This is a genomic window from Leucobacter chromiireducens (assembly GCF_003917135.1).
In the GTDB taxonomy this organism is placed as follows: Bacteria; Actinomycetota; Actinomycetes; order Actinomycetales; family Microbacteriaceae; genus Leucobacter; species Leucobacter chromiireducens_A.
This window is the reverse complement of record NZ_RPDI01000005.1, coordinates 1-56923: the sequence shown is the minus strand read 5'-3', so window position 1 is coordinate 56923 and position 56923 is coordinate 1. Positions and strand designations below refer to the sequence as shown.

Here is a 56923-nt window from a genome sequence, read left to right as displayed (position 1 = left end):
CGCACGATCCGGAGCTCCTCGCGTGAGGTGCTCACCGAGATCAGCGAGCTCCTCACCTACCTCCGCGCCGACGACGAGCTCGGCGCGCTCCCGCCGCAGCCGCGCGCCGCCGACCTGATCCCGCTCATCGAGCGCGTGCGCGAGCTGGGGCTCGCCGTGACCCTCACGGGCGAGGCCGCGCTGGCCCAGATCACCGGCGCAGCCGGGCGCGTGTTGTACCGCGTGGTGCAGGAGGGGCTCACGAACGCGCACAAGCACGGCTCCGCTGGCACGGCGTCGGTGACGGTGACGCTCGACGGCGCCGACGCGCTCGTGCGCATCGACAACCCCGTCTCGCGCGACGCACGCAATCTCCCCGAGGTGCACCCCAGCGGGCTCGGGCTCACCGGGATCCGGGAGCGCGTCGCGTCGATCGGCGGCACCGTCGAGTTCGCGGCCAGGGGAGACACCTTCGAGGTCGCGGCGCGACTGCCGCGCGCACGAGAGGACGCCGCATGATCCGCGTGCTCGTCGTTGACGACCAGTCACTCATCCGGCAGGCCGTGGTCGACATCCTGGGAAGCGCAGACGGCATCGAGATCGTCGGTGAGGCCGCAGACGGTGAGGCCGCGGTGGCGCTCGCCGCAGCGCTTCGGCCCGACGTCGTGCTCATGGACATTCGGATGCCGCGGCTCGACGGCATCGCCGCGACGGCGGCGCTCTGCGCGGCGTCCGACGCCGGCGAGGCGGGCACGCGCGTGCTCATTCTCACCACGTTCGAGGAGGACGAGAACGTCGTCGCGGCGCTCCGGGCTGGGGCGAGCGGCTTCCTCGGGAAGGGCGCGGAGCCCGAGGAGATCGTGCGCGCGGTGCACGCGGTGCACGCGGGAGACGCGCTGCTGTCGCCCGCGGCGACCCGCGCGCTCATCGCGCGCTACGTCGCGGCCCCGGCAGCGCCAGCGGTGGACGAGGCGGCGCACCCCGAGCTCGCGACGCTCACGGAGCGGGAGCGCGAGGTGCTGCTGCACGTGGCACGCGGCCGCTCCAACCAGGAGATCGCCGCGGACCTCGTGATCTCCCCGCACACCGCGAAGACGCACGTCAACCGCATCATGATGAAGGTGTTCGCGCACGATCGCGCGCAGCTCGTGATCCTCGCCTACGAGAGCGGGCTGCTCGTTCCCGGCGCGGCGGGCTGAGGGGTTTCCGCCGCTGCGGGGCGCCGCCGTCGGCTGAGCTGCACGCTCGACACGAGCCCGGTGGCGATCAGCCAGGCGATCCCGATCGAGGTCGCGATGTACTCGCAGAGCGCGCCGAAGTCGGTCGCCGTGTCGGCGAGTGAGAGGAGCCCCCCGGTGCCCGCGATGACCGCGACGAGCGATGCGGCGGTGCAGGACAGCACGGCCCACGCGCGACCGCGGAATGCGAAGAGCAGCATCGCGACGCACGCGAGCACGAAGCCCGTGATCGCGAGCACGAGGTGCGCAAAGTCCTGCGCGGTGAAGAGCGCGGAGCTCGGAGCCGGGCAGCCGGGCGTGCACGGGGTGGCCGCCGCGCCGACGAAGCAGAGGCCGGCCGCGGTCAGCGCGAGTGCGCCAGCGGCCGCGATCCTGCCGGCGCGGGAGCCCCATGAGCCGAGCCCCACCAGGATCCCGCTCAGGCCGACCAGCGTGAGCGCCACGCGGAACACCTCCTCGGTGGGCTCGCCGGGGGCGCCGAGGCCGCTCACGTAGGGCGGATCCTCGTGCGAGGCGCGCGCGGACCAGATGAGGATCACGGCGATGAGCGCCGCGAGCGCGCCGCCCGCGCAGAGCGCCGCGGCGAGCGCGGCCCGGGCGCCGCGTGCCGAGGCGCTGCCGCGCGGGGGCCCAGTGGGCCGTGCGCGTGCCGGTGCGTTCTGCAACAACGTGATGTGCTCTCTGTGCGCCTGATCAGTCTCGGGAGGTGGGTTCGCCCAGCGTAGCGTGGCGCGCGCGGCAGCGTGGCCGACGCGCGCCACGGGATCCGCTCACTCCTCGCGAATCGCGCCAGCGGTGAGCCGCAAGCGCCGGTGCGCGCGCCGCGCCACCGCGGAGTCGTGGGTCACCGCGACGATCGTGAGGCCCTCAGCGTTCAGCTCGGCGAGCAACGCGAGGATCTCGTCGCGCATCGCCTCGTCGAGGTTGCCGGTCGGCTCGTCAGCGAGGAGCACGCTCGGCGCAGCCACGATCGCGCGGGCGATCGCGACGCGCTGCTGCTGGCCGCCCGACAGCTCGCCCGGCCGGTGGTCCCCGCGATCGCCGAGGCCGACCCGATCGAGCGCGCGCGCCACGCGCTCGTCGCGCTCCTGCCGGCCGATACCGCGTCCTTCCAGCGCCGTGTCGACGTTCTGGCTCGCGGTCAGCGTGGGAATGAGGTTGAACGACTGGAAGACGAAGCCGATCGTGTCCGCCCTGAGTCGGGTGAGCTGCCGCGACGTCGCCGCGCCGAGGTCGACGCCGCCGAGCGTGAGCGTGCCGCCCGAGGGGCGGTCGAGCGCGCCGAGCAGCTGGAGCAGAGTCGACTTGCCGCCGCCGGTCGGCCCCTGGATCGTGACGAACTCGCCGCGCTGAATGTCGAGGTCGACGCCGCGGAGCGCGTGGACGAGGCTGTCGCCCGTGCGGTAGCTCCGCTCGACGCCGCGCAGGCGGTAGACCTGGCCGGTGTCGGTGTCGGTGTCGGTGTCGGTGTCGGGGGTGTGAGCGGAGTTCGTCGCGGGATCCGCGTGGCGTTCGATGTCGTGCGTCGTGGTCATGGTGTGGTCTCCTGATTCGGGTGCGGTGTGGGGGAGTGTGGCGGCGCTACGCAACGGCGCGGAGCGCTTCGACGGGGCTCAGCCGGGCGGTGCGCCAGCCGCCGAGCGCGCCGGCGAGCAGCCCACCGAGCACGGTCAGCCCGATCGCGCTCGCCACGATCCAGGGCGTCACGGGCGCGGTGAGCACGATCTCCGTCGCCGCGGACAGGCCGCGTCCGAGGCCACCGGGCATCCCGCCGCCCGCGAGACCATCGGCCAGGCCCTCCGGTGCGCCGTCCGGCATGCCGGTGGTGCCGCCGGCACCGGGATCGCCGGCCGGCGCGTCGCCGGCGCCCGATCCGGTGCTGATCGTCGGCGCGATGAGGGTGATGATTCCGGCGGCGCCGAGCCCGAGCGCGAGCCCCGCGGCGCCGCCAATCAGCGCCTGCACCATCGACTCGCCGGCGATCTGCGACATGATGCGCGAGTTCGACCAGCCGATCGCCTTCAGCGTGCCAAACTCGCGGGTGCGCCGCGTGACGCCCGAGCTGGTCAGCAGCATCGCGATGAGCAGGGCGACGAGGAGCACGATCACGGACAGCCAGGTGCCGAGGCTCGACAGCAGGGATGCCGCGCTCGAGAGCGAACCGGACACCTGCGCCGCGAGGTCCGACTGCGAGCTGACGGTCGCGTCGGGCACCGCCTCGGCGAGCGCCGCCTCGACATCGGCGATGGCCGCCGAGGAGGTGGCGCTCACCTGCACGGTCGAGACGACGTCGCCGAGCCCGCTCAGCGATCGCGCCGTCTCGAGCGGGAGGAAGAGGTTCGCCGCCGTGTCGGCCGAGTCGGACGCCGAGGCGACGATGCCGATCACCTCGACCTCCTCGCCCGCGATCTCGACGGTGTCGCCGACGGCGAGCTCGCTCGTGGACGCGTAGGTGGCGTCGAGGAGCGCCACCCTGGCGGTCGCGTCGGACGCCGTGAAGCCGCGCCCGGCGGTCACCTCCGTCGCGGAGAGCGGTCCCAGCTCCGTGTCCGACGGGTCGACGCCGAGCACGCTGAAGCTGTCGATCCCGAACGCGCTCCCGCCAGCGCCGTCCGGGCCGCCCGGCCGCGCGGCACCGCCCTGGTCCCCGGTCGCGCCGTCCGGTGCGGTCTGCCCGCCGGCCTGCGCCTGCGAGAAGTCCGGCAGCTCGCCCTCGAAGGTGACGCTCGTGAGATTCAGCACGCCGACGGCCGACGCCACCCCATCGAGCTCGGTGATCGTCTGGAGCACCGAGGCGTCGAGCGTGCTCCGCCCCATCTCCGCGGTCAGCTGCGACTGATTGAGGGTGGTGGTGCCGTCGCTCGTGACACCGTCGGAGCCGCCGAACTCGAAGCGCGGGCCGCCGGGACCGCCCGCGCCTGGCCCCTCGGCTGCGCCGGAGACGGTGAGGTCGGTGCCGACGCCGTAGACGCTCTCCAGCGCCTGCGACTGTGCCCGCTGCACGCCGCTCGACAAGGCGGACACCACGATGACCATCGCGATCGCGATGGCGAAGCCCGCCGCGATGATGATCGTTTGCCGCGTTCTCCCGCGGAGTTCTTGCATGAGCATGGTGCGGTACATGTGGATCCTTCCAGACGCGCTCGCGCACCAGCGGTGCGCGTGATCGGTGGGGCGTGAGTGCCCCACGATCAGTGTTTCGCGCGCCGCCTGGCCCCGCGTCACCCCCGCGCAGACACCTGCATACCGCGATCGCAGTAGCCGGGCGGATGCCGCGGAGCGGCCGCGCAGCGATCCCGATCAGCTGGTGTGGCGAGCGCTCGGCGCGGCTATGCGGTCCGGCAGAAGCGTTTCAGCTCGGCGCTGTCGTGAATCCCGGGAAACACGCGCTCGGGAACGAGGCCGCGAGGTGCACGGGAAGATCGAGCGCCTGCTCGGGGAGTTCGAGTGTGTCGATGGACCCTCTGGCATCCCCGTTCTCCCCGATGCTCACGCGTATGCGCTGGCTTTCCACGCCGTTGGTCCGGGGAGACCTCTGCTGCTCGGGCCTCCCCGCACCCCCACGTTCCACACTGACAACCCTTGCCGCGCGTGAACACCACTCGCGAACGGGAGTTATCGGACCGTGATCCCGCTGCTACTGGTGACCTGCGGCCGCCGGCAGATTGGCGGCGTAGACGAGCTCGGAGAACTCGGCCAGCTTCTCCGTCACCTCGTCGAGGCGCTGCGCCGCGGTCGTCGCGGCATCGAGCGGGATCGCGTTGCGGCGGCTGAGGTCGCGGTGCCAGCGGCGCAGCCGCTCGAGGCTCTGCTCCTCCTCCTCGAGCTCACCGAAGGTGAACTTCTCCTTGGCGATCTCGCGGTCGATTTCGGCGTCGAACTTCGCGCAGTCCGCGATGAACTCGTCCCACTCGTCAGTGCGTGCGGCCACGAACGCGTCACGGAGTGAGGAGACACCGCCGTCCTCGTACGAGCCGGCCGTGAGCACGACCACGCTGCCCCCTCCCTTCTCGGCCAGCGCGCGCACGGCGGCGAGCGCCTCGGTGAACGCGGGGACCTCGGGGATCACCCAGGCCCCAGATGCGATGGGCACCGCGCCCATTCGGCGCAGCTCGCGCCACACCGCAACGCGGTGTCGGGAGGGTTCGGAGGGGACGCGGGGGATCACGAGCAGCCAGGCGAATGTATCATCAGTCATGTTGCAAATGTAACACAAGTTACTTTCTGGGTGTGCGAATGTTTGCGTGCTGTCCTGGCGTGCCGGCTGCGTGCTACCGCTCCCCGGGCCGCGGGCCCCGGCGCCGCGCGCGCACATCGGACTGGCCGAAGAGGATGAGGCAGGGAACGTACACGGCGACGGCGGCCGCGGCCACGATCACGCAGCCAGCCAGTGCGGCGAGTGGGCTGCTCAGGATGAAGCCCGCCGGGTCTCCGCCCCCGAGGGCCAGGGCGGTGCCCCACGCCACCGCGCCGGCGATCGCCGCGCTCGCGAGGGTTCGCGCCGTGTCCGACACGATGCGCTGCCCGGCGAGCTCGGGGAGGCGTTTCTTGAGGAGCGCATAGGTCACGAGGGCCTCCACCCACAGCAGCAGCGACAGCCAGAGTGCAATGACCCAGGTCACGTAGGCCGGGTCGACGAGGAAGCTCAGCCCGATCCCGATCGCAGCGATCGCGGCCTCAATGATCTGAACGATCGCCGGCGTTCGAGTGTCGCTGAGTGCGTAGAAGCCGCGGTTCAGGACGAAGAGGCCGCTGAAACCCACACAGCCGATCACCCCGGCGACGAGCACCGGGGAGGCCGTTGCGATGGTCTCTGGGCTCGCCTCGAACATCACGACACGAAATGCCGGAGTCGCAAGCGGGATCATCACCGCGGTGAAGAAACAGATGACGATCCCTGACCGTCGAAGGAGGTGCGCGATCTCGCTGGCGAGCTCGGCGCGTTTGCCCTTGAGCGCCTGCGTGCTCATGCTCGGGAATCTGCTCGTTACGGCGGACATGACGAGCACCGAGTGGGGGAGTACGACGATCAGGCTCGTGAGGTTCCATGCCGCGATTCCCGCGTCGCGCGCGCCGGCTCGGTTCATCGCCCAGACGGTGAGCAGGAGCACGAGCTGCGCGACGACGACGGCAAGCAGGGTCCAGCCGGCGAGCTTCGCGGTCGCCCGGAGGCCAACACCCTGAAAACGGAAATCGAGTCGGAATCGGATCGACGCTCGCCGCAGGAACGCCAGGAGCACGAGCGCCTGAGCCAGGATCCCCGCCGTTGCGGAGCCAGCGATCAGGAGCTGTTCCATCGGGCCCCACTGGTCGGCGGTTCGGAGCCCGTCCGGGTCCGCGCCGATGAACACGATGAAGAGGACGATGCCGCCGAGCGCGATCAGGTTGCTCAGCGCTGGTGCCCACGCATACGGCATGAACACTGACTGGGCGTTGAGGACCTCCCCGAGCGCGGAGTACATCGTGAAGAAGATGATCTGCGGGATGAGCCAGTACGCGAGGACGGTCGCGAGGTGCACCTGCGCGGGGCTGTCCCAATTGCTGCCGAGGAGTGCGATCAGCGCTGGCGTGAGGAGCAGGGTGAGGGCGCACACCGCGGTCACCATGACGAGGGTGAGCGTCAAGAGCCGGTTCACGTACCGCTGCCCGTGCTCCGGGGAGGTCATCGCCTTCGCGACCTGCGGGACCAGCACGGAGGAGATCGCGCCGGCCGCGATGAGGTTGTAGATCGAGTTGGGGATCTGGTTCGCGGTGGCGAAGCTATTGGCCCAGACGCCGAGCGACCCGATGGCTGCGGCGAGGAGCATGTTGCGCGCCACCCCGAGGAGCCGCGAGACCATCGTTCCTGCTGCGATTCCCGCGCTCGGGTTCTTGCTTAGCAGTCTCAGCATGGTCCCACGCTAGTCCGTGGCGTTACCGGGTGTGTTTCAGTCGCTCGCGGGGACTTACTGCGAAGGGGAAGGAGGATCCTCCTCCCCGCTCACTTCATTTGGATCTACGGCGCTGAGGCGTGAGTTATGGAAAGGCTCACCGATTTCCACGCTCTGAGCAGGCGCGTGGCCCGGTGCAGGCGTATGGGTTCGACCCTGAGAGATCTGGTTGAGCTCATGAAACGCGTCGGGTGAGGACCGCGTTCCGCTGGGACGAGTAACCACGCGCACGGCGAAACCAGCTGCGAGGCCTGACCAAAGAATGATCGTGAACCACGGTGTTCAAGAGGCCTCGATCGCGAGTGAAGCGACCCAGCTGGTAAAGGCAACCCCGAGGAGAGTCCACATCGTTGCCCGAACGATTCGTCGACGCCTCAGTGCTGACCTAATGTGTGGCACGGTAGCACCGCACTCTGATGCGGCAACCAGGTGCCGGGGACGTCCGCAGGGGCGATGGAGCCCCCGGGAAGTCTGATCCGTTGGCCGCCTGTTCGAGCCGCCCGAGCACCTCCCGGCACAGAAAAAGGCTCCCACCGCCGAAGCGATGGAAGCCAGTGTTGCAGTGCCCCCGGAGGGATTCGAACCCCCGACCTACGGTACCGGAAACCGGCGCTCTATCCCCTGAGCTACGGAGGCGAGCAAGTGCAACCAGACCAGCCTAGCGCACAACGCGCGGCCGGTGCGCACCGCGTGGAGCCGGGGCGCGCCGCATCCGCACTACAATGAGTCCTCGTGACGCCACAAGAGCTTTCCTCCGCCATTGCCCGCATCGTGACCGACCTTGTTGGGGCCCGCGGCCTCGACCTCGTGGTCACCGAATCCGATACGCAGGTGGAGCGACCCAAGAACCGGGAGCACGGGGACTGGGCGTCGAACGTGGCCATGAAGTTCGCGAAGCGCCTCGGCACGAACCCGCGCGAGTTCGCCCAGGAGATCGCTGCGGCTGCCGAGGGGATCGACGGCATCGCGAAGGCGGAGGTCGCCGGCCCCGGATTCATCAACCTCACTCTTGACGCCGCGAGTGCCGGCGAGACCGCGCGCCGCGTCGTTGAGCAGGGCGAGAACTACGGGCGCAGCGACACGCTCGCCGGCCAGCGCATCAACCTCGAGTTCGTGTCCGCGAACCCGACGGGCCCGCTCCACATGGGGCACACGCGTTGGGCCGCGCTCGGCGATTCGACCGCCCGCGTGCTGCGTGCCGCCGGCGCCGAGGTGACCAACGAGTACTACATCAACGACGCTGGCGCGCAGATGAACAAGTTCGGCCGCTCGGTGCTGGCCGCCGCGCTCGGCGAGGACGCGCCGGAGGACGCCTACCCCGGCGAGTACATTCAGACCCTCGGGGCGCGCGTGCGCGAGCAGATCCCGGGCCTCGCAGAGCTCGCGGCGAGCGACCGCAACGCGGCGCTTGAGCGGGCACAGGAACTCGCGTACCAGCTGCAGCTCGCCGAGATCCAGGACTCGCTCGAGCGCTTCAACGTGCACTTCGACGTGTTCTACTCGGAGCGCACGCTGCACACGGATGGGCCGAATGGCGAGCCCAGCCCGATCGCGGCCGCCATCGACCGCCTCCGGGCGCAGGGGCACGTCTTCGAGGAGGACGACGCGATCTGGGTGCGAACCACGACGTTCGGTGACGACAAGGATCGCGTGTTCACGCGCGGCAACGGCATCTACACGTACTTCGCCGCCGACGCCGCGTACTACCTCGACAAGATGGATCGCGGCTTCACCGAGAAGATCTACCTGCTGGGCGCGGATCACCACGGTTACATCGGCCGTCTCACCGCGATCGCTGGCGCTGCGGGCGACGACATCGAGACGAGCATCACGGTGCTCATCGGTCAGCTCGTTAACCTCAATGGTGCGCGCCTCTCCAAGCGCGCGGGCAACATCATCGAGCTCGACGACCTGCTCGAGTGGCTCGGAACCGATGCGCTTCGCTACTGGCTGGCGCGCTACCCGGCGGACTCGCCGCTCGCGCTCGACGGCGAGAAGCTGCGCAGCCGCTCCAACGACAACCCGGTCTTCTACGTGCAGTACGCGCACGCGCGCACCTGCGCGGTGGATCGGAACGCCGAGGCGGCAGGGCTCGGGCGCACCGCGTTCGCGCCCGAGCTGCTCACGCACGAGACCGAGACCGAGCTGCTCGGCAAGCTGCAGCAGTACCCGGGGATCGTCGCCGGCGCTGCCGAGCTGCGCGAGCCGCACCGCATTGCGCGCTACCTCGAGGAGCTGGCCGCCGCGTTCCACCGCTGGTACGACAACTGCCGCGTGCTGCCGATGGGCGAGGAGCCGATCACCGATCTGCACCGCACCCGACTCTGGCTGAACGATGCCGCCGGCCAGGTGCTGCGCAACGGCCTCGACCTGATCGGAGTGAGCGCACCCGAGCGCCTCTAGCGCTGAGTCGCTAGGCTCGGACGTGAACATCGATCCGAGGGGGTACGGGCATGGCGAGGGGCGAATCCAGCTGGTGGAAGAAACTTCTGGGCGTGCTCATCGCGCTCGCGGTGCTCGCGGGGGCCGCTGAGCTCGGGCTCCGGCTCTTCCTGCCAGGGACCATCGAGGGGGTCGTGCGATCCCAGCTGAAGCTCTCCGGGGATCACCCCGTCGACGTGAACCTCGGGGGATCGGCGCTGCTGCACGCGCTGCGGGGCGGCGTCGGTGACGTCACGGTCACCGTCCCCGCCGCGCCGCTCACCGACGGGGTGACTGCCGACGCGAAGATGCACGCGGGGCTCGTCCCGTTCAACCCGCTCACCGGCGAAATCAGCGAGGGATCGCTGCGCTTCACCGTGCCGCAGGACCAGATCTCGCCGATCGTCTCCGTGCTCACGAAGGGCGCGGCGACCACGGGTGAGGTGCTCGACGGCGACCTGGTCGTCGGGCGATCGATCCCGTTCCTCGGGCAGGACGTGCCGATCACCATCGCGCTCGGGGTCGGGGTGGCGAACGGCGACGTGATCCTCACCCCGAAGGAGGTGAGCGCGGCGGGTCTTGACCTCACCGCGGAGCAGATCGCGGGCGCCACGGGATCACTGCTGGATCCGCTGCTGCGACCCGAACCGATCTGTGTGCGGGATCAGTTGCCAGCTGGTGTCACGCTCACCGGCGTGGAGTTCTCGAGCACCGGCTCGATCACGGTGTCCGCTGACTTGGCGCCGACCGCGGTGTCGGACCCGAAGCTCCACGCGAAGGGCAGCTGCGGCTAGCGCGCCCCTCCCGGGCCCCCTCCTGCGCCTCCGTGGCACCACTTCCCGCGGAGAAATTTGATCCTTCGGAGGGTGTGCGGGCGTTCCGCTCCGAGATCTCAGATTTGTCCGTGAGAAAGTGGGGTGAGGAATGCCGGGGAGGGGCGGGGATCGGGGCAGGGCGCCCGGGGCGGCGTTACGCGCCAGCGGCGCGCAGCGCCAGCCACGCCGCCGTACGATCGTCGGCCCGGTCGAGGAACAGTCCCGTGAGCTCCTCGATGCGGCGGATGCGTGAGACGAGCGTCTGGCGGTGGATGCCCAGCCGCTCGGCGCTCGCCCGGTGCGCGCCGAGCTCCGCGAGGAACACGTGCAGCGTCTCCGCGAGCTCGCCGTGCGCGCCGTCCGGCCCGCGGAGCGGGTCGAGCACGCTCGCGATCTCCGTCCCGACCGTGTGATCGAGCGCGGAGAACACAAGTCCGACGGTGGACAGCTCCGCGTACTCGACCACGGGCTGCCCATCCTCGAACGCCGCGTCGAGCGCCTGCCGCGCCTGCACGGCGCTGCGCGCGAGCGCGTCGACGGGCGCTGGCGTGCCGACGCCGAGGTGAAGCCTGCTCCCCGCAACCGGCGAGAACCCCTGCACGCGGGCCACGAGCTCGGGCGCGAGCTCGGGGCGGAGGAAGCCGCGAACGCGCCCGTGCCCGACCGTGAAGACGTGCTCGGCGCCGAGCTCATCGAACCAGCGCCGAAGCAGGCGCTCGGCGTCGATCGTGCGGGTCTTCGCGCCGAGCTCGAACGCCGTGAGTGTCTGCTCGTGCACGCCCCAGCGGTGCAGGAGCCGTGGTGCCGGCGCGCCGCCGGCGAGCAGGAGGTCGAGCAGCGCCTCGCGCCCCAGGTGTTCGGTGAGTGTCGGGTCGTGCGTGCGCAGCAGCAGGTCGAACAGCGCGGCGGCGAGTGAGGACAGGTCGCGCGCGTGACTCGTGCGACTCGAGCGGGTGGCGATCACGAGGCGGCCAGCCAGATCCCGATCTGATCCGACCTGGTGCAACTGCAGACCGTGGTGCCGCACGCGCACGGGACGCCCGGTGGCGACAGCGATCGCGTCGGACACGTGCAGCCGACCGGCGCCCGCGCTCGCGATGAGCTGGCCCTGCGGGTCGAGCAGCACGGCCCAGCCGTCGATCCGGTGCGCGAGCTCCGCGATGACCGCGGTGATCCCGCCGCGCCGCGCCACCTGTGTGAGCACGTTCATGCCCGCGGTGACCAGGCGGTCAGCGGCGGCCCGATCCTCGGCGATGATCGTGGTGAGCGTCGCGTGGAGGGCGACGTCGGCGAGGTCCGTGCCGAGGATGGCGGTCATGCCGTGCTCGGCGAGCGACGCCCGCAGTGCGGGATCGCTGCGCGGTGAGACGAACACGGCTCCGAGCAGCGCTTCGCGCGCGGCGCCCCCGGCGGACAAGCGTTCGAGGAGTTCCTGATCAGAGCCAGTAATAAGCGTCGCGTAGTTCGGGTTCCCGACGACGACGTACGCGTGCAGTGCGGTGACGCCGTCGACGGGGGTGCGCTCGTCGAGGCGGTGCGGAATGCAGTGCCCGCCGACCGCGCGCACGACCGCAGTGAGGTCAAGGGCCATGCGTCACAGTGTACCAAGTGGTGATCCGGGTGTTCAGGAATCGTCACTTGGTGCAGTGACAGTGCGTGCCGCGGCTCCGTACGATCGCCTGAGTCGTCCTCGCACCGCGCCACACTCCGGCGGGACCGCGAGTCGAATGAATCGAATTACGAAGGAGTTTTCCTGATGAAGGCTGTGGTGTTCCGCGATCCGGAGACCCGCGTCGAGGTTGTCGACGTCGAGCTCGCCGCCCCGAAGGCGGGGGAGGTGCGCGTCAAGATTGCCGCCGCCGGTGTGTGCCACTCTGACCTGCACGTCAAGCGTGGCGAGTGGGATGCTCCCGCCCCGATGGTGATGGGCCACGAGGGGTCCGGTGTGGTCGTCGAGCTGGGCGAGGGCGTCACCTCGCTCGCCGTTGGCGATCACGTGGTGCTCAGCTGGGTGCCGCCGTGCGGCGAGTGCCGCTACTGCCTGCAGGGGCACGAGGCGCGCTGCCAGAAGGTCGCGACCGTCGTCGCACCGCAGGGCGTGCTCTTCGACGGCACCTCGCGCCTCACGAACGGTGACGAGCCGCTGCACCACTACCTCGGGGTGTCCTCGTTCGCTGAGGAAGCCATTGTTCCCGCCTCCGGCGCCATCAAGGTGCGCGACGACGCGCCGCTCGACGTCATCGCCGTGGTCGGCTGCGCCGTCGCGACCGGTGTCGGCGCGGTGCTCAACACCGCCGCGGTCGAGCCGGGCGCGACCGTCGCCGTGATCGGCTGCGGCGGGGTCGGCCTGAACGTGGTGCAGGGCGCCAAGCTCGCGGGCGCCGAGCGCATCATCGCAATCGACGTTGTCCCCGAGAAGACCACGATGGCGCTGCAGTTCGGCGCGACCGACCGGATCGACGCCTCCGAGCGCGACGCCGTCGAGCAGCTCTTCGAACTCATGCCGGACGGCGTCGACTACGTGTTCGACGCGATCGGCCGCACCTCCACGACCGAGCAGGCGATCAAGATGCTCGGTCTCGGCGGCGCCGCGGTGATCGTCGGGCTCCCGCCCACCGGCGCGAAGGCGTCGTTCGAGCCGCTCGTGCTCGCGGAGGCTGACCAGCGCATCCTCGGCTCGAACTACGGCTCCGTGCGCCCCTCGATCGACATCCCCGCGCTCGTTGACCGCTACATGGACGGCCAGCTGAAGCTCGATCCGCTGATCTCCGGACGCCGCACGCTCGACGAGGCCGCCGAGGCGCTCGACGACCTGCAGGCCGGCGGCGTGCTCCGCACGCTCCTCATTCCGTAATCGACTCCACCTCCACTCCCTCGACGACGAGAGAAAGACACACGAACTGACATGACTCAGACCACAGAACGACAGGTCGACGCCGGCCTCCGCGAAGGGGTGATGTCTGGCCCAGAGCTCGCTGCCCAGGCGATCGCCAACATCGCGCCGAGCGCCGTCATCGCCTTCACCGCCGCCTCGATCTTCCTCGGCGCTGGCAACGGCACGATGTTCGCATTCGTGCTCGCCACGATCGTGATCCTCTGCGTTGGCTACATCATCTCGATGTTCGCCAAGCGGCACGCCTCGGCTGGCTCCCTCTACACCTACGTCTCCAAGGGCCTCGGCCCCACCGGCGCCTTCGCTGCGGGCATCGCGCTCCTCATCGGTTCCTGGGGTATCGCGGCCGGCTCTCTCGGCGGCGCCGTGTCCTACGCGGCCGACCTGCTGCAGATCTTCGGCATCTCGCAGGCGAGCAGCCTCGGCTGGCTGATCGCGCTCGCCGTGATCATCGGTGGGCTCGCCACCTTCTTCACGATCCGCGGCATCCGGATCTCGGCGCGCGTCTCGCTCGTGCTCGAGCTCGCCTCCGTCGCCATCATCCTCGTGCTGCTCGTCACCGCGCTCGTCTGGCTCGGCCCCGACGCGTGGGATCCCGCGCAGTTCTCCTTCGAGGGCGTGCCATTCCAGGGCGTTGCCGCCGGCATGGTGCTCGGCATCCTCGGCTTCGTCGGCTTCTCCTCCGCGGACGCGCTCGGCCGTGAGGCGAAGAACCCGCACACCGCGATCCCGCGTGCCATCATGTGGAGCGCCGTCGTGGTCGGCGTGCTCTACGTGTTCGCCGCGTACACGCAGATCGCCGTGCTCGGCGACGACCTGGCCAAGGTGGCGAGCCCGCTGCAGGCCATCAACGACAAGATCGGGATGCCCGGCTGGTTCGCTCCGGTGCTCGTGTTCGGTGTCGCGGCGTCGTTCTTCGCCGTCGTGGTCGCACCGCTCAACGTCGTTGGCCGCATCGTCTACGTGATGGGCAAGGAGGGGATCATGCCCGAGCGCTTCGGCCGCACGCACGAGACCCACCTCACCCCGCACCGCGTGCTGCTCATCGCCGGCCCGGCCGCGATCCTGCTCGACATCATCCTGCTGCTCGCCGGAACGCACCCCATGGACATCGTGGTGTGGGTCGACACGTACGGCACGTACGGCTACATGGTCGCCTACGCGCTCGTCGCGATCGCCGGCATCGTGTACACGACCAAGGCCGGGATCCCGAACCGCCTCGTGTGGCTCTGCGCGATCGTCGCCGTCGTTGCCATGGGGTACGTCTTCTTCGCGAACGTGTGGCCGGTGCCCGCGTTCCCGATCAACGTGATCCCGTACCTGTTCGCGCTGACGATGCTCGCCGCGTTCCTCCGCTTCTGGTGGGTGCAGCGGAACCGTCCCGAGGTGCTGCAGCGCGTGGGCAACACGCACACGGAGATGCTGGAGGGCGTGGGCTAGGGGCTTGGGCTCGGGCCTCTGGCCCGGGCAGGTCGCACCACACCCAACCAAACCCAACCCAACCAAACCAAACCAGCCGGAGAAATTGGGTTTCTCGGAGGGAATCGAGAGGTTTCCCCCCGAGAAGTCCAATTTCTCCGGCTGGTTTGGTTTGGTTTTTTGTGCCCCGTGGCCCGCACACGCCGGGCAGCGCCCCGCCCGCACACCGGCTAGGGTGGCCCGAACGGACAAAGGAGTTCACCAGCTATGACCCAGCAGCACACTGTCATCGTCGGCGGCGGCCTGATCGGCCTGTGTTCCGCGTTCGCGCTCGTGCGCGACGGCCACCGCGTCACCATCGTCGAGCGCGATCACCTCGGGGCCGGCGCCGCGACAGGCAACGCCGGCGAGCTCACGCCGCAGCAGGTCGCCCCGCTCGCGTCCCCGAACACGGTGCGCGACATTTTCACGGGACTCTTCACGCGGTCCTCGTACCTGTCGATCGCGATCCCGAGCCTGCCGAAGCTCGCCGGCTTCGGCCTCGGGTTCCTGCGCGCCTCAACGAAGCGCCCGGCCGCTCGCGGCGCGGCGGCGCTCGCCCAGTTCGCCGACGAGCTGCTGCCCGCCATGCACCGTTTCGCCGCCGACGGGATTGACATCTCCGGCGGCGGCAGCGGCTTCCTGATGACCGCCTCAGACGAGGGCGAGCTGCGCGCAGCGCACGCGAGCTATACCGCGCGCGCGGAGCACGGCTGGGGCGAGGGGCCACGGCCGATCCTGCGGGGCGAGGAGCTCCACGCGCACGAGCCCGTGCTTGATCCAGCGATCACCGGCGGTTTCGTGCTGCCCGGCGAGTTTTCGCTTGACCCGGTCACCTTCGTCGCGAGCCTCGTGTCAGCGCTCGAAGCCGCGGGCGTCACCGTGCGCACCGGCCTCACCGCGCTTCGATTGGGATCGGGGGCGAGCGTCGTCTGCCGCGACGCAGCGGGCGCCGAGACGACGGTGGCCGGCGACCGCGTGCTCATCGCGGCGGGCGCGTGGACGACCCCGATCCTGCGCCGATCCGGGATCCGCTCGGCGCGCGTCGTGTCGGGGAAGGGGTACAGCTACACGGTGCCCGTCACGCGGATGCCGCGCACCCTCATCCACTCGATGGATCGGCACTGCGTGGTGATCCCGATGCACGATCGGCTCCGCATCGTCGGCATGATGGAGTTCGACGGCCGACCCGAGCGGATGAACCGCGACCGCTTCGATGTGCTCACGCGCGCGGCCCGCGGGCTCATCACCGGGGCTGACTGGGACGCTCGCACCGACGAGTGGGTGGGCGCACGCCCGATGACGGCCGACGGCATGCCGCTGCTCGGGCCGGTGCCCGGCCGCCCGGAGGTGCTCGTCGCCGCGGGGCACAACATGCACGGCCTCTCGCTCGGCCCCATCACCGGCGAGGTGGTTGCGCAGCTCGTCGCGGGGGAGACCCCCACCGTTGGGGAACGCCCACTCGACCTCGCCCCCTTCGCGGTGCGACGCTAGCGCCGGGCGGGCTGCTGGCGGGCATGCGCGCGCAGCCCCAAGCCCGCACGCGACGTCACCCCCTGTCACACGCCGATTTCTGCATGCGCGGCACGATAAGCTGGACAGGTTCGTTCTGAGCTCTGCCTCCGTTCGCACGGCTTCAGGGGCCAATCCGGGTCCGCTCGCCATCGGTCGCACGCCGCGATCAGCGAGCGTCGACGACACGATTCACACCCCAGGAGCACACCATGACCCAGGCGACCCGCACGGACACGTCCAACGCGATCGACCCACGCGTCTTTCCACCGACCGCGCGCCGCGGCCGAGACTGCGGTGAACTCAAGCTGAACGGCCTCCGCGCCACGGCACTCACCGAGCAGTTCGGCTCCCCGCTCTACGTGGTCGACGAGGACGCGGCACGCGCACGCGCGGTCGAGGTGCGCGGCGCACTGCAGTCCGAGGCCGAGCGCATCGGCACGACGGCGACCGTCTACTACGCGACGAAGGCGTTCCTCTGTGTCGAGGTGGCGCGCTGGATGGCGGAAGAGGGGCTCGCGATCGACGTGGCGAGCGGCGGCGAGCTCGCCGTCGCGCTCGCCGCAGGCGTCGATCCCGCGCGCATCGGCTTCCACGGCAACAACAAGTCGGTGCGGGAGATCGAGCGCGCGGTGACCGCGGGGGTCGGCACGATCATCCTCGACAGCGAGTTCGAGACCGAGCGCGTGGCCCAGGCCGCGGCGCGCGCCGGGCGGCGCCAGCGCGTTCGCCTGCGCGTCAACAGCGGCGTCCACGCGTCGACGCACGATTTCCTCGCGACCTCGCACGAGGACCAGAAGTTCGGCCAGCCGCTCAGCGAGGCCCCGCGCCTCGTGCGCGACATCCTGCGCCACGACAACCTGCTCTTCGTCGGGCTGCACTGCCACATCGGATCGCAGATCTTCGCGACGGACGGTTTCCGCGAGTCCGCGCGCCGCCTCCTCGGCGCGTACCCGGAGCTCGCCGCGATCGCCGGGCGGCCGATCCCCGAGCTGAACCTCGGCGGCGGCTTCGGGATCGCGTACACGAGCGCTGCGGCTGACGAGGCGCCAGCGGTGGCTGACGTTGCGCGCGAGCTCGCCGACATCGTCGCGGAGACCGCGCGCGAGCTGGACGTTCCGCTGCCGCACCTCGCGTTCGAGCCGGGCCGCTCCGTGATCGGGCAGGCCGGGGTGACGCTCTACACGGTGGGCACCACCAAGGCTGTGCAGCTCGCGGGCAGCGACGCAGCGGCTGACCCCGCTGACCTGGGCTACGCTGAGCGCCTCTACGTGAGCGTCGACGGCGGCATGAGCGATAACGCGCGCCCCGCGCTCTACGGCGCTGACTATCAGGTGCGGATCGCGAATCGCGTGAGCGAGGCGGATCCCGCGCTCGTGCGCGTGGTCGGCAAGCACTGCGAGTCCGGCGACATCGTGGTGCAGCGCGATGAGCTCCCCGGCGACGTGCGGCCGGGCGACACGCTCGCCGTCGCCGCGACCGGCGCATACTGCTGGTCGCTCTCCAGCAACTACAACTACGTGCCGCGCCCGCCGGTGATCGCGCTGCGCGACGGTGAGGCCCGCCTCATCGTGCGCGGCGAGACCGAAGACCAGCTGCTCGCGATGAGCGTGACCAGCGACACACACGACACCCCCGATACGAACGGAGCAACTAAGTGAACGGATACCGTGACCTGCGCGTTGCGCTCCTGGGCTGCGGCTCGGTTGGCGCACAGACGGCCCGCCTGATCCTCGAGCACGGGGAGGAGCTGGCTGCGCGCATTGGGGCGCGACTGACGCTCAGCGGGATCGCGGTGCGCGATGTCCACGCGAAGCGCGACGTCGAGCTGCCGCAGGAGCTGTTCACCACCGACGCCGAACGTCTCGTGCAGGGCGCCGACATCGTGATCGAGCTGATGGGCGGCATCGAGCCGGCGAAGACGCTCATCATGCAGGCGCTGCAGGGCGGCGCGGACGTCGTGACCGCCAACAAGGCGCTCATCGCCGCGCACGGCCGCGAGCTCTCCGACGCAGCCGAGCAGGTGGGCGCGCAGCTCTCGTACGAGGCGGCCGTCGCGGCAGCGATCCCGATCCTGCGTCCGCTCCGCGAGAGCCTCGCGGGCGATCACGTGACCCGCGTGCTCGGCATCGTGAACGGCTCGACGAACTACATCCTCGATCGCATGGACCGCTTCGGCGACAGCTCGGAGGACGCGATGCGCGTCGCGAGCGAGCTCGGCTACCTCGAGGCGGATCCCACGCTCGACGTCGAGGGCTACGACGCCGCGCAGAAGGCGACGATCCTCGCGAGCATGGCCTTCCACACCGAGGTGCCGGTCGACGCCGTGCACCGCGAGGGCATCGCGAACATCACGCTCGAGCAGATCGAGGCCGCGAAGCACGCCGGCTACGTGATCAAGCTGCTCGCGATCGCGGAGCGCATCACGTCGTCCGCCGGCGTCGCCGGGGTCTCGGCGCGCGTCTACCCCGCGCTGATCCGCCGCGACCACCCGCTCGCCGCGGTGCACGGCGGCAAGAACGCCGTGTTCGTCGAGGCCGAGGCGGCCGGCGAGCTCATGTTCTACGGCGCTGGCGCAGGCGGCGCGGAGACCGCGTCCGCGGTGCTCGGAGACCTCGTCTCCGCAGCGCGCCGCCACGTGGTCGGCGGCCCTGGTATCCCGGGCTCGCTCCACGCGGAGCTGCCGCTCCTGCCCGTCGGCGAGGTGAACACCGCGTACCAGGTGATGCTCGAGGTGCACGACCAGCCCGGCGTCCTCGCGGGCATCGCGGGGATCCTCGCGGAGCACGGGGTGTCCGCGGCGAGCGTCGAGCAGACCGGCGTCGAGGGGCATGACGACCGTGCGGCGCTCGTGATCGGCACGCACGTCGCGCGCGAGGCAGACCTCGCCGCCATGGTCGACGCGCTCCGCGCCTCCGAGCTGGTGCTCGAGGTCACGAGCGTGCTGCGGCTCGAGGGCAACGCGTGAGCGGGGCAGCGCAGCGCGCCGTGCGCGTGCGCGTCCCCGCGACGAGCGCGAACCTCGGCCCCGGCTTCGACACGCTCGGGATCGCACTCGCGTACGGCGATGACCTCACCGCGGTGACGCGAGACGAGCCCGGCGCGACCGTGCACGTGAGCGGCGTCGGCGAGGGCGAGGTGCCCACCGACGCGTCGAACCTCGTGGTGCGCTCCGCCGCGCACGTCTACGAGCGGCTCGGGCGCGAGCTGCCGGGGCTCGAACTCTCCGCAACGAACCGGATCCCGCACGGCCGTGGCATGGGGTCCTCCGGCTCCGCCATCGTCGCCGGGGTGATGATCGCCGCCGGGCTGCTCGAGAGCGATCCCGACGCGCCGCTCGTGCTGAGTGAGGAGCAGCTGCTCGCGTACGCGACCGAGCTCGAGGGGCACCCGGACAACGTGGCGCCCGCGCTGTTCGGCGGGCTCACGATCGCCTGGTCCACGGAGAACGGGCCGAAGTTCAAGCGCCTGATGGTGCACCGCGGGGTCGCCCCGCTCGTGCTCGTGCCGAGCTTCACGATGTCCACCGAGCTGGCGCGTAGCCTGCAGCCGAAGCAGGTGCCGCACGAGGACGCGGTGTTCAACGTGTCCCGCTCGGCGCTGCTCATCGCGGCGCTGACGCAGAGCCCCGAACTGCTCATGGAAGCGACGCAGGATCGGCTCCACCAGGACTACCGTGGCGAGGCGATGCCCGCGACGCGCGATCTCATCCGTGAGCTGCGCGAGGCGGGGTTCCCGGCGGTCGTGTCCGGGGCCGGCCCGTCGATTCTCGTGCTCACCGGGGGACCTGCCGAGCGTCTCGCGGCGGCCGACCTCGTCACCGAGCGCCACCCCGATTGGCGCGTGCTGCTCCTCGCGGTGGACACGAAGGGTGCTACAGTGGAGTCGATCCCCGCGTAGCCGCGCTCTCGTCCTGAGTGGTGCGGATGCCCGCGGCCGAACCGGTGTCCGCCCCCACTCTCGGAGTGGGTGCTGCTCAGCGATTTTGGCCCGGTGGTGGATTGTTTTCCTCACCGTGACGCTCATGTCCGGTGATCCCGACGCACCTCGAGGTGCACCACCGCGGGGGAGCGGGCCTCTATGCTCGCGCACACCCCACGGCGTTTCCGAAAGGAAGAAACGTGGAATCCAACGTAGACGACCAGAACACCACTCCCGCAGCCGAGGAGGCCGCGGCGCCGCGGCGCCGGGCTTCGCGGCGCGTGAGCGCGGCCGCCGGCGCGACGAGCGACGCAGCCGTCACCGTGACGAGCGAGCCGGCAGCTGCCGAGGTGCCGGCCGCCGCGCCAGTCGAGGCGCCGGCCGCCGCGAGCGAGGCGCCGGCGGCAGCCGAGGCCGAGGCTGCGCCGAAGAAGCGCGCGACGCGCAGCCGCAAGAAGGTGGAGGAGGCTCCGGCCGATGCTGCTGAGGCTCCCGCAGCTGAGGCTTCCGCCGCCGAGGCCGCCGCGTCCGAGGCGGCTCCCGCCGAGGCTGAGGCTGCGCCGAAGAAGCGCGCGACGCGGAGCCGCAAGAAGGTGGAGGAGGCTCCGGCCGACGCCGCTGAGGCTCCCGCGGCTGAGGCCGCTGCGGCTCCCGCCGCCGAGGCCGCCGCGTCCGAGGCGGCTCCCGCCGAGGCTGAGGCTGCGCCGAAGAAGCGCGCGACGCGGAGCCGCAAGAAGGTGGAGGAGGCTCCGGCCGACGCCGCTGAGGCTCCCGCGGCTGAGGCCGCTGCGGCTCCCGCCGCCGAGGCCGCCGCGTCCGAGGCGGCTCCCGCCGAGGCTGAGGCTGCGCCGAAGAAGCGCGCGACGCGGAGCCGCAAGAAGGTGGAGGAGGCTCCGGCCGACGCCGCTGAGGCTCCCGCGGCTGAGGCCGCTGCGGCTCCCGCCGCCGAGGCCGCCGCGTCCGAGGCGGCTCCCGCCGAGGCTGAGGCTGCGCCGAAGAAGCGCGCGACGCGGAGCCGCAAGAAGGTGGAGGAGGCTCCGGCCGACGCCGCTGAGGCTCCCGCGGCTGAGGCCGCTGCGGCTCCCGCCGCCGAGGCCGCCGCGTCCGAGGCGGCTCCCGCCGAGGCTGAGGCTGCGCCGAAGAAGCGCGCGACGCGGAGCCGCAAGAAGGTGGAGGAGGCTCCGGCCGACGCCGCTGAGGCTCCCGCTGCGGAGGCTTCCGCGGCACCCGCTACCGAGGCCGCTGAGGCATCTGCTGCCGGCACCGCTGACGCCGCTGCCGCCGAGGGTGCGCAGGGCGACGCCGCCGAGAGCGAGAAGCCGAGCCGCAACCGCCGCGGCCGCGGCCGCGGCCAGAAGACCGACGGCGCGGAGCAGAACGACGCGGGCGAGGCGCAGGCCGACGGCGAGGACGCGGCGAAGGGCCGCGGCCAGAACCAGAACCAGAACCAGCAGGGCCAGAACCAGCAGAACCAGGGCCAGGGCCAGCAGGGCCAGGGCGGCGACCGCGGCGGCCAGGGCAAGAACGGCCCCGAGCAGGGCACCCGCTCGAGCCGCACCCGCCAGCGCGACCGCAAGCGCCGCGGCGCGGGCGACGAGCTCGAGCTGGAGATCACCGAGGACGACGTGCTGCTGCCCATCGCGGGCATCCTCGACGTGCTCGACAACTACGCCTTCGTGCGCACGAGCGGCTACCTCCCCGGAACGAGCGACGTGTACGTCTCGCTCGGCCAGGTGAAGAAGTACGGCCTCCGACGCGGCGACGCGGTGGTCGGCGCGATCCGCCAGCCGCGCGAGGGCGAGAGCGGCAGCCGCCAGAAGTACAACGCGATCGTGAAGATCGACTCCGTGAACGGGCGCTCGCTCGAGGAGAACGAGAAGCGCGTCGACGTAACCGAGCTCACCCCGGTGTACCCGGAGGCGCGCCTGCGCCTAGAGCGCGCGGGCGACGCCCTGCTCGGCCGCGCGATCGACCTCGCCGCACCGCTCGGCCACGGCCAGCGCGCGCTCGTCGTGCTGCCACCGCACGCTGACGGCACCGCGATCGTCGCGGAGCTCGCCGAGTCGGTCAGCGCGACCGCGCCGGACGCACACCTCATGGTGGTGCTCGCTGACGCACACCCCGAGGATGTCACCCACCTGGAGCGCACCGTGCGCGGCGAGGTCGTTGCTGCGACCTTCGACCGCCCGGCCGAGGATCAGGCGACCATCGCCGAGCTGGCCATCGAGCGCGCGAAGCGCATGCTCGAGCTCGGCCACGACGTGGTCGTACTGCTCGACTCGCTGAACACCTTCGCGCGTGCATACGCGCAGGCGCAGCACGCCCAGGCGCGCCCCGCGCACGACGAGATCGACGAGTTCGCGCTCGGCCAGATCAAGAAGCTGCTCGCCGCGGCGCGCAACGTGGAGAACGGCGGTTCGCTGACCCTCCTCGCCACCGTGCACCGCGGGACGAAGATCGAGGCCGACGACACACTGCTGCGCGAGGCGCGCCGCGTGGCAAACAGCGAGATCCGGATCGCGAAGACCCGCGCCGGCCTCGCCGCCGCCGTCGACATCACCGACTCGCGGACGAGCCGCACGGCGGCGATCCTGAGCGCCGACGAGGCGCGCGTGCTCGAGGTGCTCCGCGCCGCGCTGCACGACGATGACGACGCCGAGAAGAAGCTCGTCGCGCGCCTGCGCGAGACTGCGTCGAACGCCGCGCTGCTCGCAGAGATCCAGCGCACCGGGAAGCTCTCCTAGCACCCGCGCGCTCCGCGACCGATCACGGGTTCCCGTCATCCTGCGCGCGCGGAGCTGGCCGTGAGGCCCACCCAGGTGGGCCTCACGGCTCCGGCCGTTCACCGGCCGGGCGCAGGATGCGTGACTGAACTACCCCGGAGGAATCATGTTCGAACAGGTGGCGGGGCTGCTCGCTGAACACGAGCAGCTGCAGGAGGAGCTCGCCGACCCGGCGCTGCACGCCGATGCCGCGCGCGCCAAGAAGGTCAACCGGCGCTACGCCGAGCTGAGCAAGATCAAAGCAGCGCACGAGCACTGGGTGCAGCTCGGCGAAGACCTCGCCGCCGCGCGCGAGCTCGCCAAGGAGGACGAGGCGTTCGCCGAGGAGATCCCCGAGCTCGAGGACGGCCTCGCGGAGGCGCAGGAGAAGGTGCGCCGCCTGCTGATCCCGCGCGATCCGGACGATGCGCGCGACGTGATCCTCGAAATCAAGGGCGGTGAGGGCGGTGCCGAGTCGGCGCTGTTCGGCGCCGACCTGCTCCGCATGTACATGTACTACGCGGAGTCGAAGGGCTGGAAGACCGAGATCCTCGAGAAGGACGAGAGCGACCTCGGCGGCTACAAGAACGTGCAGGTGGCCATCAAGGCGAACCCCAGCGATCCCTCGCAGGGTGCCTGGGCGCACCTGAAGTACGAGGGCGGCGTGCACCGCGTGCAGCGCGTGCCCGTGACCGAGTCGCAGGGGCGCATCCACACCTCGACGACGGGCGTGCTCGTGTACCCCGAGGTGGACGAGCCGGAAGAGGTGGAGATCCACCAGAACGACCTGAAGATCGACGTGTATCGCTCCTCGGGCCCCGGCGGCCAGTCGGTCAACACGACCGACTCCGCGGTGCGCATCACGCACCTCCCCACCGGGATCGTCGTCGCCATGCAGAACGAGAAGAGCCAGCTGCAGAACCGCGAGGCCGGCATGCGCGTGCTCCGCGCCCGCATCCTCGCCCGCCAGCAGGAGGAGGCCGCCGCGGAGGCGAGCGCGCACCGCTCCAGCCAGATCCGCACGATGGATCGATCCGAGCGCATCCGCACGTACAACTTCCCCGAGAACCGGATCGCGGATCACCGCACCGGCTTCAAGGCGTACAACCTCGATCAGGTGATGAACGGCGCGCTCGACGCGGTCATCGAGTCCTGCATCCGCATGGACGAGGAGTCGCGCCTGGCCGCGCTCGGCCAGTAGAGCGTCACGAACGCGGCGCGGTTCGGCCACGCGCTCGCAGTGCACTTCGTCCGAAGTGGACTGCGGGTGCGTGGCCGAATTGGTCTGCGCCTGGTACTGATTCCCGCACTACGCTAATGCCATGACTGCTGCACCAACGCTGCCCCTTGTCGGCCCACTCGTGACCCTCCGCGCGCCGCGCGCCGACGACCAGGCGCCGCTCGTCGCGATCCTGGCCGAGCCGGAGGTGTCGGTCTGGTGGGTCGGGTACACGCCCGAGCGCGTGCAGGCCGAGTTCATCGACGACGCCGAGCATGTGCGCATCATCGAGGTGGGCGGCGAGTGCGCTGGCGCGATGTTTGTGCTGCGCGGCGCCGATGCGGAGTACCCCACCACCGTGATGCACCTCTTCATCGGCACGCGCTTCCGTGGCCGCCGCGTGGGGGAGGAGGCGCTCGCGCTCGCGATCCGTGCCGAGTTCGCCGACGGGATCACCCGCGTCACGCTCGACCCGAACGTCAACAACGACGGCGCGATCCGCGCGTACGAGCGCATGGGCTTCCAGCGCATTGGCGTGCTGCGCGACTACCAGGTGCGCCCGGGGGGTCACCTCGAGGACGCGCTCTTCCTCGACCTCACGCGCGGCGACTTCCCGGACGGCCCGCCGCTGCCCGCGCGCGCGTAGCTCGCGGCCGCCCCCTCCCTCGGGGTCCGCTCGCAGTTCCACACCAGTCCCCTCGGAGAAATCAGAATCTTCGGGGGGACTGCCGTCGTTTCCTCCGAGATCCCAGATTTCTCCGGTCGAGTGGGATGCTCCCGGCCGGAGCCCCGGAGCCCCGGAGCCCCGGAGCCACGGAGCCCCGGGCCTGCGGGGCGCGGGCAGCCGAGTGCGGAACTGGCCCGGGCGCACACGCGCTCGCGGCCCACACCTTTCTCGGAGAAATCCTGGATCTCGGAGGAAGAGACCGCGTTTCGCTCCGAGATCCCGGATTTCTCCGTCTGGTTGTGTTTCTTTCCCTGGCTCGGGGCTTGGGCCTGACACTGACTCTGGCACGGGAGCCCGGGCCCGGAGCGCGCGCAGGAGTAGCATGGGGAGCATGCGCGCCGCACGTCCACTCCTCCCCTGGGTGGTGTGGGGGATGGCGGCCCTGCTCTACGCCGTCGCCATCATCAACCGCTCCTCGCTGTCAGCGCTCGGCCCAGCAGCGCAGGACCACTTCGGCATCGACGCCACCACGCTCGCGCTGTTCCCGATGATCCAGCTCATCGTGTACGCGGGCCTCCAGATCCCCGTCGGCGTCCTCCTCGACCGCATCGGCGCAACCTCGATGCTGCTCACGGGATCCCTGCTCATGGTGGTGGGGCAGGCACTCATGGCGACGGTCGCCGATGTGCGGCTCGCGATCCTCGCGCGTGTGCTCGTCGGCGCGGGCGACGCCTGCACGTTCATCAGCGTGATGCGGATCCTCCCCGAGTGGTTCGCGCCGCGCCAGCTCCCCACCGTGAGTCAGCTCACCGGCCTCATCGGCCAGGCCGGGCAGCTCGTCTCGGTTGCGCCCCTCGCGCTGCTCGTGAGCGTCGCTGGCTGGATGACGGGCTTCCTCGGGCTCGCCGCGGTCGGCCTGCTCTCGGCGCTCCTCGCCGCGCTCGTGCTGCGCAGCCGGCCGGGGGCGGTGACCCTCGCGGAGCGCGTCACCGGGCGCACGAGCAAGCTGTCGCGCAACGCGCGCGGCCTGGGCGGGCTGCAGCAGGGCGGCGCGGCCGAAATGGCACCGCCCAGCACGGAGATGCTGCCCATCATCAAGGAACCGCGCATGCGCGGCCTGCGGTTCTGGTCGCAGGCGCGCCGCCTGCTGCGTCTGCCGGGCGTGCGCCTCGCGTACTGGGTGCACTTCACCTCCCCGTTCGCGATGAACGTGTTCCTGCTGCTGTGGGGCACCCCGTTCCTCGTCGGCGGTGTCGGCCTCTCGCAGCCGGCCGCTGGGGGACTGCTCAGCCTCACCGTGCTGTCGTCGATGTTCGCCGGGCTCGTGCTCGGCCCGATCAGCTCACGGTTCCTCGAGCGGCGCGTGTGGGTGAATCTCAGCATCGCGATCGGGATCGCTGCCGTGTGGATTGCGGTACTCCTGTGGCCGGGGACGCCGCCGATGTGGTTGCTCGTTGTGCTGCTCGTCGTGATGCCGCTCGGCGGCCCGGCGTCGATGATCGCGTTCGAAGTGGCGCGCTCGCACACGCCGCGGAGCCTCTCCGGCTTCGCCACCGGGCTCGTGAACACCGCGGGCTTCACGGCCTCGCTGCTCGTGATCCTGCTGATCGGCCTCGTGCTCGACCTGCAGGGTGCTGGATCGCCGGAGCACTACTCGCTCGGCGCGTTCCGCGTGGCGTTCGCCGTGCAGGTGCCGTTCTGGGTGCTCGGGATCACGATGGTGATCGTCGAGCAGCGCCGCACGGCGCGCTGGATGCGCGAGCACGGCCGGCGGCTGCGCTAGGCACGGCCGCCGGCCGGGTTAGCCCGCTCGGACGGCGCGCAGGTACGCGCGGAGCTTCGTGCGTGCCCAGCTGGTGTGCGCGGAGGTCGCCGACACGCAGTACGAGCCGAGCGAGGTCGTGCCCGTCCAGTCGAAGTGCCGCTTCTCGAACAGCTCGGCGTCGGAGAACCGCTCGATGAGCGCGATGACGCGCGCGTGGCTCTCCGTGAACGCCGCACGGCTCTCCGCCAGCGTCAGGTGCGCCCCGGCGTCGCGGAACGCCTCGTTCATCGGAGCGTAGTCGCGCCAGGTGGCCGGCGGCGGGAGGAACGGGCGGCGCTCGCCGGCTTCGTTCGCCGTGACCCAGTCGAGGAGGAGGTGGTGCCACGCGGTGAGGTGCACGAGCACGTCGCGCACGCAGCGGTCGCGCTGCCAGTGCGCAGCGTCACGCACCGCGCCAGGCGGGAAGACGAGCGCGCCGTTCTGTTCGCTCGGCGTCATGCCGTCGATGAGCTCGCTCAGCTCTGCGGCGCCGGCGCGCGCCGCGGTGAGGAGCGCGTCCTTCGTGGTGGGGCGTGCCACGCGTGCCTGCTTTCGTGCGGGGAGGGGGAGTGGGTCGTTGCCCAGCGTGCGGCTCGGCAGGCGAGCGCCACTCAGATGATGTAGAAGTCTGCCGTGTCCGGCTTCTCCGCGACCGGCGCGCCGCGCCGCGGCCGGCCCTGCGCTGGGATCCCGGTCAGCGTCGTCCACTCGGGGGCGGAGCGCACCACGACGGCGTTGGCGCCGACCGCGGAGTCCGCGCCGATCTCGATCGCGCCGAGCAGTTTCGCGCCAGCGCCGATCACCACGCGGTCGCCGACGGTGGGGTGGCGCTTGCCGGCGCCGTGGCCCGTGCCGCCGAGCGTGACCCCGTGGTAGATGAGCACATCGTCGCCGACACGCGCGGTCTCACCGATCACGACGCCCATGCCGTGATCGATGAAGAGGCGGCGGCCGATCGTGGCGCCCGGGTGGATCTCGATGCCGGTGAAGAACCTGATGAGCTGCGAGAGCGCGCGGGGGAGGAAGCGCATGCCGCGCGTCCAGAGCGGGTGCGACACGCGATGCCACCAGACCGCGTGGAGCCCGGAGTAGATGAAGAACACCTCGGCGCGGCCGCGCGCCGCCGGGTCGTGCGCGCGTGCGGCGTCGATGTCTTCTCGCATGCGTGACAGGACACTCACGGTTCTTGCTCCTCCGATACTGCTGCGGTGTGGCTGACGGTGGGTGCAACAACGGGCCCGGTGGCAATATGCCCGGGCCCGTTGCTGGGTGCGTCGTGCGCGATGCGCGTTAGACGGCGAGGTCCTCGTAGAGCACCGTGGAGAAGTAGCGCTCGCCGAAGTCGGGGACGACGACCACGATCTTCTTGCCGGCGTTCTCCGGGCGCTTCGCGAGCTGCGTTGCGGCCCAGACGGCCGCGCCGCCCGAGATACCTGCGAGGATGCCCTCGTCGGTGCCGAGCGCGCGCGCCGTGGTGATGGAGTCGGCGAGCGCGACGTCGATCACCTCGTCGTACACCTCGCGGTTGAGGATCTCGGGAACGAAGTTCGCGCCGAGCCCCTGGATCTTGTGCGGGCCGGCGGTGCCCTCGGTGAGCAGGGGCGAGTCGATGGGCTCGACGGCGACAACCTGCACGCCGGGGTTCTGCTCCTTGAGGAAGCCGCCAGCGCCGGTGATCGTGCCGCCGGTGCCGATGCCGGCGACGAAGATGTCGACGGCGCCGTCGGTGTCGGCCCAGATCTCGGGGCCCGTGGTGGCGCGGTGGATCGCGGGGTTGGCCGGGTTGCCGAACTGGTTGGCGAGGATCGCGCCTGGCGTCTGCGCAACGATCTCCTCGGCCTTCGCGACCGCGCCCTTCATGCCGAGGGGGCCCTCGGTGAGCACGATCTCCGCGCCGTAGGCTGCGAGCAGCTTGCGGCGCTCGACGCTCATCGTCTCGGGCATCGTGAGGATCACCTTGTAGCCGCGCGCTGCGCCGACGAACGCGAGCGCGATGCCGGTGTTGCCGCTCGTTCCCTCGACGATCGTGCCGCCGGGCTGCAGCGCGCCCGACTGCTCCGCGGCGTCGATGATCGCGATGCCGATGCGGTCCTTCACGGAGCCGGCGGGGTTGTAGAACTCGAGCTTCGCGTAGACCTCGGCGTCAGCGTTTTCGGTGACGCGGTTGAGGCGCACGAGCGGGGTGTTGCCAAACGCCTGGGTGATGTTGTCGTGAATCCGTGCCATGACTTGTTGGACCTCCGGGATATCGAGTGCGGCAAATGAAAACTATAGCTCCACCTTATTGGAGAAGTATCTGCGAGTTATAGCCTGTGACGCCGCGTGACTCCGTGCGACGCCGGTGTGGCAGGGTTGAGGCGTGCATCTGCAGGAGAACACCCCCATTGCCGCCGCCCTCGCCGAGATCCGCGCCGCGCTCGAGTCCGCCGGCATCGAGGACCCTGCGGTGGACGCCGAGCTGATCCTCGGCCACGTGCTCGGCGTCTCGCGCGGGCGCGTGCAGGCGCTTGCCGTGCTGGGGGAGCGCCTCTCGGCGCCGCAGGCCGAGCGGGCAGCGCAGCTCGCCGAGGATCGCGCGAGCCGCGTCCCACTGCAGCACCTCACCGGGCGCGCGCCGTTCCGCGCGATCGAGCTCGCCGTCGGGCCCGGCGTCTTCGTGCCGCGCCCGGAAACGGAGACCGTCGCGCAGTTCGCCATCGACGCGTTGCAGCTCGCTCCGACGGCCGAGCCCATCGCGGTCGACCTCTGCACGGGCAGCGGCGCGATCGCGCTGTCGCTCGCGCACGAGGTGCCGAGCGCGCGCGTGTGGGCGCTCGAGAAGAGCCGGGACGCGCACGCGTGGGCGACGCGCAACGTCGCGGAGTGGGGCGATGGGCGGGTCGAGCTCGTGCAGGGCGACGTCGCCGAGCTCGCGCGCATCCCCGCGTTCGCGGCGCTCGCCGGCCGCGTGCACGTGCTCATCTCGAACCCGCCGTACGTGCCGGCCGACATGGTGCCGCGCGACCCCGAGGTGCGCGACCACGATCCCGAGCTCGCGCTCTACGGCGGGGACGATGGCCTCGACATCGTGCGCGTGATCAGTCGGGAGGCGCGCGCGCTCGTCATGCAGGGCGGGCTCCTCGTCCTCGAGCACGCCGAGCTCCAGGGCGCGGCCATTCGTGCGCTCCTCGCCGCGGACGGGTGGCGCGCGGCGGCAACGCACCAGGACCTCTCCGGCAGGGATCGCACCACCACCGCGCTCCGGTGAGCGCGCGCGGGCGACACCGCATCGCGCGGATCGCCAGCGCGCGGCCCCGGCGCACAGGGGCACAGGAGTAGAATCGGGCGCTATGTCCGAGGTCTTCGATTGCTCCGATCCGTCCCAGCTGCTCAGCGGCACGCGCACCGCGCGGCGTGCCATCGGGCAGGGGGGACTCGTCGTGCTCCCCACCGACACGGTGTACGGCGTCGCGGCCGACGCGTTCTCGCCCGAAGCGGTGCAGCGGCTGCTCGACGCGAAGGGGCGCGGTCGGCAGTCGCCGCCGCCGGTGCTGATCCCGAACACGGGAACGCTCGCGGCGCTCGCCGCTGAGGTGAGCGAGCCGCTCACCGCGCTCGCCGAGGCGTTCTGGCCGGGGCCGCTCACGATCGTGACGCACGCGAACCCCTCTCTCAGCTGGGATCTCGGCGAAACGCGCGGCACCGTCGCGCTGCGCATCCCGAATCACCCGCTCGCACTCGAGCTGCTGCAGGAGACCGGCCCGCTCGCCGTCTCCTCGGCGAACAAGACCGGTGAGCCGGCCGCGCGCACCGCTGCGGCAGCGCAGGAGATGCTCGGCGACAGCGTTGAGGTGTACCTGGAGGCCGGCGAGGCCGACGGCGATGGGGTCGCATCGACCATCATCGACGCGACGCAGCTCACCGCAGACGGCGGGTCGATCCGGATCCTGCGTGCCGGTGGCGTCACCCGCGAGGCGCTGGCCGAGCTCCTGCCCATGGTCACCGTCGAGGAGTAGCGTGCTGCCCTACCTCGTGGTCGTCGCGGTCGCGGCGCTCGTCACCGGCGCAGCGTCGTACGCGGTGCTGCGGCTGAGCCGACGCTTCCGGCTCGCGCCGCCGGTGCGCGCGCGCGACGTGCACCGCACCCCGACCCCGCGGCTCGGGGGAGTGGCGATGTTCGTCGGCGTGCTCGCGGCCTTCGCGCTCGCGAGCACGCAGCGCGAGTTCCACTCCCTGTTCAGCGGCGGCACGAAGATGTGGGCGCTCATCGGAGCCTGCGCGATCATCGCCCTGGTCGGGGTGCTCGACGATCTGCTCGACCTCGACTGGATGATCAAGCTCGCCGCCCAGCTCGCCGCGGCCGGGCTCCTGGCGTGGAACGGGGTGCAGATCGTCTCGCTGCCGTTCGGGGACGCGCTGATCGTCGGCTCGCCAGCGGTGAACTTCGCGCTGACGGTGTTCCTCATGACGCTCGTGATGAACGCGGTGAACTTCGTCGACGGGCTCGATGGGCTCGTCGCGGGCGTCGCGCTCATCGCCAACGCGCTCTTCTTCCTCTACACCCGCATCCTCAACGAGCAGACCGGGCGCGTCGACTCGGTGACGCTCGCGAGCCTCATCGCGGCCGTGCTCGTCGGCATCTGCGTCGGGTTCCTCCCGTTCAACTGGCACCGCGCGAAGATGTTCATGGGGGACACGGGCGCGCTGCTCGTCGGCCTGCTCATGGCCACCTCGACGGTCTCGGTGACGGGCCAGCTCAACCCGGCGTCGCTTGACGTCACCCTCGTGCTCGCGAGCTACATCCCGATCCTGCTCCCGGTCGCGGTGCTCGTGCTGCCGCTCGCCGACTTCACGCTCGCCGTCGTGCGGCGCATGAAGGCCGGCAAGAGCCCGTTCGAGGCCGATCGGCTCCACCTGCACCATCGCCTGCTCGACATGGGGCACTCTCCGGTGCAGGCCGTCTGCATCTTCTACCTCGGCACGGCGGTGCTCTCGGTCACCCTGCTGCTCGCGTTCACGATGCAGACCCTGCTCGTCCCCACGATCGTGCTCGTGCTCGGCACCGCGGCGTGCGCGCTGCTGCTGTTCTTCCCAGCGAGCCGGGTGCGCGCGCTCCTCGCTCAGCGCGGCTTGGTACCGTTGTTCCGGCGGGGGACTCCCGCTGACGCCCCGGACGCGGCAGCCGCGACCGGAGGCCCGCACAACGAAAGGACCTCCGAGTGAGCACTCCCGCGCAGCCCGAATCGCCGCGGACGCCCAGCACCCCTGAGAGCGGCCAGCGCGCCGCCGAGGAGTACCCCATGCCGGCCTCCCAGCCGATGCTGCTGCGCGGCGTGCGCTGGGGCATCATCACCACCGTCGTCGCGATGGCCGCGTTCGCCGGGATCGGCGCGGCGGTGAGCGGGGGACGCGGGCTCGCAGGCGGGCTCATCGGCGCGGCGATCGGCGGCGTGCTGCTGCTGATCACGGTGGGCAGCATCGCTTTCGCGAACCGATTCGTCGCGAGCCCCATGTACCTGCAGATCTTCTTCGGGATCGTGCTCGGTGCGTGGGTCGTGAAGCTCATCGGCTTCGTGGTCGCGGCGCTCCTGCTGCGCGATCAGCCCTGGCTCGATCCCAAGCTGCTCTTCATCGCGCTCGTCGCGACCGTGCTCGCGTCGATCGTGATCGACGTGATTATCGTCGCCCGCGCGCGCGTGCCGTACGTGGCGGAGGCCCCGTAGGGGGTCCCCGTGGCAAAAAGTCCAAAATTTCACACAAATTCCTGCCGCCAGGCCGTCCCTCAAGTTTCGCTCGGGGTGAAATGTTGTTAGGATAAATTCGTTCCCTGCCGGGCTGCGGTGCTGATCTGAGTGCCCGCTGGCGCCGGGGGCACGACCATCGTTCGAAGCCGTGCGGCTCAGCCGCACCCCGAATCAGGAGAATGGCGCTGTTCGCTAACGCTATGCACCTCGTTGCCCCCGGACTCGTCCGCACTGAAGAGGGCGGCTTCCACGGCCCTACCCTCGCCGATTTCTTCCCGCCGGCGGTGCTCTTCGAGGGCACTCCGTTCGAGATGAACCGCATCATGATCATCCGCGTGATCATGGTGCTCGTCCTCCTGCTGCTGTTCTGGCTCGGCACGCGCAACCTGCGTGTCATCCCGGGCCGCGCGCAGGGCGTGCTCGAGTTCGCGCTCGACTTCGTGCGCAAGAACGTGATCGAGGAGCAGCTCGGAGTCAAGGAGGGCCGCCGCTTCGCGCCCCTGCTGATGACGATCTTCTTCCTCGTCTTCGCGTTCAACATCACGGGCGTGATCCCCGGCTTCAACATCGCGGCCTCTTCGGTGGTGGGCTTCCCGATCTTCATGGCAGTGGTCGCATACATCGCGTTCATCTATGCCGGTCTCAAGAAGCACCCGGGCAAGTTCCTGAAGAACTCCCTCTTCCCGGCGGGCGTCCCCAAGGTCATGTACCTCCTCGTCACCCCGGTCGAGTTCCTCTCGACCTTCGTGATGCGCCCGGTTACGCTCGCGCTGCGACTCCTCATGAACATGCTCGTCGGTCACATGATCCTCGTGCTGCTCTTCGCCGCGACGAACTTCTTCGTCACCCAGGCCGGCGGGCTCTTCCCGCTGCTCGGTGCCGGCACCTTCGCCTTCGGCTTCGCGTTCACGCTCTTCGAGGTGTTCGTGTCGGGCCTGCAGGCGTACGTCTTTACTCTGCTCACCGCTCTGTACATCCAGCTCGCGCTGGCCGAAGAGCACTAAAACCTCTGGGTTCGGCAACCGCCGCGCTCTTATACGGAAGGAAACACATACTGTGTCTGTTCTCGCTGAAATCTCGGGCAACATTGCAACCGTCGGCTACGGCCTCGCAGCCATCGGCCCGGCCATCGGTGTGGCCATCGTCGTCGGCAAGACCATTGAGAGCACCGCTCGCCAGCCCGAGCTGGCCGGCAAGCTCCAGGGCATGATGTGGATCGGTATCGCCTTCACCGAGATGCTCGCGCTCATCGGTGTTGCGACGTACTTCATCTTCAGCTAAACGTCCACCTTTCCCTAGTCTCGAAAGGGAGGCACGATGAATTCCGCAGTGCAGATCGCTGCAGAGAGCGCGCCGAACCCGCTGCTCCCAGCGACGTATGACATCGTCTGGTCGGCGATTGCGTTTATCATCATCCTCATCGCGTTCTGGAAGGTCTTCCTTCCCAAGGTGCAGGTCATGCTTGACGCTCGCGCCGAAGCGATTGAGGGCAACATCGCCAAGGCCGACGAGGCTCAGGCGAAGGCTGAGGCGGCGCTGCAGGAGTACACCGCGCAGCTCGCGAGCGCCCGTCAGGAAGCCGGCGAGATCCGAGAGGCCGCCCGCGCGGATGCCTCGAAGATCGTTGCCAAGGCGCAGGATGACGCGACCGCCGAGCAGGCACGCATCACCCACGCAGCACAGGTGCAGATCGAAGCGGAGCGCCAGAGCGCTGTTGTTTCGCTCCGCAAGGATGTCGGATCGCTCGCGATCGACCTCGCCTCGAGCGTGGTCGGCGAGTCCCTCACCGACGATCAGAAGGCGTCCGCTCTCGTGGACCGTTTCCTCGCTGATCTCGAAGCATCCGAGAAGGCGGCTCAGTAATGGGCAGCGCGTCACGCGAAGCACTGGCTCAGGCTCGGACCGCGATCACTGGGCGTCTCGCTCAGAGCGCCGGCTCCGAGCTGCTGCAGGCCGCAAGCCGGCTCGCTGAGAACCCGGCACTCGCCGCGGCCCTCGGCGACGCCGCTGCACCGGCCGAGGCGAAGGCCCAGGTCGTTGAGCGGCTCTTCGGCGGGTTCTCCGCGGGCGCGCGCTCGGTGCTGTCCGCAGCCGCCCAGGGCCGCTGGTCGAACGTCGACGAGTTCGTCGAGGGTGTTGAGGAGCTCGGCCTGCGCGCCGAGAGCGTCTCCAACGCCGAGCTGTCCGACGAGCTGCTCGCGGTCGCCGACCTCGTGTCGAGCAACCACGAGCTGCAGCTCAGCCTCGGCAGCAAGCTCGCCGATCCGGCCGGCAAGGTCGCGCTCGTGCAGAGCCTGCTGACCGGCAGGGTGTCGGCGCCGTCCACCCAGGTGGTCAGCTACCTCGTCGCGAACTCGCGCGGGCGTCGCCTCGACACGCTGCTCCGCACCGGCGCGCGCGTCGCTGCTGACCAGGCTGGCTCCGAGCTCGCCACCGTGACCGTCGCCGCCCCGCTCTCCGCGGAGCAGCAGACGCGTCTCGCACGTGCGCTCGAGCAGACCGCAGGCCGTCCGGTGAAGATCACCACCGTGGTCGACCCCGCCCTCGTCGGCGGCATCCGGATCCAGATCGCCGACGACATCATCGACGGCAGCGTTCGCGCTCGCCTCGAGGATCTGCGTCAGCAGCTCGCAGCCTAGAGCACCTACTTTTTACCCCCGGGGGCGGCGCTTCCGGAACAGACAGAGGAAACGAAATGGCAGAACTCTCCATCAGCCCGGACGAGATCCGGAATGCGCTGAAAGACTTCGCAGCGTCGTACGAACCGACCCAGGCGGGCAAGACCGAGGTCGGCACCGTTGTGGACGCCGCTGACGGTATCGCACACGTCGCGGGCCTCCCCGGCGTGATGGCGAACGAGCTGGTCCGCTTCGCGGACGGCACCCTGGGCCTCGCCCAGAACCTCGAGGAAGACGAGATCGGCGTCGTGGTGCTCGGTGAGTTCACCGACATCGCAGAGGGCCAGCCCGTCACCCGCACGGGCGAGGTGCTCTCGGTTCCCGTCGGTGAGGGCTACCTCGGCCGCGTGGTCGACCCGCTCGGCAACCCGATCGATGGTCTCGGCGAGATCGCAGCGGTCGAGGGCCGCCGCGCGCTCGAGCTCCAGGCACCCGGCGTCATGCAGCGTAAGTCGGTGCACGAGCCGCTGCAGACCGGCATCAAGGCGATCGACGCGATGATCCCCGTTGGCCGTGGCCAGCGTCAGCTCATCATCGGCGACCGCCAGACCGGTAAGACCGCCATCGCGATCGACACGATCATCAACCAGAAGGCCAACTGGGAGTCGGGCGACAAGACGAAGCAGGTTCGCTGCATCTACGTCGCGATCGGCCAGAAGGGCTCGACCATCGCTTCGGTGAAGGGCGCGCTCGAGGAGGCCGGCGCGATGGAGTACACCACCATCGTCGCGTCGCCGGCTTCGGATCCCGCCGGCTTCAAGTACCTCGCACCGTACACCGGCTCGGCGATCGGCCAGCACTGGATGTACGACGGCAAGCACGTCCTCATCATCTTTGATGATCTGTCGAAGCAGGCCGAGGCCTACCGTGCCGTGTCGCTGCTCCTCCGTCGTCCGCCGGGGCGCGAGGCGTACCCCGGCGACGTATTCTACCTGCACTCCCGCCTGCTGGAGCGTTGCGCGAAGCTCTCCGACGAGCTCGGCGCGGGTTCGATGACCGGTCTCCCGATCATCGAGACGAAGGCCAACGACGTCTCGGCGTACATTCCGACCAACGTGATCTCGATCACCGACGGCCAGATCTTCCTCCAGTCGGATCTGTTCAACGCGAACCAGCGCCCCGCGGTCGACGTGGGTATCTCGGTCTCGCGAGTCGGCGGCGACGCGCAGGTCAAGTCGATCAAGAAGGTGTCGGGCACCCTGAAGCTCGAGCTCGCGCAGTACCGCGCACTCGAGGCCTTCGCGATGTTCGCTTCGGATCTCGACGCGGCAAGCCGCAAGCAGCTCGAGCGTGGCGCACGCCTCACCGAGCTCCTCAAGCAGCCGCAGTACACCCCGTACCCGGTCGAGGAGCAGACGGTCTCGATCTGGGCTGGCACCAAGGGCTTCCTCGATGAGGTTCCCGTTGAGGACATCCTCCGCTTCGAGCGCGAGTTCCTCGACTACCTTGGCCGCAACTCGGAGGCGCTCGCGACGCTTCGCTCGACCAACGTGCTCGACGACGACACCGTCGCTGAGATCACCACGCAGATCGAGAAGTTCAAGAGCGAGTTCCGCACCTCTGCAGGAAAGACCCTGAACGAGCAGTTCGAGCAGCTCGACGAGGCCGAGATCAAGCAGGAGCAGCTGGTCGTCAAGAAGTAGTGCGCTGTCCGGTGGGGGCTCCCAGCCCCCACCGGCACCACCGCTTGATCAGTAAGCCCCGACCACTACAGGAGAGACATGGGAGCGCAACTTCGGGTCTACCGGCAGAAAATTCGTTCTGCCCAGACGACCAAGAAGATCACCCGTGCGATGGAGCTGATCGCAGCCTCTCGCATTCAGAAGGCGAAGGCACGTGTCGAAGCTTCGACGCCCTACGCCACCGCGATCACCCGCGCCGTTTCGGCCGTTGCGACGCACTCGGACACCGATCACCCGCTGCTCACCGAGGCCGAAACGGTCGAGCGCGCAGCAGTGGTCATCTTCACCTCTGACCGCGGCCTCGCTGGCGCGTTCAACTCGCAGGTGCTGCGCGAGGCCGAGGAGCTCTCCGAGCTGCTCCGTGCCGAGGGCAAGGACGTCGTCTACTACCTCATCGGCCGCAAGGCGCAGGGGTACTTCGCGTTCCGACGTCGCGCGTCGGAGCGGATCTGGGCCGGCGACACCGAGAACCCCACCTTCGAGACCGCGAAGGAGGTCTCCGAGGCGCTCCTCGAGGTCTTCGGTCGCGAGGCCTCCGAGGGCGGCGCTCAGGAGCTGCACCTGGTGTACAACCGCTTCGTGAGCATGGTCAGCCAGGTCCCCGAGGTGCACCGACTCCTGCCGCTGCAGGTGGTTGAGGGCGTCGCGGAGCCGACGGCGGAGCCCGCACCGCTGTACGAGTTCGAGCCCGAGCCCGATCTCGTGCTGGAGCAGTTGCTTCCCGCCTATATCGAGTCGCGCATCTTCAACGCGATGCTCGAGTCGGCCGCCGCGAAGCACGCAGCGACCCAGAAGGCGATGAAGTCGGCAAGCGACAACGCCGACACGCTGATCCGCGACTACACCCGCCTCGCGAACAACGCTCGCCAGGCCGAAATCACCCAGCAGATTTCCGAGATCGTCGGCGGCGCTGACGCGCTGTCAAGCTAATCTGAAGCACGAAGAGAGAGAATCATGACCGAATCCGCCGCTGTGGCGACTGAGGCTGCCGCACAGGTCATCGGGCGCATTGCCCGCGTGACCGGCCCCGTCGTCGACATCGAGTTCCCGCACGACGCGATCCCCGCTGTCTACAACGCGCTCCAGACCACCGTCGACTTCGGTGACGGCCAGGAGCCCCTGAAGCTCGTCCTCGAGGTTGCGCAGCACCTCGGCGACAACCTGGTTCGCGCCATCGCCCTGAAGCCCACCGACGGTCTCGTCCGTGGCCAGGAGGTCTTCGACACCGGTGAGTCGATCACCGTTCCCGTCGGCGACATCACCAAGGGCAAGGTGTTCAACGTCACCGGTGATGTGCTCAACCTCCCCGAGGGCGAGACCATCGAGGTCACCGAGCGCTGGAGCATCCACCGCACCCCGCCGGCCTTCGACCAGCTCGAGTCGAAGACGCAGCTCTTCGAGACCGGCATCAAGTCGATCGACCTCCTCACCCCCTACGTGCAGGGCGGCAAGATCGGTCTGTTCGGTGGCGCAGGCGTCGGCAAGACCGTCCTCATCCAGGAGATGATCCAGCGTGTTGCGCAGGATCACGGTGGTGTGTCGGTGTTCGCTGGTGTCGGCGAGCGCACCCGTGAGGGCAACGACCTCATCCACGAGATGGACGAGGCCGGCGTCTTCGACAAGACCGCGCTCGTGTTCGGCCAGATGGACGAGCCGCCGGGGACCCGTCTCCGCGTCGCGCTCTCGGCTCTCACCATGGCTGAGTACTTCCGCGATGTGCAGAAGCAGGACGTCCTCCTCTTCATCGACAACATCTTCCGCTTCACGCAGGCCGGTTCCGAGGTCTCGACGCTGCTCGGCCGCATGCCCTCCGCTGTGGGCTACCAGCCGAACCTCGCCGACGAGATGGGCATCCTCCAGGAGCGCATCACCTCGACCCGCGGTCACTCGATCACCTCGCTGCAGGCGATCTACGTCCCCGCGGACGACTACACCGACCCGGCTCCCGCGACCACGTTCGCACACCTCGACGCCACCACCGAGCTCTCGCGTGAGATCGCGTCGAAGGGCCTGTACCCGGCGATCGATCCGCTGACCTCGTCCAGCCGCATCATGGACCCCCGCTACTTGGGCGCCGACCACTACCGCGTCGCGACCACGGTCAAGCAGATCCTCCAGAAGAACAAGGAGCTCCAGGAGATCATCGCGATCCTGGGTGTCGACGAGCTCTCCGAAGAGGACAAGATCACGGTATCGCGCGCACGTCGCATCCAGCAGTTCCTCTCGCAGAACACCTACATGGCGAAGAAGTTCACCGGTGTCGAGGGCTCCACGGTTCCCCTCAAGGAGACCATCGAGTCGTTCGACGCCATCGCCAAGGGCGAGTTCGACCACGTTGCCGAGCAGGCGTTCTTCAACGTCGGCGCGATCAGCGACGTCGAGGAGAAGTGGGCTCAGATGCAGAAGGACATGGCCTAAGCCATGGCTTCGCTGAACGTGAGTGTCGTCTCGGCCGACCGCGAGGTCTGGACGGGCGAAGCCTCCCAGGTCGTCGCACGGACGGTCGAGGGCGAGATCGGCATTCTCGCGGGCCACGAGCCGCTCCTGGCACTGCTGGGCGCCGGCGAGGTCCGCGTGACCACCGGCTCCGGTGAGAAGGTGACGGTCGACGCGGAGGGCGGGTTCCTCTCCGTTGATCACGACACCGTGACCATCGTTGCTGGCAAGGCGACGCTCGCCTAGCGAGCCGCCGCACACGAGTTCGAGGCCGGCGGCCACCCTGCGGGGTGAGCCGACCGGCCTCGAGCCGTTTTCGCGGTCACCGGGTCCGGCACTCGGTGACGCACGCCCCACACCCCGAAAGGCTCCCGTGCTGATCCTGCTCCCACCGTCCGAGACGAAGCGCCAGGGCGGCGCCGGGACCTTCGCGCCCGAGCGACTGCGCCACCACGACGCGCTGGGGGAGGCGCGCGCCTCCGTGCGCACCGCGCTCGAGCAGCTCAGCGAGGATCCCGTCGCGGCGGCGAAGGCGCTGAAGCTCGGCGTGAAGAACGGCGCGGAGCGCGAGCACAACCTCGTGTTGCGCGACAGCGGCGTGCTCCCCGCGATCGAGCGATACACCGGCGTGCTGTACGACGCGCTCGACGCGGAGTCGCTCGACGCCTCGGCTCGCGACTGGCTCGACGCGCACGTCGCCGTCCAGTCGGCGCTCTTCGGCCTGATCGGCGCGGGCGAGGAGATCCCCGCGTACCGGCTCTCCGCAGGCTCACGGCTGCCGCAGCTCGGGGCGCCGCTCAAGCGCGTTTGGGGGCGCGCGCACGCGGTGCTGCCGTGGGAGGACGCCGGCCTGGTGCTCGACCTCCGTTCCAAGGACTACGCGGCCCTCGCGCCCGTTCCCGCAGGTCGCGGCTGGTTCCTGCACGTCGCGCAGCGCGGTGAGGACGGTGCCGTGCGCGCGCTCAACCACTTCAATAAGGCCGCGAAGGGCGACCTCGTGCGGCGGCTGGCCCGATCCGGCGCAGCGTTTTCTGAGGTCGCGGAGGTGCTCGACTGGGCCAGCTCCGTCGACCTGGAGCTCACCGCCGACCCGACCGCTCGGGAACTCACCCTGATCACCGAGCTGGGCGCGTCAGGGGCGGCGTCGGCGCGGGCCGCTCGGGCGCGGTAGGATACTCGGGTGCTCACGAGGTGGAAGCGATGACCGTGCGCGGGGAGAATGGCTCCCGGCGCCGTTTGCGTTACCGTCCGGACTCCGAGCTTGAGGTCGAGCTCTCGTGGTGCGGGGTGACCGACGTCGGTCGGCGTCGCGAAACCAACCAGGACAGCTACGTCACGATCCCGCCAGTCTTCGCCGTGGCCGACGGTATGGGCGGCCACTCCGCCGGCGAGGTGGCCTCCGCCGCCGTCGTGCGCAGGCTCGCGGAGCTCGGGGGCAACCCGACCGTGCTCGAGGGCGACATCGACAGCATGCTCTCCGACGCGGTCGACGACATCGAACTCGACGCCGGTGAGACCGAGCTCGGGGCCGGCACGACCGTGACCGGTGTGTGCTTCGGCTCGTCCGAGGCGCCGACGTGGACCGTCTTCAACATCGGCGACTCGCGCGTCTACCAGTACTTCAAGGGCGCGCTCAGCCAGATCACCGTCGACCACTCCGTCGTGCAGCACCTCATCGACACCGGCGCGATCACCGAGGAGGAGGCGGAGACGCATCCGCACGCCAACGTGATCACGCGCGCCGTCGGCTTCAACGAGGCGCCGATCCCCGACTACACGTCGCTCGCGTTGATCCCCGGCCAGCGGCTGCTCATCTGCTCCGACGGGCTCACCAAGGAACTCACCGACATCGGGATCCAGCACTTCCTTGCCACGCAGCGCACCGCGGAGGACGCGGCCCGCATGCTCGTGCAGCAGGCGGTCGAGAACGCCGGGCGCGACAACGTGACCGCCATCGTGATCGACGTGCACGCCGTCGGCGACGTGATCGACACCGGGAGCGTCGAGTCCGTCGGTCTCTCGCTCGACGAGCTCGTCGACGCCGAGGTGGACACCGAGCCGGTGCCGGTGCCCACCGAGGGCAGCTAGCCGCGCCGCCGGAGCGCGAGGATCGCGACCGTCACCGCTGCCGTGCACCACGCGAGCACGAGCAGCAGATCGCTGCCCGACGTCGTGAAGTCGTTCCCTGCGAGCCCCGCGCGCATGAGGTTCGCCATCGACTCGATCGGCAGCACGGTGTGCGCCGCGCGCAGCCACCCAGGCAGATTCTCCGCGGGAAAGCTCACGGGGGAGAACAGCAGGAGCAGGAACACGAGCAACTGGGTGAGCAGCTGGGCGACAACGGGCGGCAGTAGCACCGCGAACGCGTAGCCGATCGCGGCAGCCGTGAGCGAGATGAGCAGGGCGACCGGCACGATCCACGGCTGGATCGCGTACGCGATGTCGTACCGCAGCGCGCCGGCGAGCGCGCCGAGCACGAGCCCGGGGAGCGCGAGCAGCGTCCACACCGTGAGATCCGCGATGAGGAACGCCGCGCGCGGCACCGGCAGCGTGCGCAGCCAGTCCGCGCTGCCCTCCGTGCGCGACTGCGCCATGAGCTGCGGGGTCATGACGAGGCCCACCGTGATGAGCGTGATCGTCGGTGCGCCGGTGGCGAGGAAGAGGGCGGCCTGCGGCTGCACGTCCCCGATCAGGATCCCGTAACCCAGCACCGTTGAGACCGCGAGCGCGGTCTGCACCACCACCATGAGCGGGAGGAACTGGGCCTGACGGCGGAGCTGCCAGACGAGCAGGAAGCGGGCGCTCGCGAGCCCGCCGAGCGCCGTGGTGCGCCGGGTGGGTGCGGGATCGTGGGTGGGGTGTGAGAGGCGTGTGTGGTGTGTTGTGGCGTGGTGGGTGCTCATGCTGCGTCCTCCGATTCCGAACCGACGAGTTCCAGATACGCGTCCTCGAGCGATGGGGGTGTGAGCGCGAAGCGCTCGATCCTGCCCTGGTGCTGCTCCTGCTGGGCCCACTCGACCGCGTGTGCGCTGCGCGCCGCTGGCACCGCGACGGTCGTGCGGCCGCCGCCCGAGCTGATCACCGCGAGCCCAGTGGGCAGTTGCGGGAGGTGCGGGGTATCCAGTTCGAGGAGCAGCTGATCGCTGAGGTGCGCGGTGAGCTGCGCCGGGGTGCCGCTCGCGAGCGTTCTGCCGCGGTCGAGCACAATGAGCTCGTCGACTGCGCGCTCCGCCTCGCGGACGTTGTGGGTGACGAGCAGCACGGCCGCGCCCTCCGCAGCGGTGGCGCGGATCGCGTTCCAGAGGAGTCGGCGTCTGGCCGGGTCGACGTCGTTGGTTGGCTCGTCGAGGATCACGAGCGCGCCGGGGCGCACCGCCGTCATGCAGAACGCGGTGAGCCTCGCCACGCCGCCCGAGACCTTCTCCGCTGGGGTGTCGGCCCAGGGGCCGAGGTCGAGCGCGTCGAGCAGCTCGGCCGTGCGGGAGCGCACCTCGCGCTGACCGCCGCCGCGGATCCGTCCGACGAGCTCGATCGCCGCGCGCGGTGTGAGGCCGGTGATGGGCACGTTGGCCTGCGCCTGCACGGATACGAGTTCGCGGGCGCGCGCCGGTTGGGCGATCGCGTCGATCCCCGCGAGTGAGATGGTCCCGGAGTCGGGTCGGAGGAGCCCGACGATCTGGTTGACCAGGGTGGTCTTTCCAGCCCCGTTGTGGCCGAGCACGCCGAGCACGCGTCCGGGGTGCGCCGTGAGAGTGATCCCGTCGTTCGCCGGCGCGCTGCGCCTGCGATAGCGCTTCACGAGGTCGGTGATTTCGAGGACGGGGGAGGTGGACGCGTCGCGGTGCGGGGGTGTTCCGCGGGGGGCTAGCGGGGGCGCTCCGCCGGAGTGCGGTGACGTTGCTGGGGGTGGGGGCATGGCGTGCATGGGGGTCCTCTCGGCATCGGGATGCTGGTGAGTATGAACATACCCAAGAGTATCTAGGTGCACAATCGGGATTCCCGTAAGTATTTTTCCGGTCGTCCTCACGCTAGACTGCTGGCATGGCGACACAGCACGGGAGTCCGGACTCCGCGGGACACGGCGAGCAGAAGCTCCGCGACGCGGCGAAGGCGCTTGCCGAGGCGGCGGGCCAGCTGGGGCAGAGCCTCGGCGTGGCCGGCGCGTCGGCTGAGACCGGGGTGACGAAAGGGCTCCTCGCCGCGGCGCAGGCGCTCGCGCAGGCAAGCGCCTGGGTCGAGCAGCGCGCCAAGCCGCTGAGCACGCGAGAGCAATTGCTGGTGCAGGCGGCCAGGCTCTTCGCCGAGCGCGGTTTTTCCGGGGTGTCGCTCGAGGACATCGCGCAGGCGGCGGGCTTCACGAAGGGGGCCGTGTACAGCCACTTCGGTTCAAAGGAGCAGGTGTTCCTCGCGGCGGTGCGGCACACGGTCGAGCGGATGGAGGAGGAGCTCGCGGCGGCCGAGGCTGACATAGCTGCGGGCGCCGCTGTGGCTCCAGACGCGGGCGGAGGCGAGGGCGAGGGCGAGGCGGCTGCGGGGGATACCGCTGCCTCGGAGACCGCCGCTGGCGACACCGCGGCGGCCGGCCTGTTCTCGGATTCCGCGCACGCGCGAGCGGAGCTTGCCTCGGCGACGACGCTGGGCATTGAGGCCCTGCTGTTCGGGCGGCGGGTGCCCGAGCACCGCGCGGAGGTGCGCGAGTTGAGTGCGGCGCTGATCTCCGTGCTCGTGCGGGCTGACGAGCGGCTGCGTGACGACTCCGCGGACTCCGGGGAGCGGGTGCTGGCGCGCGAGGAGTCCCGCTTCGCGGTGCTCGCGCTCCGCGCGCTGCTCGCGGGTATCGCTGACCAGGACTAGCGCCCCGCGCCCCGCGTCTGCCCTTCATCCCATCCCTGCGCCCCTGCACCCCACCGCCCGCCCCCCCACGCACGGAGAAATCTGATATTTCGGACGCCGCGTGGGTTTCCGCTCCGAGACTTGCGATTTCTCCGTGTGAAAGCGGGTGGGCGCAGGTGAATGCAGGCTGGCCCGGGCGAGGCTCGGGCGTGTGCCGCGGGCGAGCAGTCAGAGGGGTCACCGTAGAACGCGGAGAAATCTGGAATCTCGGAGGCGTGCCCGCGAAAGGGTCCGAGAATTGCGATTTCTCCGAGTGTGGGGGTGCGCGGAGCGGGAGGGGACCGAGCGGGACTGGACAGGGCTGGAAGAGACCGATCGGAGCGAGCAGGGGACGCACCTCACACCACCCACACCACCTCACACCACCTCACACCACCCACACCACCTCACGCCGCCCACACCACACCCCCACAAACGACCGAGTGCCCGGACCCCCTCGGGGCCCGGGCACTCGGTGCGGTGCAGGAAGGCTACGCGCCAGCGGCGGTGAACGCCGCGTCGAGCACGCTCACCACGTCTTCCAGCAGCTCGTCGCTCGTCTTGAGCGACGGCAGGAAACGGATCGCCTGGTTGTGGACGCCCGAGCTGAGCAGCAGCACGCCCTGCTGAGCGGCGAAGTCGATCACCTGTGCGACGAGCTCGGGGTTCGGCGTCAGCGTGCCGGGCTGCACGACCTCGATCGCGAGCATCGCACCCTTGCCGCGCACCTCGGCGATGGCCGGGTGAGCCGCCTTCAGGCGCTCCAGGCCGGCGCCAAAGACGCGCTCGATCCGCTGCGCCTCGGCGAGGAGGCCCTGCGACTCGATCTGCTCGAACACGGCAACCGCTGCCGCGCACGAGACCGGGTTGCCGCCGAAGGTGCCGCCGAGCCCGCCGGGCTGCGACTTGTCCATGATCTCGGCGCGGCCGGTGATCCCGGCGAGCGGCAGGCCGCCCGCGATGCCCTTCGCCGAGAGCACGATGTCGGGCTGCACGCCGAACTGCTCGATCGAGAACACGGTGCCCGTGCGTGCCATACCGGCCTGCACCTCGTCGGCGATGAAGACGATGCCGTTCGCGCGGCACCACTCGGCGAGCGCGGGCAGGAAGCCGTCGGCTGGGACGATGAAGCCGCCCTCGCCCTGGATCGGCTCGACGACGAGGCAGGCGAGATCCTCAGCGCCGGCGGTCTTCTCCAGGTGTGCGATGGTGCGCGCGGCAGCCTCGGCGCCACTCAGCCCGTCCTGCAGCGGGTAGGAGTTCGGCGCCTTGTAGATGTCGCCGGCGCGCGGGCCGTAGCCGAGCGCGTAGGGCGCGGCCTTGTGGTTCATGCTCGAGGTCAGCATGGTGCGGCCGTGGTAGGCGTGCTCGAGCACGGCGACGCCGGGGCGGCCGGTGTACTTGCGCGCGATCTTGACGCCATTCTCCACGGCCTCAGCGCCCGAGTTCATGAGGAGCGTCTTGTACGGGGCATCCGCGGTGGATCCCGGCACGTGCTGTGCGAGATGCTCGGCGACCTGCACGTACGGCTCATACGGCGTCATCGTGAAGAGTGTGTGCGTCACCTTCTGCAGCTGTGCGGTTGCCGCTGCGACGACCGCGTCGTCGGTGTGACCGATCGTGGTGACTCCGATGCCACCGCACACGTCAATGATGTGGTTTCCATCGACATCGACCAGGATCGAGTCGTGCGCGCGCTCGATGTAGACGGGGAGCACGCTGTGCACCCCGGGCGGGACGACGGCCTGCCGCCGAGCGTGGATGGCCTGGGAGCGAGGCCCAGGGATCTCGGTGACGACGCGGCGCGTTTGGGGGACGGTGGTCTCCTGCTGCGACGCCTCAGAACTGACAGGTGCTTCGATGGTGCCTTCGGTCATGAACTCGATACTACTCCCGGGTCCAGTGACGGGGGTGCGAGCTACCATGAATCTATGAAAGACGTGCACGAGTACCGGGTCGGCGTTGAATGGGTGGGCAACCGCGGATCCGGCACGAGCGGGTATCGCGAGTACGGTCGTGAGCTCCTCATCCATGCCGCTGAGAAGGATCCGCTTGCGGGATCCGCAGACCCAACGTTTCACGGCAACGCGGAGCGGTGGAACCCGGAGGAGTTGCTCGTCGCGGCGCTCGCGCAGTGCCACATGCTCTCCTACCTCCATATGGCGGTGCGCGCCGGCGTGGTGGTGACGGCGTACGAGGACGCGGCGTCCGGCACGATGCGCCAGGCCGGGTTGGGCGGCGCGTTCGAGGAGGTCGTGCTCCGGCCGCGTGTCACCGTCGCCGAGGCGAGCATGATCGAGGCGGCGCGCGCCGCACACGCGGAGGCCCGCGCGGTCTGCTTCATCGCGAACTCCGTCAACTTCCCCGTGCGGCACGAGCCGGAGATCCTGATCGCTGACGCGGCTGAGGACGCCGAGCTGTAACACGGGGCGCAAGCCGCCGTGGAGCGAATAGACTGGTGGGTATGCCCAAGACCCCGTCGTTCTCTGTCTCCACCCCGATCTTCTACGTCAACGATGCCCCGCACATCGGACATGCGTACACCGAGGTGGCCGCCGACGTGCTTGCGCGCTGGCACCGCCAGGCGGGCGACGACACGTTCTTCCTCACCGGCACCGACGAGCACGGCCAGAAGATCCTGCGCACCGCGACCGCCAACGGGGTTGCGCCGAAGGAGTGGGCGGATCGCCTCGTTGAGACGGCATGGAAGCCGCTGCTCGACACGATCAACATCTCGAACGACGATTTCATTCGCACCACCGACGCGCGCCACGAGGCCGGTGTCGCCGTGTTCCTGCAGAAGCTGTACGACGATGGGCACGTGTACGCTGGCGAGTTCGAGGCGCTGTACTGCGTCGGCTGTGAGGAGTTCAAGCCGAAGAGCGAGATCGTCGACGGGGAGGGCGCGTTCGAGGGCGAGAAGGTCTGCGCGATCCACTCGAAGCCGCTCGAACTGCTGCAGGAGAAGAACTACTTCTTCAAGATGAGCGCGTTCCAGGATCGCCTGCTCGCGCTCTACGAGGAGCACCCCGAGTTCGTGCAGCCGGCGAGCGCGCGCAACGAGGTCATCGCATTCGTGCAGCAGGGGCTCGAGGATCTCTCGATCTCGCGGACCTCCTTTGACTGGGGCGTTCCGATCCCGTGGGACTCCTCGCACGTCACCTACGTGTGGTTCGACGCGCTGCTGAACTACATCACCGCGCGCGGCTACGGCGCGAACCCCGCGGATCCCACCGCTGATCTGCGGCACTGGCCCTCGGTGCAGATCGTTGGCAAGGACATTCTCCGTTTCCACGCGGTGATCTGGCCGGCCATGCTCATGGCGGCAGGGCTTGACGTGCCGACGAACGTGTTCGCGCACGGCTGGCTGCTGGTCGGCGGCGAGAAGATGTCGAAGTCGAAGCTCACCGGAATCGCGCCGAACGAGATCACCGACACGTTCGGTGCCGACGCGTTCCGCTACTACTTCATGCGCGCGGTCTCCTTTGGCCAGGACGGCTCGTTCAGCTGGGAGGACCTCGCGGCCCGCTACCACGCGGAGCTCGCCAACGGCTTCGGCAACCTCGCGAGCCGCGTGCTCGCGATGAACGCGAAGTACTTCGATGCTCGTGTGCCGGAGGCCGGCGCCGAGACCGCAGCTGACGCCGCGATCCGCGAGCTCGCGGCGAGTGTCGCGAGCCGCGCCGACGAGCGGATCGAGGCGTTCGCGATCCACGAGGCGATTGCCGCGATCTGGGAGCTGGTCGATGCGCTGAACGGCTACATCACCGAGCAGGAGCCCTGGGCGCTCGCGAAGGATCCCGCACAGCGTGAGCGCCTCAGCACGGTGCTTTACACCACGAGCGAGGGGCTGCGCGTGCTCGCCGAGCTGCTCGCACCGGTGGTCCCCGAAGCCACCGCGAAGCTCTGGACCGCGCTCGGCGCGGAGGAGACGCTCGGCGCGCTCGCGGCGCAGCCGATCCGCGAGGCTGGCGCGTGGGGTCGACTCCCCGCTGGCACGCAGCAGCACGCACTCGCCGTGCTGTTCCCGCGCATTGAGGCTGAGATGCCCACCACGGGCGGTGCCGCGAAGTGAGTACCGACACTCCAGCTCCCGGCCTGCGGAAGCGGGTCGGGGCGCCTGGGCGCGATCTGACGCGCCCTGCGGCACCGGAACCCTTGCCCGTACCGCTCTACGACAACCACACGCACCTGGAGTTCGAGGATGGGATCGACCAGCTCGAGCCCCTCGAATCGCTCGATCGGGCTGCCGCGGTTGGCGTGCGCGGCGTGGTGCAGGTCGGCACCGACCTCGAAACGAGCCGGTGGAGCGCCCAGCTCGCCGCGAGCGATCCGCGCGTGCTCGCCGCCGTTGCGCTGCACCCGAACGAAGCGCCGAAGCTGTTTGCGCGCGGCGAGCTGAGCGCGCACCTTTCGGAGATCTCGCGTCTCGCAGCTGAACCGCGCGTGCGCGCGGTCGGTGAGACCGGCCTCGACTTCTTCCGCACGGGGGAGGACGGGCGCGAAGCGCAGATCGAGGCGTTCGAAACGCACATCGAGATCGCGAAGGCGAACGGGATCGCGCTGCAGATCCACGACCGTGACGCGCACGACGAGGTCGTCGCGACGCTCACCCGGGTCGGCGCCCCCGAGCGCACGGTGTTCCACTGCTTCTCCGGGGACGCGCGGCTCGCGCGCATCTGCAACGAGCACGGCTGGTACATGTCGTTCGCCGGCACGACGACGTTCAAGAATGCGCCGGCGCTGCGCGAGGCGCTCGCGGTCGCGCGGCCCGAGTTGATCCTCGCCGAGACCGACGCGCCGTTCCTCACCCCGGAGCCGCATCGCGGGCGCCCCAACGCGCCCTACCTGCTGCCGGTCACCGTGCGGCGCATGGCCGAGTCGCTCGAGCTGCCCCTCGCGGAGCTCTGCACGCAGATCGCGGCGAACACCGAGCGCGTGTATGGCTCTTGGGATCCCGTGGAGGACGCCGCGTGAGCGGGGCCGACACCCCCGCGCTCCTCGGGCCGGCCGAGGTGCGCGAGCTCGCGGAGCGCCTCGGCGTCTCGCCGACGAAAAAGCTCGGGCAGAACTTCGTGATCGACCCCAACACCGTGCGCAAGATCGTGCGCTTGGCGGGGGTCGACGCTGGCGACCGCGTCATCGAGGTGGGCCCGGGGCTCGGCTCGCTGACGCTCGGGATCACGGAGGCCGGCGCCGACGTGACCGCGGTGGAGATCGATCATCGGCTGGCCGCCGAGCTGCCCGCCACCGTGCGCGCCATGCAGCCCGACGCGAGCGAACGCTTTCGCGTGGTGCGCAGCGACGCACTCGAGGTCACGGCCGAGATGCTCGCTGAGCTCCCCGCGCCGCCCGAGCTGCTCGTCGCGAACCTGCCGTACAACGTGTCGGTGCCGATCCTCATGCACCTGCTCGAACTCATCCCGGAGCTGCGCGGTGGGCTCGTCATGGTGCAGGCCGAGGTGGGGTACCGGATCGCAGCGCAGCCGGGCAGCAAGGAGTACGGCGCGCCGAGCGCGAAGGCGGCCTGGTACGGGCCGTGGCGGATCGCGGGAACCGTGAGCCGCCGCATCTTCTGGCCGGTGCCCGGCGTCGACTCGGTGCTCGTCGGCTACGAGCGCCGCGCCGAGCCTCGCGGCACGATCGCAGAGCGGGATCGCACCTTTGCGCTCGTGAACGCGGCGTTCGCGCAGCGGCGCAAGATGCTGCGGCAGTCGCTGCAGGCCGTGCTCGGGCCGCTCGAGGGTGCGGTGGCGACGATCGAGGCCGCTGGGATCGACCCGACGCTGCGCGCCGAGCAGCTCAGCATTGAGGACTACCTCGCGATTGCTCGCGCCAACGGCCGCTGATCCGTACTGACCCGCGCGAACCCGCACCGCGTGCGCCGATGCGCGCGAACCCGCACCACTTCCGCCGATTCGCGCGAACCCGCACCACTTCCGCCGGAGAAATTCGAGTTTTCGGGCGAATCCGCTCGAATGCCTCCGAGAATTCAGATTTCTCCGGCGGGTTGAGGGCGGTCGGAGTGAGTTGGGGTGGAGTGGGGCACGGAGTCCGGTGGGCGGAGCTTGCCTGCGCCGCACGTCGCCCTGTGACACGGTGGAAAAGTCGAGCCGCCCGGTGCGCTAGTTTGTACGTATGAGCCCGAATTCGAAGCGCACGGTGACGGTGCGGGCACCGGGGAAGATCAACGTCTACTTCCGTGTGGGTGCACTGCAGGAGGACGGCTACCACGACGTGGCCTCGCTCTACCAGGCAGTGTCGCTCTTCGAGGAGGTCACCGCGACCGTCGCTGACGACTTCTCCGTGCAGTTCACCGGGCCGATCGACTCCAGCGCACTCGCCACCGACGACACGAACCTCGCCATCATCGCCGCGCGCCGGCTCGCCGAGCACACGGGGTACACGGGCGGCGTTGCGCTCACGATCGTGAAGCGCGTGCCCATCGCCGGTGGCATGGGCGGCGGCTCCGCCGACGCCGCGGCGACACTCGTGGCCTGCGACGAGCTGTGGGGCACCGGCCTCGGCCGCGCCGGTCTGCTGCCGCTCGCTGCGGAGCTCGGCGCCGACGTGCCGTTCGCGCTCGAGGGCGGCACCGCGGTCGGGACGGGGCGCGGCGACGAACTCAGCCCGGCGCTCGCGAAGGGCAACTTCCACTGGGTGCTTGCCCTGTCCGATCTGGGGCTCAGCACGCCGACGGTCTACGGAACGCTCGACCGGCACCGCGACACCTACGCGGGCGATCTCGGCCCGCAGCCGGACCTCGTGAAGGTGGACACCGCGGTGCTGCAGGCCGTGCGGATCGGCGACGCCGACTCGCTCGCCGACTCGATGCACAACGACCTGCAGGTCGCCGCGTTGAAGCTGGCCCCGGAGCTCGCGGAGCTCCTCGAACTCGGGGAGTCCCGCGGCGCGCTCGCCGGCATCGTCTCGGGATCGGGGCCGACCGTCGCGTTCCTCGTCGACGATCCGCAGTCGGCCGCCGAGCTGCGGAGCCTGCTCGTGAACCGCGGCGTGCGCGCGCTCACGGTGACGGGCCCGGTGCCCGGCGCGCGCGTGCTCGACTCGCAGGGCTGAGCCGCACTGGGGCTGAGCGGCGCGAGGAGCCCGCAGCCCAGAATCGCCCCGCCCGGGAATAGCCGAGCGGATCGCGCGGTTGCACCGGGCGTGAGTGAAACGATTCGTGTAGATATCTGGTCCGACATCGCCTGCCCGTGGTGCTACATCGGCAAGCACCGCTTTGAGGCGGGGGTCCAGGCGTTCACGGCTGCGCACCCCGATGTGACGATCGAGGTGGAGAGCCACAGCTTTGAGCTGGCACCGGATACGCCACTTGATTTCCAGGGCAGCGAAGTGGACTTCCTCGTGACGCACAAGGGCATGCCGGCCGCGCAGGTGGAGCAGATGCTCGGGCAGATGACCGAGATGGCCGCTGCGGAGGGGATCACCTTCGACTTCTCACGCGTGCAGCACGCGAACACGCGACGCGCGCACCGGGTGCTGCACCTCGCGAAGGCGGAGGGCGTCCAGCAGGAGCTGCAGGAGCGCCTGTTCCGCGCGTACTTCGCCGAGGGTGCGGACATGTCCAACGCCGACACGCTCGCCGCGCTCGGGCAGGAGATCGGGCTGGATCCCGACGCCGTGCGCGCCGCGCTCGAGGACGACGCGCTCGGCGCGCAGGTCGACAGCGACATCACGCGCGCACAGATGCTCGGGATCAACGGGGTGCCGTTCTTCCTGCTCGATCAGAAGTACGGCGTCTCCGGCGCGCAGCCGGCCGACGCGTTCGAGAACGTGCTCGCGCAGGTGCTGGAGCTCGGCCGGGCCGGCGAGCCGAGCGCAGCCGAGCCGGTCGACGCCTAGCGCGGTCACGCTTTCCCCACAACCAGCCGAGAGGACACCCAATGACTGAGACCACGAAGACCACACAGAACGCCCCAGCCGAGACAGCAGCTGCGACCGCCCCCGCTGGCCTCGAGAGCGCCGGTGGGCTCGAGAGCGCCGCGGGCTTCGCCGACGCGGAGACCCGCGAGATCCTGAATCTGCTGGGCGACAGCGAGGCCGGCGGCTCCTGCTGCGGCGGGTCCTGCTGCGTCTAGGACGTCCCGCAGTCGCCGACGGTGGGCGTGCCCGCCCAGCGATCCAGCGTCCAGCTGATGAGCTGGGGCGTGAGCGGGGAGTCCTCGGCCACCAGTGAGAGGTGGTCGAGGTCGGCGTACTCGCGGTAGTCGAGCTCGGCGCCGTCCGCGCAGCGATCCGCCACCCACTCGCGCTGCTGCTCGGGCCGCACGAGCGGGTCCGCGAGGCCCTGCGCCACGAGAACCGGGGCGGGGAACGGGCCGATCGGCGTCTGCGCACGCAGGAGCCGGCCGAACTCACCGGCGAGCACGCGGTCGGGGAAGATCTGGTTCGGCACCTGCGTGCCGCGCAGGATCGCGGCGAGCACGTCCTGGCCGTTGAAGCACAGGTCCTGGATCTTCTCGACGCCCCGGCCCGAGCCGGGCGTGAGCTCCGCGGCGAGGCCGAGCTCGGGGAAGAGGTCATCCCAGGTCGCGGCGATGTACGCGGACACGGTCTTGCCCGTCGCCTCGTTCTTGTTGACCTCGGCGAGCCCGTAGAGGTTCGCAGCCGGCGCGAACGCCGCGACGCCGGCGATCCCGATCTCGGGCGCGTAGTCGGCGGCGATCTGCCCCGTCCAGAGCGCGCCCTGGCCGCCCTGGGAATGCCCCCAGACCACGGTCTCCGAGGACACGGAGAGCTCAGCGAACTGCTGCGCCGCGCGGGCGGCGTCGAGCACGTTGCGCGCCTCGGCCTCGCCGACGAGATAGGGGTGCGTTCCCGCGGTGCCGAGCCCGATGTAGTCGGAGGTCACCGCGGCCCAGCCGTGCTCGGTGACGAGCTGCGCGAGTGCCGCGCCTGCCCCATCGGCGAACGGCGTGGCGCTCAGGGAGGGCGCGCACTTCGCCGCGACGCCGGTGGTGCCGTGCGCGACGGAGAGCAGCGGGAGCGGATCGCCGCCGCGGCGCTTCGGGGCGACGATCGTGCCGCTCGAGAGGGCCGGCGTCCCGTCGGCGTTCGTCGTGGTGTAGAGGATGCGCCACGCCTCGGCGCCGCGCGGCACCCCGGTGCTCAGGCGCTCGGTGCGGAGGAGCTGGCCTGGCTCAGCAGGGACCTGCTCGGGGGCGGCGTAGAACTTCCCCGGCTGGGGGAGCGGCACGCCGCCGAGGATCCACCCGGTGCCGAGCGCGAGCGCGACGGCGAGGACCAGCGAGAGCACGGCCCCCGCGGTGCGCGACCACCGCGCGAGCCGGCCGCGCGGACGGCGAGCGGCCGGCTCGCGCTTGGACAGCGCGAAGAACACGAGCTGCAGCCCGAAGAACACGAGGAAGGCTCCCACCCCGAGCCGGAATACGGTGAGCGTGAGCACCGGCCAGGAGAACGCGACGAGGCCGAAGGCAACGCACGCGAGCGCCCCGATGACGCTCGTCACCCGGGAGTCGCCGCCGCCCCGCACCACCTGCACGACCTGGAAGATTCCCGCGCAGACGAGCGCGGCCCCCACGAGAAAGGCGAGCCACGGGGCGCCGCCGCTCGGCCAGAGCGCGATCAGCGCGCCAGCGGCGAGCAGCACGACGCCGAGGGCGCGCGCGGCCGCACGGGTCACCCCGTCGACGGTGGGAATCAGCAGCGCAGCGATCCCGATCAGCGCGAGGCCGATGCCGGTGACGACGGCGATCTGATGTGCGGAGAGCGGGGCGAGGAACAGCGTCGCGCCGAGCGCGGCGGCCGCGAGCCCGATGAGGGCGCGTGCTGGGCCGGCGAGCGGCGCGAGCGCCGCGGTGATCCGGGTCCGAACGGGCACGGGCGTTCCTCTTTCTCGGGTGCCCGGTCCTCCCCGGGGACTGACTGCCGCACAGCGCGACGCCTCTAGCGTACTGGCGGGCTGCGCGGTGCGGGGGATCCTCACCGAACTGAACTACGCTTGAGGGGTTATGGCACATCTTCTCGGGGCAGAAGCCCTCCACCTCGAAGTACCGACCAAGACCGTGTTCGACGCGGTGACGCTCGGCGTCGCCGAGGGCGACCGCATCGGCATCGTCGGCCGCAACGGTGACGGCAAGTCGAGTCTCCTCATGATGCTGGCCGGGCGACGCGAGCCCGACGGCGGCAAGGTCACCGTGCGCGGTGGCACGACGATCGGGGTGCTGGATCAGGCCGACGTGTTTGACGCCGGGGAGACCGTCGGCCGCGCGATCGTTGGCGACCGCGTCGAGTACGAGTGGGCGGGCGATCCGCGCACGCGCGAGGTGATCGCGGGCCTCGTCTCGGATCTGCCGTGGGACGCGCCGGTCGACTCGCTCTCGGGCGGCCAGCGTCGCCGCGTTGCGCTCGCGCGGCTCCTGTCCGGCGAGTACGACATCCTCTTCCTCGACGAGCCGACGAACCACCTTGACGTCGAGGGCATCGCCTGGCTCGCCGACCACCTGAAGCGGCGCTGGCCGCGCGGCCAGGGCGCGCTGCTCGTGGTGACGCACGACCGGTGGTTCCTCGACGAGGTGTGCACCACCACCTGGGAGGTGCACGATCGCATCGTCGAGCCCTTCGAGGGCGGCTACGCGGCGTACATCCTGCAGCGCGTTGAGCGGGATCGGCAGGCCGCAACGATCGAGCAGAAGCGCCAGAACCTGGCGCGGAAGGAGCTCGCCTGGCTGCGCCGCGGCGCCCCGGCGCGCACCTCGAAGCCGAAGTTCCGCATCGACGCCGCGAACGAGCTCATCGCCGACGTGCCGGAGATCCGCGACCGCGTGTCCCTGCAGTCGATGGCCGTCGCCCGCCTCGGCAAGGAGGTCGTGAACCTCCTCGACGCCGGCGTGAGCTACGGCGACCGGGTGATCCTCGAGGACGTCGAGTGGCGGCTCGCGCCGGGTGAGCGCACGGGCATCCTCGGCGTGAACGGCGCGGGCAAGTCGACGCTGCTCGGCCTCATCTCGGGCACGACGGAGCCGACGAGCGGTACGGTGAAGCGCGGCAGCACCGTGCAGGTGGCGACGCTCACGCAGCGCCTCGATGAGCTCGAGGAGCACCTCACGGAGCCCGTGCGCACCGTGATCGGCCGCCTCCGCACGAGCTTCACGGTGGGCAGCGGATCGAAAGCGCAGGAGCTCACGCCGGGCCAGCTGCTCGAGCGCATGGGCTTCTCGAGCGCGCAGCTGTCCACTCCGGTGAAGGATCTGTCGGGCGGCCAGAAGCGTCGCCTGCAGCTGCTGCTCATCCTGCTCAACCAGCCGAACGTGCTGATTCTCGACGAGCCGACGAACGATCTCGACACCGACATGCTCGCCGCGATGGAGGATCTGCTCGATTCCTGGCCGGGCACGCTCATCGTCGTGTCGCACGACCGCTACTTCCTGGAGCGCGTCACCGATCAGCAGTACGCGATCTTCGACCGGAAGCTGCGGCACCTGCCTGGCGGGGTCGATCAGTACCTTGAGCTGCGTGGCGCCGAGGAGACCGCGAAGCGCGACGGGGGAGCGGGCGCGAGCGCGGCTGGCGCGGCTGGCGCGGCTGGGGCCGCGAGCCCCGCGGCGTCCGCGCCGAAGCTGAGCGGCGCGGAGCTGCGCGCGGCCCAGAAGGAGCTGGCCGCGGTGGAGCGGAAGCTCGAGAAGCTGCAGCAGCAGATCGCGCGGGATCGGGATCGGCTCGCCACGCTCGACCAGAGCGATTACACCCTGCTCAATGCGGAGATGGCGAAGATCACCGCGCTCGAGGCTGAGGTGGGCGAGCTCGAGGAGTCGTGGCTGGAGCTGTCCGAGGAGCTCGGCTAGCCCCAGCCAGCGCGCGGCCTTCCCCGCTACCAGCCGCGCTCGGCGAGCCGGTGCGGCGCGGGGAGGTCGGCGACGCTGATCCCCACCATGGCCGGTCCGAGCCCGCGCGAGGCGGCGGCGACCGCGTCCGGGTCGGCGAAGTTCCGCGTTGCCGACACGATCGCCGCGGCGCGGCGCTCCGGGTCGCCGGTGGTGAAGATCCCGGAGCCGACGAACACGCCGTCGGCGCCGAGCTGCATCATCATCGCGGCGTCGGCGGGGGTGGCGATGCCGCCAGCGGTGAGGAGGGGGACGGGCAGCCGCCCGGCGGCCGCGACCTCGCGCACGAGCTCGAGCGGCGCACGAAGCTCCTTGGCCTCGACGTACAGCTCCGACGCGTCGAGGCCCTTCAGGCGTGCGATCTCCATTCGGATGGTGCGGAGATGCCTGGTCGCCTCGGAGACGTCGCCGGTGCCCGCCTCGCCCTTCGAGCGGATCATGGCCGCGCCCTCGGCGATGCGGCGGAGCGCCTCGCCGAGGTTCGTCGCGCCGCACACGAAGGGGACGCTGAACGCGCGCTTGTCGATGTGGTGCGCGTAGTCTGCCGGGCTCAGCACCTCGGACTCGTCGATGAAGTCGATCCCGATCGCCCCGAGGATCTGCGCTTCGACGAAGTGCCCGATGCGTGCCTTAGCCATCACCGGGATCGATACCGCGGCCTGGATGCCGGCGATCAGCTCGGGATCGCTCATGCGCGCGACGCCGCCCTGCGCGCGGATGTCCGCGGGCACGCGTTCGAGCGCCATGACGGCGACGGCGCCGGCCTGCTCAGCGATGCGCGCTTGCTCGGGGGTCACGACGTCCATGATGACGCCCCCGGTGAGGTGCTCGGTGTTGGCGGTCTGGGGGTGTGAGGTTTCGCTGTGGTGTGTCATACCCGACAGCCTGGCCGACCTCTGTGGTCCATCTCAAGATCCACTTCTTGTGAATCGAGATGGACCACAGGGGTCGGCCTGCCTGGGCGCTACACTCGGCGACGCCCGGCGCGGCGCACCGCGAGCGCGCCGGCCCCGCCGAGGAGGAGCGCCGCCGCGGCAGCGAGGGCCCGC

The 56923-nt window shown here is 70.2% G+C and carries 51 protein-coding genes and 1 tRNA gene (1 of these 52 cut by a window edge); 37 read left to right on the top strand and 15 right to left on the bottom strand.

The window, feature by feature from the left end:
• On the top strand, positions 1–498 hold the end of the coding sequence (locus tag EGM46_RS03720; RefSeq protein WP_125098827.1) for a sensor histidine kinase. The gene continues 780 nt to the left of window position 1, outside the view; 498 of the gene's 1278 nt are visible here — the last part of the coding sequence; its start codon lies beyond the left edge, outside the window; the stop codon is at positions 496–498.
• Positions 495–1178: a response regulator gene (locus tag EGM46_RS03715; RefSeq protein WP_125098826.1), complete on the top strand. Its 684-nt coding sequence runs from the start codon at positions 495–497 to the stop codon at positions 1176–1178. The genes EGM46_RS03720 and EGM46_RS03715 overlap by 4 nt, the downstream gene beginning before the upstream one ends.
• Here EGM46_RS03715 and EGM46_RS03710 read toward each other — a convergent pair.
• The 6 genes from EGM46_RS03710 to EGM46_RS03685 all read right to left on the bottom strand — a co-directional run bounded on the left by EGM46_RS03710 (position 1139) and on the right by EGM46_RS03685 (position 7783).
• Positions 1139–1885 (bottom strand): DUF998 domain-containing protein, encoded by a 747-nt coding sequence (locus EGM46_RS03710; RefSeq protein WP_164512802.1) that lies wholly within the window; start codon positions 1883–1885, stop codon positions 1139–1141. The genes EGM46_RS03715 and EGM46_RS03710 overlap by 40 nt on opposite strands.
• A gap of 102 nt (positions 1886–1987) precedes the next feature.
• A complete protein-coding gene (locus EGM46_RS03705) occupies positions 1988–2752 on the bottom strand; it encodes an ABC transporter ATP-binding protein (protein WP_125098824.1) in 765 nt (254 codons plus the stop codon).
• Positions 2753–2798: 46 nt separating this feature from the next.
• On the bottom strand, positions 2799–4340 hold the full coding sequence (locus tag EGM46_RS03700) for an ABC transporter permease (protein ID WP_125098823.1): 1542 nt from the start codon (positions 4338–4340) through the stop codon (positions 2799–2801).
• A 514-nt stretch (positions 4341–4854) separates the two neighbouring features.
• Positions 4855–5415 (bottom strand): Chromate resistance protein ChrB, encoded by a 561-nt coding sequence (locus EGM46_RS03695; protein WP_125098822.1) that lies wholly within the window; start codon positions 5413–5415, stop codon positions 4855–4857.
• A gap of 73 nt (positions 5416–5488) precedes the next feature.
• Positions 5489–7108 carry a murein biosynthesis integral membrane protein MurJ gene (gene murJ, locus EGM46_RS03690; RefSeq protein ID WP_125098821.1) on the bottom strand — a complete coding sequence of 540 codons (1620 nt, stop codon included), beginning with the start codon at positions 7106–7108 and terminating at the stop codon, positions 5489–5491.
• Between the two features lie 602 nt (positions 7109–7710).
• Positions 7711–7783, bottom strand: a tRNA-Arg gene (locus tag EGM46_RS03685).
• Positions 7784–7879: 96 nt separating this feature from the next.
• Here EGM46_RS03685 and argS point away from each other — a divergent pair.
• A complete protein-coding gene (gene argS, locus EGM46_RS03680; RefSeq protein ID WP_125098820.1) occupies positions 7880–9550 on the top strand; it encodes an arginine--tRNA ligase in 1671 nt (556 codons plus the stop codon).
• Between the two features lie 50 nt (positions 9551–9600).
• The gene (locus EGM46_RS03675) at positions 9601–10362 is read left to right on the top strand and encodes a DUF2993 domain-containing protein (RefSeq protein WP_125098819.1); all 762 of its coding nucleotides are present in this window, start codon (positions 9601–9603) and stop codon (positions 10360–10362) included.
• Between the two features lie 175 nt (positions 10363–10537).
• Here the strand turns inward: EGM46_RS03675 and EGM46_RS03670 are convergent, their stop codons facing one another.
• A complete protein-coding gene (locus tag EGM46_RS03670) occupies positions 10538–11974 on the bottom strand; it encodes a PucR family transcriptional regulator (RefSeq protein ID WP_125098818.1) in 1437 nt (478 codons plus the stop codon).
• Positions 11975–12139: 165 nt separating this feature from the next.
• On the opposite strand from EGM46_RS03670, the gene EGM46_RS03665 reads away from it, so the two are divergent.
• The 10 genes from EGM46_RS03665 to EGM46_RS03620 all read left to right on the top strand — a co-directional run bounded on the left by EGM46_RS03665 (position 12140) and on the right by EGM46_RS03620 (position 26598).
• Positions 12140–13237, top strand: a complete 1098-nt coding sequence (locus tag EGM46_RS03665; RefSeq protein WP_125098817.1) for an alcohol dehydrogenase catalytic domain-containing protein — start codon at positions 12140–12142, stop codon at positions 13235–13237.
• Positions 13238–13288: 51 nt separating this feature from the next.
• The gene (locus EGM46_RS03660) at positions 13289–14716 is read left to right on the top strand and encodes an APC family permease (protein ID WP_125098816.1); all 1428 of its coding nucleotides are present in this window, start codon (positions 13289–13291) and stop codon (positions 14714–14716) included.
• A gap of 246 nt (positions 14717–14962) precedes the next feature.
• Positions 14963–16228 (top strand): NAD(P)/FAD-dependent oxidoreductase, encoded by a 1266-nt coding sequence (locus EGM46_RS03655; RefSeq protein WP_125098815.1) that lies wholly within the window; start codon positions 14963–14965, stop codon positions 16226–16228.
• A 230-nt stretch (positions 16229–16458) separates the two neighbouring features.
• Positions 16459–17907, top strand: coding sequence for a diaminopimelate decarboxylase (gene lysA, locus EGM46_RS03650; protein ID WP_125098814.1), 1449 nt, complete (start codon positions 16459–16461; stop codon positions 17905–17907).
• Positions 17904–19214: a homoserine dehydrogenase gene (locus EGM46_RS03645; RefSeq protein WP_125098813.1), complete on the top strand. Its 1311-nt coding sequence runs from the start codon at positions 17904–17906 to the stop codon at positions 19212–19214. Before lysA ends, EGM46_RS03645 begins: the two co-directional genes overlap by 4 nt.
• The gene (gene thrB / locus EGM46_RS03640; RefSeq protein WP_125098812.1) at positions 19211–20146 is read left to right on the top strand and encodes a homoserine kinase; all 936 of its coding nucleotides are present in this window, start codon (positions 19211–19213) and stop codon (positions 20144–20146) included. The genes EGM46_RS03645 and thrB overlap by 4 nt, the downstream gene beginning before the upstream one ends.
• Positions 20147–20367: 221 nt before the next feature.
• Positions 20368–22911 carry a hypothetical protein gene (locus EGM46_RS03635; protein ID WP_241156161.1) on the top strand — a complete coding sequence of 848 codons (2544 nt, stop codon included), beginning with the start codon at positions 20368–20370 and terminating at the stop codon, positions 22909–22911.
• A 145-nt stretch (positions 22912–23056) separates the two neighbouring features.
• Positions 23057–24130, top strand: coding sequence for a peptide chain release factor 1 (prfA, locus tag EGM46_RS03630; protein WP_125098811.1), 1074 nt, complete (start codon positions 23057–23059; stop codon positions 24128–24130).
• A 121-nt stretch (positions 24131–24251) separates the two neighbouring features.
• Positions 24252–24794 carry a GNAT family N-acetyltransferase gene (locus EGM46_RS03625; RefSeq protein ID WP_125098810.1) on the top strand — a complete coding sequence of 181 codons (543 nt, stop codon included), beginning with the start codon at positions 24252–24254 and terminating at the stop codon, positions 24792–24794.
• A 412-nt stretch (positions 24795–25206) separates the two neighbouring features.
• The gene (locus EGM46_RS03620; RefSeq protein WP_125098809.1) at positions 25207–26598 is read left to right on the top strand and encodes an MFS transporter; all 1392 of its coding nucleotides are present in this window, start codon (positions 25207–25209) and stop codon (positions 26596–26598) included.
• An 18-nt stretch (positions 26599–26616) separates the two neighbouring features.
• Here EGM46_RS03620 and EGM46_RS03615 read toward each other — a convergent pair whose 3' ends face one another.
• From EGM46_RS03615 to cysK, 3 genes are all read right to left on the bottom strand, one after another.
• On the bottom strand, positions 26617–27159 hold the full coding sequence (locus EGM46_RS03615) for a ClbS/DfsB family four-helix bundle protein (protein ID WP_125098808.1): 543 nt from the start codon (positions 27157–27159) through the stop codon (positions 26617–26619).
• Between the two features lie 71 nt (positions 27160–27230).
• Entirely contained in the window at positions 27231–27800 is a 570-nt protein-coding gene (gene epsC / locus EGM46_RS03610; protein WP_125098807.1) for a serine O-acetyltransferase EpsC, read from the bottom strand.
• Positions 27801–27909: 109 nt separating this feature from the next.
• Entirely contained in the window at positions 27910–28845 is a 936-nt protein-coding gene (cysK, locus tag EGM46_RS03605) for a cysteine synthase A (RefSeq protein WP_125098806.1), read from the bottom strand.
• Between the two features lie 139 nt (positions 28846–28984).
• Here cysK and prmC point away from each other — a divergent pair, with 139 nt between their 5' ends.
• From prmC to EGM46_RS03535, 14 genes are all read left to right on the top strand, one after another.
• A complete protein-coding gene (prmC, locus tag EGM46_RS03600; protein ID WP_125098901.1) occupies positions 28985–29866 on the top strand; it encodes a peptide chain release factor N(5)-glutamine methyltransferase in 882 nt (293 codons plus the stop codon).
• 82 nt (positions 29867–29948) lie between these two features.
• Positions 29949–30614: an L-threonylcarbamoyladenylate synthase gene (locus EGM46_RS03595; protein WP_125098805.1), complete on the top strand. Its 666-nt coding sequence runs from the start codon at positions 29949–29951 to the stop codon at positions 30612–30614.
• Position 30615: 1 nt separating this feature from the next.
• The gene (locus tag EGM46_RS03590) at positions 30616–31821 is read left to right on the top strand and encodes an MraY family glycosyltransferase (RefSeq protein ID WP_125098804.1); all 1206 of its coding nucleotides are present in this window, start codon (positions 30616–30618) and stop codon (positions 31819–31821) included.
• Positions 31818–32321 carry a 3-oxoacyl-ACP reductase gene (locus EGM46_RS03585; RefSeq protein ID WP_241156160.1) on the top strand — a complete coding sequence of 168 codons (504 nt, stop codon included), beginning with the start codon at positions 31818–31820 and terminating at the stop codon, positions 32319–32321. The genes EGM46_RS03590 and EGM46_RS03585 overlap by 4 nt, the downstream gene beginning before the upstream one ends.
• A gap of 221 nt (positions 32322–32542) precedes the next feature.
• On the top strand, positions 32543–33346 hold the full coding sequence (atpB, locus tag EGM46_RS03580; protein ID WP_125098803.1) for a F0F1 ATP synthase subunit A: 804 nt from the start codon (positions 32543–32545) through the stop codon (positions 33344–33346).
• A 52-nt stretch (positions 33347–33398) separates the two neighbouring features.
• Positions 33399–33623 (top strand): ATP synthase F0 subunit C, encoded by a 225-nt coding sequence (gene atpE, locus EGM46_RS03575; RefSeq protein ID WP_125098802.1) that lies wholly within the window; start codon positions 33399–33401, stop codon positions 33621–33623.
• A gap of 36 nt (positions 33624–33659) precedes the next feature.
• Positions 33660–34205, top strand: a complete 546-nt coding sequence (locus EGM46_RS03570) for a F0F1 ATP synthase subunit B (RefSeq protein WP_125098801.1) — start codon at positions 33660–33662, stop codon at positions 34203–34205.
• Positions 34205–34981, top strand: a complete 777-nt coding sequence (locus tag EGM46_RS03565; RefSeq protein ID WP_125098800.1) for a F0F1 ATP synthase subunit delta — start codon at positions 34205–34207, stop codon at positions 34979–34981. Before EGM46_RS03570 ends, EGM46_RS03565 begins: the two co-directional genes overlap by 1 nt.
• 56 nt (positions 34982–35037) lie before the next feature.
• A complete protein-coding gene (gene atpA / locus EGM46_RS03560; RefSeq protein WP_125098799.1) occupies positions 35038–36663 on the top strand; it encodes a F0F1 ATP synthase subunit alpha in 1626 nt (541 codons plus the stop codon).
• Positions 36664–36741: 78 nt separating this feature from the next.
• Complete coding sequence (locus EGM46_RS03555) at positions 36742–37632, top strand: F0F1 ATP synthase subunit gamma (protein WP_125098798.1); 891 nt, start codon at positions 36742–36744, stop codon at positions 37630–37632.
• Positions 37633–37656: 24 nt separating this feature from the next.
• Positions 37657–39120: a F0F1 ATP synthase subunit beta gene (gene atpD, locus EGM46_RS03550; RefSeq protein WP_125098797.1), complete on the top strand. Its 1464-nt coding sequence runs from the start codon at positions 37657–37659 to the stop codon at positions 39118–39120.
• Between the two features lie 3 nt (positions 39121–39123).
• Positions 39124–39384: a F0F1 ATP synthase subunit epsilon gene (locus tag EGM46_RS03545; RefSeq protein WP_125098796.1), complete on the top strand. Its 261-nt coding sequence runs from the start codon at positions 39124–39126 to the stop codon at positions 39382–39384.
• Positions 39385–39511: 127 nt separating this feature from the next.
• Positions 39512–40309, top strand: a complete 798-nt coding sequence (locus tag EGM46_RS03540; protein WP_125098795.1) for a YaaA family protein — start codon at positions 39512–39514, stop codon at positions 40307–40309.
• Between the two features lie 29 nt (positions 40310–40338).
• Positions 40339–41226: a PP2C family protein-serine/threonine phosphatase gene (locus tag EGM46_RS03535; protein ID WP_125098794.1), complete on the top strand. Its 888-nt coding sequence runs from the start codon at positions 40339–40341 to the stop codon at positions 41224–41226.
• On the opposite strand, the gene EGM46_RS03530 is transcribed toward EGM46_RS03535, so the two are convergent.
• The gene (locus EGM46_RS03530; protein WP_125098793.1) at positions 41223–42041 is read right to left on the bottom strand and encodes an ABC transporter permease; all 819 of its coding nucleotides are present in this window, start codon (positions 42039–42041) and stop codon (positions 41223–41225) included. The genes EGM46_RS03535 and EGM46_RS03530 overlap by 4 nt on opposite strands.
• Complete coding sequence (locus EGM46_RS03525; RefSeq protein WP_241156159.1) at positions 42038–42937, bottom strand: ABC transporter ATP-binding protein; 900 nt, start codon at positions 42935–42937, stop codon at positions 42038–42040. Before EGM46_RS03525 ends, EGM46_RS03530 begins: the two co-directional genes overlap by 4 nt.
• A 242-nt stretch (positions 42938–43179) precedes the next feature.
• Here EGM46_RS03525 and EGM46_RS03520 point away from each other — a divergent pair, with 242 nt between their 5' ends.
• Positions 43180–43992 (top strand): TetR/AcrR family transcriptional regulator, encoded by an 813-nt coding sequence (locus EGM46_RS03520; RefSeq protein WP_125098792.1) that lies wholly within the window; start codon positions 43180–43182, stop codon positions 43990–43992.
• A gap of 509 nt (positions 43993–44501) precedes the next feature.
• Here EGM46_RS03520 and EGM46_RS03515 read toward each other — a convergent pair.
• Entirely contained in the window at positions 44502–45887 is a 1386-nt protein-coding gene (locus EGM46_RS03515; RefSeq protein ID WP_125098791.1) for an aminotransferase class III-fold pyridoxal phosphate-dependent enzyme, read from the bottom strand.
• 54 nt (positions 45888–45941) lie between these two features.
• Between EGM46_RS03515 and EGM46_RS03510 the strand changes: the two genes are divergently transcribed.
• The 7 genes from EGM46_RS03510 (at position 45942) to EGM46_RS03480 (ending at position 52109) form a co-directional block, all read left to right on the top strand.
• Positions 45942–46433 carry an OsmC family protein gene (locus EGM46_RS03510; RefSeq protein ID WP_125098790.1) on the top strand — a complete coding sequence of 164 codons (492 nt, stop codon included), beginning with the start codon at positions 45942–45944 and terminating at the stop codon, positions 46431–46433.
• A 41-nt stretch (positions 46434–46474) separates the two neighbouring features.
• Positions 46475–48085 (top strand): methionine--tRNA ligase, encoded by a 1611-nt coding sequence (metG, locus tag EGM46_RS03505; protein ID WP_125098789.1) that lies wholly within the window; start codon positions 46475–46477, stop codon positions 48083–48085.
• Positions 48082–48987, top strand: coding sequence for a TatD family hydrolase (locus EGM46_RS03500; protein WP_125098788.1), 906 nt, complete (start codon positions 48082–48084; stop codon positions 48985–48987). The genes metG and EGM46_RS03500 overlap by 4 nt, the downstream gene beginning before the upstream one ends.
• The gene (gene rsmA, locus EGM46_RS03495; protein ID WP_125098787.1) at positions 48984–49859 is read left to right on the top strand and encodes a 16S rRNA (adenine(1518)-N(6)/adenine(1519)-N(6))-dimethyltransferase RsmA; all 876 of its coding nucleotides are present in this window, start codon (positions 48984–48986) and stop codon (positions 49857–49859) included. Before EGM46_RS03500 ends, rsmA begins: the two co-directional genes overlap by 4 nt.
• A 289-nt stretch (positions 49860–50148) precedes the next feature.
• Complete coding sequence (locus tag EGM46_RS03490; RefSeq protein WP_125098786.1) at positions 50149–51087, top strand: 4-(cytidine 5'-diphospho)-2-C-methyl-D-erythritol kinase; 939 nt, start codon at positions 50149–50151, stop codon at positions 51085–51087.
• A gap of 90 nt (positions 51088–51177) precedes the next feature.
• Positions 51178–51873 carry a DsbA family oxidoreductase gene (locus tag EGM46_RS03485; RefSeq protein WP_125098785.1) on the top strand — a complete coding sequence of 232 codons (696 nt, stop codon included), beginning with the start codon at positions 51178–51180 and terminating at the stop codon, positions 51871–51873.
• Between the two features lie 41 nt (positions 51874–51914).
• Positions 51915–52109, top strand: coding sequence for a hypothetical protein (locus tag EGM46_RS03480; protein ID WP_125098784.1), 195 nt, complete (start codon positions 51915–51917; stop codon positions 52107–52109).
• On the opposite strand, the gene EGM46_RS03475 is transcribed toward EGM46_RS03480, so the two are convergent.
• Positions 52106–53872, bottom strand: a complete 1767-nt coding sequence (locus EGM46_RS03475) for a lipase family protein (protein WP_241156158.1) — start codon at positions 53870–53872, stop codon at positions 52106–52108. The genes EGM46_RS03480 and EGM46_RS03475 overlap by 4 nt on opposite strands.
• 130 nt (positions 53873–54002) lie before the next feature.
• On the opposite strand from EGM46_RS03475, the gene EGM46_RS03470 reads away from it, so the two are divergent.
• The gene (locus EGM46_RS03470; protein WP_125098783.1) at positions 54003–55835 is read left to right on the top strand and encodes an ABC-F family ATP-binding cassette domain-containing protein; all 1833 of its coding nucleotides are present in this window, start codon (positions 54003–54005) and stop codon (positions 55833–55835) included.
• Between the two features lie 26 nt (positions 55836–55861).
• On the opposite strand, the gene pdxS is transcribed toward EGM46_RS03470, so the two are convergent.
• Positions 55862–56749 carry a pyridoxal 5'-phosphate synthase lyase subunit PdxS gene (gene pdxS / locus EGM46_RS03465; protein WP_125098782.1) on the bottom strand — a complete coding sequence of 296 codons (888 nt, stop codon included), beginning with the start codon at positions 56747–56749 and terminating at the stop codon, positions 55862–55864.
• Positions 56750–56923 lie beyond the last annotated feature (174 nt).

Excerpts from the sequence above, each read along its gene's own strand:
- EGM46_RS03715 (WP_125098826.1), top strand. The coding sequence starts at position 495 with ATGATCCGCGTGCTCGTCGTTGACGACCAGTCACTCATCCGGCAGGCC.
- EGM46_RS03705 (WP_125098824.1), bottom strand. The coding sequence starts at position 2,752 with ATGACCACGACGCACGACATCGAACGCCACGCGGATCCCGCGACGAAC.
- EGM46_RS03700 (WP_125098823.1), bottom strand. The coding sequence starts at position 4,340 with ATGTACCGCACCATGCTCATGCAAGAACTCCGCGGGAGAACGCGGCAA.
- EGM46_RS03695 (WP_125098822.1), bottom strand. The coding sequence starts at position 5,415 with ATGACTGATGATACATTCGCCTGGCTGCTCGTGATCCCCCGCGTCCCC.
- murJ (WP_125098821.1), bottom strand. The coding sequence starts at position 7,108 with ATGCTGAGACTGCTAAGCAAGAACCCGAGCGCGGGAATCGCAGCAGGA.
- EGM46_RS03675 (WP_125098819.1), top strand. The coding sequence starts at position 9,601 with ATGGCGAGGGGCGAATCCAGCTGGTGGAAGAAACTTCTGGGCGTGCTC.
- EGM46_RS03670 (WP_125098818.1), bottom strand. The coding sequence starts at position 11,974 with ATGGCCCTTGACCTCACTGCGGTCGTGCGCGCGGTCGGCGGGCACTGC.
- EGM46_RS03665 (WP_125098817.1), top strand. The coding sequence starts at position 12,140 with ATGAAGGCTGTGGTGTTCCGCGATCCGGAGACCCGCGTCGAGGTTGTC.
- EGM46_RS03660 (WP_125098816.1), top strand. The coding sequence starts at position 13,289 with ATGACTCAGACCACAGAACGACAGGTCGACGCCGGCCTCCGCGAAGGG.
- EGM46_RS03655 (WP_125098815.1), top strand. The coding sequence starts at position 14,963 with ATGACCCAGCAGCACACTGTCATCGTCGGCGGCGGCCTGATCGGCCTG.
- lysA (WP_125098814.1), top strand. The coding sequence starts at position 16,459 with ATGACCCAGGCGACCCGCACGGACACGTCCAACGCGATCGACCCACGC.
- prfA (WP_125098811.1), top strand. The coding sequence starts at position 23,057 with ATGTTCGAACAGGTGGCGGGGCTGCTCGCTGAACACGAGCAGCTGCAG.
- EGM46_RS03625 (WP_125098810.1), top strand. The coding sequence starts at position 24,252 with ATGACTGCTGCACCAACGCTGCCCCTTGTCGGCCCACTCGTGACCCTC.
- EGM46_RS03620 (WP_125098809.1), top strand. The coding sequence starts at position 25,207 with ATGCGCGCCGCACGTCCACTCCTCCCCTGGGTGGTGTGGGGGATGGCG.
- cysK (WP_125098806.1), bottom strand. The coding sequence starts at position 28,845 with ATGGCACGGATTCACGACAACATCACCCAGGCGTTTGGCAACACCCCG.
- EGM46_RS03595 (WP_125098805.1), top strand. The coding sequence starts at position 29,949 with ATGTCCGAGGTCTTCGATTGCTCCGATCCGTCCCAGCTGCTCAGCGGC.
- atpB (WP_125098803.1), top strand. The coding sequence starts at position 32,543 with ATGCACCTCGTTGCCCCCGGACTCGTCCGCACTGAAGAGGGCGGCTTC.
- EGM46_RS03570 (WP_125098801.1), top strand. The coding sequence starts at position 33,660 with ATGAATTCCGCAGTGCAGATCGCTGCAGAGAGCGCGCCGAACCCGCTG.
- EGM46_RS03565 (WP_125098800.1), top strand. The coding sequence starts at position 34,205 with ATGGGCAGCGCGTCACGCGAAGCACTGGCTCAGGCTCGGACCGCGATC.
- atpA (WP_125098799.1), top strand. The coding sequence starts at position 35,038 with ATGGCAGAACTCTCCATCAGCCCGGACGAGATCCGGAATGCGCTGAAA.
- EGM46_RS03555 (WP_125098798.1), top strand. The coding sequence starts at position 36,742 with ATGGGAGCGCAACTTCGGGTCTACCGGCAGAAAATTCGTTCTGCCCAG.
- atpD (WP_125098797.1), top strand. The coding sequence starts at position 37,657 with ATGACCGAATCCGCCGCTGTGGCGACTGAGGCTGCCGCACAGGTCATC.
- EGM46_RS03545 (WP_125098796.1), top strand. The coding sequence starts at position 39,124 with ATGGCTTCGCTGAACGTGAGTGTCGTCTCGGCCGACCGCGAGGTCTGG.
- EGM46_RS03535 (WP_125098794.1), top strand. The coding sequence starts at position 40,339 with ATGACCGTGCGCGGGGAGAATGGCTCCCGGCGCCGTTTGCGTTACCGT.
- EGM46_RS03530 (WP_125098793.1), bottom strand. The coding sequence starts at position 42,041 with ATGAGCACCCACCACGCCACAACACACCACACACGCCTCTCACACCCC.
- EGM46_RS03520 (WP_125098792.1), top strand. The coding sequence starts at position 43,180 with ATGGCGACACAGCACGGGAGTCCGGACTCCGCGGGACACGGCGAGCAG.
- EGM46_RS03515 (WP_125098791.1), bottom strand. The coding sequence starts at position 45,887 with ATGACCGAAGGCACCATCGAAGCACCTGTCAGTTCTGAGGCGTCGCAG.
- EGM46_RS03510 (WP_125098790.1), top strand. The coding sequence starts at position 45,942 with ATGAAAGACGTGCACGAGTACCGGGTCGGCGTTGAATGGGTGGGCAAC.
- metG (WP_125098789.1), top strand. The coding sequence starts at position 46,475 with ATGCCCAAGACCCCGTCGTTCTCTGTCTCCACCCCGATCTTCTACGTC.
- EGM46_RS03490 (WP_125098786.1), top strand. The coding sequence starts at position 50,149 with ATGAGCCCGAATTCGAAGCGCACGGTGACGGTGCGGGCACCGGGGAAG.
- EGM46_RS03480 (WP_125098784.1), top strand. The coding sequence starts at position 51,915 with ATGACTGAGACCACGAAGACCACACAGAACGCCCCAGCCGAGACAGCA.
- EGM46_RS03470 (WP_125098783.1), top strand. The coding sequence starts at position 54,003 with ATGGCACATCTTCTCGGGGCAGAAGCCCTCCACCTCGAAGTACCGACC.
- pdxS (WP_125098782.1), bottom strand. The coding sequence starts at position 56,749 with ATGACACACCACAGCGAAACCTCACACCCCCAGACCGCCAACACCGAG.